36 protein-coding genes, 1 tRNA gene and 2 pseudogenes (1 of these 39 only partly in view) are annotated in these 40,391 nt (G+C 69.5%); 12 read left to right on the top strand and 27 right to left on the bottom strand.

Annotated features, from left to right (window positions below; translation table 11 throughout):
* Positions 1 to 1,211 precede the first annotated feature (1,211 nt).
* Together ACFVYA_RS17365 and ACFVYA_RS17360 are read left to right on the top strand one after the other, a co-directional pair.
* Positions 1,212 to 1,463, top strand: a complete 252-nt coding sequence (locus ACFVYA_RS17365; protein ID WP_387046030.1) for a hypothetical protein — start codon at positions 1,212 to 1,214, stop codon at positions 1,461 to 1,463.
* A gap of 161 nt (positions 1,464 to 1,624) precedes the next feature.
* Positions 1,625 to 2,104, top strand: a complete 480-nt coding sequence (locus ACFVYA_RS17360) for a hypothetical protein (protein ID WP_387046042.1) — start codon at positions 1,625 to 1,627, stop codon at positions 2,102 to 2,104.
* Between the two features lie 26 nt (positions 2,105 to 2,130).
* Here the strand turns inward: ACFVYA_RS17360 and ACFVYA_RS17355 are convergent.
* The 5 genes and pseudogenes from ACFVYA_RS17355 to ACFVYA_RS17335 form a co-directional block, all read right to left on the bottom strand.
* Positions 2,131 to 2,223: pseudogene (locus ACFVYA_RS17355) on the bottom strand (trypco2 family protein); the annotation flags it as partial.
* A gap of 202 nt (positions 2,224 to 2,425) precedes the next feature.
* Positions 2,426 to 2,551, bottom strand: coding sequence for a hypothetical protein (locus ACFVYA_RS17350; protein WP_387046028.1), 126 nt, complete (start codon positions 2,549 to 2,551; stop codon positions 2,426 to 2,428).
* A gap of 267 nt (positions 2,552 to 2,818) precedes the next feature.
* Positions 2,819 to 3,520 carry a replication-relaxation family protein gene (locus ACFVYA_RS17345; protein WP_387046025.1) on the bottom strand — a complete coding sequence of 234 codons (702 nt, stop codon included), beginning with the start codon at positions 3,518 to 3,520 and terminating at the stop codon, positions 2,819 to 2,821.
* A 16-nt stretch (positions 3,521 to 3,536) separates the two neighbouring features.
* Positions 3,537 to 6,038, bottom strand: a complete 2,502-nt coding sequence (locus tag ACFVYA_RS17340; RefSeq protein ID WP_387046023.1) for a type IV secretory system conjugative DNA transfer family protein — start codon at positions 6,036 to 6,038, stop codon at positions 3,537 to 3,539.
* Between the two features lie 32 nt (positions 6,039 to 6,070).
* The gene (locus tag ACFVYA_RS17335) at positions 6,071 to 6,766 is read right to left on the bottom strand and encodes a hypothetical protein (protein ID WP_387046021.1); all 696 of its coding nucleotides are present in this window, start codon (positions 6,764 to 6,766) and stop codon (positions 6,071 to 6,073) included.
* 252 nt (positions 6,767 to 7,018) lie between these two features.
* On the opposite strand from ACFVYA_RS17335, the gene ACFVYA_RS17330 reads away from it, so the two are divergent.
* Positions 7,019 to 9,121 (top strand): NACHT domain-containing protein, encoded by a 2,103-nt coding sequence (locus ACFVYA_RS17330; protein ID WP_387046019.1) that lies wholly within the window; start codon positions 7,019 to 7,021, stop codon positions 9,119 to 9,121.
* Here the strand turns inward: ACFVYA_RS17330 and ACFVYA_RS17325 are convergent.
* The 6 genes from ACFVYA_RS17325 to ACFVYA_RS17300 all read right to left on the bottom strand — a co-directional run bounded on the left by ACFVYA_RS17325 (position 9,070) and on the right by ACFVYA_RS17300 (position 15,703).
* A complete protein-coding gene (locus ACFVYA_RS17325; protein WP_387046017.1) occupies positions 9,070 to 9,366 on the bottom strand; it encodes a hypothetical protein in 297 nt (98 codons plus the stop codon). The two genes, ACFVYA_RS17330 and ACFVYA_RS17325, sit on opposite strands and share 52 nt — an antisense overlap.
* A 28-nt stretch (positions 9,367 to 9,394) precedes the next feature.
* Positions 9,395 to 11,233, bottom strand: coding sequence for a VirB4 family type IV secretion system protein (locus tag ACFVYA_RS17320; protein WP_387046015.1), 1,839 nt, complete (start codon positions 11,231 to 11,233; stop codon positions 9,395 to 9,397).
* A complete protein-coding gene (locus ACFVYA_RS17315; RefSeq protein WP_387046013.1) occupies positions 11,230 to 12,405 on the bottom strand; it encodes a PrgI family protein in 1,176 nt (391 codons plus the stop codon). The genes ACFVYA_RS17320 and ACFVYA_RS17315 overlap by 4 nt, the downstream gene beginning before the upstream one ends.
* Positions 12,405 to 14,267 (bottom strand): hypothetical protein, encoded by a 1,863-nt coding sequence (locus tag ACFVYA_RS17310; protein WP_387046011.1) that lies wholly within the window; start codon positions 14,265 to 14,267, stop codon positions 12,405 to 12,407. Before ACFVYA_RS17310 ends, ACFVYA_RS17315 begins: the two co-directional genes overlap by 1 nt.
* An 87-nt stretch (positions 14,268 to 14,354) precedes the next feature.
* On the bottom strand, positions 14,355 to 14,603 hold the full coding sequence (locus tag ACFVYA_RS17305) for a pilin (protein ID WP_328458865.1): 249 nt from the start codon (positions 14,601 to 14,603) through the stop codon (positions 14,355 to 14,357).
* Positions 14,604 to 14,821: 218 nt separating this feature from the next.
* Positions 14,822 to 15,703, bottom strand: a complete 882-nt coding sequence (locus tag ACFVYA_RS17300; RefSeq protein ID WP_387046009.1) for a hypothetical protein — start codon at positions 15,701 to 15,703, stop codon at positions 14,822 to 14,824.
* Positions 15,704 to 16,189: 486 nt separating this feature from the next.
* Between ACFVYA_RS17300 and ACFVYA_RS17295 the strand changes: the two are divergent.
* Positions 16,190 to 16,789: pseudogene (locus ACFVYA_RS17295) on the top strand (hypothetical protein); the annotation flags it as partial.
* Positions 16,790 to 17,089: 300 nt separating this feature from the next.
* On the opposite strand, the gene ACFVYA_RS17290 reads toward ACFVYA_RS17295, so the two are convergent.
* Together ACFVYA_RS17290 and ACFVYA_RS17285 are read right to left on the bottom strand one after the other, a co-directional pair.
* Positions 17,090 to 17,383 (bottom strand): hypothetical protein, encoded by a 294-nt coding sequence (locus ACFVYA_RS17290; RefSeq protein WP_387046006.1) that lies wholly within the window; start codon positions 17,381 to 17,383, stop codon positions 17,090 to 17,092.
* Positions 17,359 to 17,432 (bottom strand) — tRNA-Leu (locus ACFVYA_RS17285). The genes ACFVYA_RS17290 and ACFVYA_RS17285 overlap by 25 nt, the downstream gene beginning before the upstream one ends.
* Positions 17,433 to 17,622: 190 nt before the next feature.
* On the opposite strand from ACFVYA_RS17285, the gene ACFVYA_RS17280 reads away from it, so the two are divergent.
* Both ACFVYA_RS17280 and ACFVYA_RS17275 read left to right on the top strand, forming a co-directional pair.
* Complete coding sequence (locus ACFVYA_RS17280) at positions 17,623 to 18,237, top strand: ANTAR domain-containing response regulator (protein WP_013227937.1); 615 nt, start codon at positions 17,623 to 17,625, stop codon at positions 18,235 to 18,237.
* A gap of 33 nt (positions 18,238 to 18,270) precedes the next feature.
* A complete protein-coding gene (locus ACFVYA_RS17275) occupies positions 18,271 to 18,798 on the top strand; it encodes a DUF4352 domain-containing protein (RefSeq protein ID WP_387046003.1) in 528 nt (175 codons plus the stop codon).
* Positions 18,799 to 18,841: 43 nt separating this feature from the next.
* On the opposite strand, the gene ACFVYA_RS17270 is transcribed toward ACFVYA_RS17275, so the two are convergent.
* The 5 genes from ACFVYA_RS17270 to ACFVYA_RS17250 all read right to left on the bottom strand — a co-directional run bounded on the left by ACFVYA_RS17270 (position 18,842) and on the right by ACFVYA_RS17250 (position 23,700).
* Positions 18,842 to 19,555 carry an ABC transporter ATP-binding protein gene (locus ACFVYA_RS17270; RefSeq protein WP_285993381.1) on the bottom strand — a complete coding sequence of 238 codons (714 nt, stop codon included), beginning with the start codon at positions 19,553 to 19,555 and terminating at the stop codon, positions 18,842 to 18,844.
* Positions 19,545 to 20,318, bottom strand: a complete 774-nt coding sequence (locus tag ACFVYA_RS17265; protein WP_325150639.1) for an ABC transporter ATP-binding protein — start codon at positions 20,316 to 20,318, stop codon at positions 19,545 to 19,547. The genes ACFVYA_RS17270 and ACFVYA_RS17265 overlap by 11 nt, the downstream gene beginning before the upstream one ends.
* Positions 20,315 to 21,472 carry a branched-chain amino acid ABC transporter permease gene (locus tag ACFVYA_RS17260; protein ID WP_387046000.1) on the bottom strand — a complete coding sequence of 386 codons (1,158 nt, stop codon included), beginning with the start codon at positions 21,470 to 21,472 and terminating at the stop codon, positions 20,315 to 20,317. The genes ACFVYA_RS17265 and ACFVYA_RS17260 overlap by 4 nt, the downstream gene beginning before the upstream one ends.
* Positions 21,469 to 22,437: a branched-chain amino acid ABC transporter permease gene (locus ACFVYA_RS17255; RefSeq protein WP_387045997.1), complete on the bottom strand. Its 969-nt coding sequence runs from the start codon at positions 22,435 to 22,437 to the stop codon at positions 21,469 to 21,471. Before ACFVYA_RS17255 ends, ACFVYA_RS17260 begins: the two co-directional genes overlap by 4 nt.
* Positions 22,438 to 22,548: 111 nt before the next feature.
* The gene (locus ACFVYA_RS17250; protein ID WP_387045995.1) at positions 22,549 to 23,700 is read right to left on the bottom strand and encodes a branched-chain amino acid ABC transporter substrate-binding protein; all 1,152 of its coding nucleotides are present in this window, start codon (positions 23,698 to 23,700) and stop codon (positions 22,549 to 22,551) included.
* Positions 23,701 to 24,250: 550 nt separating this feature from the next.
* Here ACFVYA_RS17250 and ACFVYA_RS17245 point away from each other — a divergent pair.
* Positions 24,251 to 25,021 carry an alpha/beta hydrolase family protein gene (locus ACFVYA_RS17245; RefSeq protein ID WP_387045993.1) on the top strand — a complete coding sequence of 257 codons (771 nt, stop codon included), beginning with the start codon at positions 24,251 to 24,253 and terminating at the stop codon, positions 25,019 to 25,021.
* On the opposite strand, the gene ACFVYA_RS17240 is transcribed toward ACFVYA_RS17245, so the two are convergent.
* Both ACFVYA_RS17240 and ACFVYA_RS17235 read right to left on the bottom strand, forming a co-directional pair.
* Positions 24,987 to 25,958 (bottom strand): LysR family transcriptional regulator, encoded by a 972-nt coding sequence (locus tag ACFVYA_RS17240; RefSeq protein WP_285993375.1) that lies wholly within the window; start codon positions 25,956 to 25,958, stop codon positions 24,987 to 24,989. The two genes, ACFVYA_RS17245 and ACFVYA_RS17240, sit on opposite strands and share 35 nt — an antisense overlap.
* A 6-nt stretch (positions 25,959 to 25,964) precedes the next feature.
* Complete coding sequence (locus ACFVYA_RS17235) at positions 25,965 to 26,405, bottom strand: PaaI family thioesterase (protein ID WP_285993374.1); 441 nt, start codon at positions 26,403 to 26,405, stop codon at positions 25,965 to 25,967.
* A gap of 62 nt (positions 26,406 to 26,467) precedes the next feature.
* Between ACFVYA_RS17235 and polA the strand changes: the two genes are divergently transcribed.
* The 3 genes from polA (at position 26,468) to ACFVYA_RS17220 (ending at position 31,594) form a co-directional block, all read left to right on the top strand.
* On the top strand, positions 26,468 to 29,209 hold the full coding sequence (gene polA, locus ACFVYA_RS17230; RefSeq protein WP_387045991.1) for a DNA polymerase I: 2,742 nt from the start codon (positions 26,468 to 26,470) through the stop codon (positions 29,207 to 29,209).
* Positions 29,210 to 29,350: 141 nt separating this feature from the next.
* Complete coding sequence (locus ACFVYA_RS17225) at positions 29,351 to 29,890, top strand: EF-hand domain-containing protein (RefSeq protein WP_387046039.1); 540 nt, start codon at positions 29,351 to 29,353, stop codon at positions 29,888 to 29,890.
* A 102-nt stretch (positions 29,891 to 29,992) separates the two neighbouring features.
* The gene (locus ACFVYA_RS17220; RefSeq protein ID WP_285993372.1) at positions 29,993 to 31,594 is read left to right on the top strand and encodes a serine protease; all 1,602 of its coding nucleotides are present in this window, start codon (positions 29,993 to 29,995) and stop codon (positions 31,592 to 31,594) included.
* A 78-nt stretch (positions 31,595 to 31,672) separates the two neighbouring features.
* On the opposite strand, the gene ACFVYA_RS17215 is transcribed toward ACFVYA_RS17220, so the two are convergent.
* Positions 31,673 to 32,599 carry an NADP-dependent oxidoreductase gene (locus ACFVYA_RS17215; RefSeq protein WP_285993371.1) on the bottom strand — a complete coding sequence of 309 codons (927 nt, stop codon included), beginning with the start codon at positions 32,597 to 32,599 and terminating at the stop codon, positions 31,673 to 31,675.
* Between the two features lie 85 nt (positions 32,600 to 32,684).
* Between ACFVYA_RS17215 and ACFVYA_RS17210 the strand changes: the two genes are divergently transcribed.
* Positions 32,685 to 33,428, top strand: coding sequence for an AraC family transcriptional regulator (locus ACFVYA_RS17210; protein WP_387045988.1), 744 nt, complete (start codon positions 32,685 to 32,687; stop codon positions 33,426 to 33,428).
* Here the strand turns inward: ACFVYA_RS17210 and ACFVYA_RS17205 are convergent.
* From ACFVYA_RS17205 to ACFVYA_RS17180, 6 genes are all read right to left on the bottom strand, one after another.
* Positions 33,425 to 33,997 (bottom strand): TetR/AcrR family transcriptional regulator, encoded by a 573-nt coding sequence (locus tag ACFVYA_RS17205; protein ID WP_285993369.1) that lies wholly within the window; start codon positions 33,995 to 33,997, stop codon positions 33,425 to 33,427. The two genes, ACFVYA_RS17210 and ACFVYA_RS17205, sit on opposite strands and share 4 nt — an antisense overlap.
* A complete protein-coding gene (locus ACFVYA_RS17200) occupies positions 33,994 to 35,892 on the bottom strand; it encodes a YhgE/Pip family protein (RefSeq protein WP_387045986.1) in 1,899 nt (632 codons plus the stop codon). Before ACFVYA_RS17200 ends, ACFVYA_RS17205 begins: the two co-directional genes overlap by 4 nt.
* The gene (locus ACFVYA_RS17195; protein ID WP_387045984.1) at positions 35,889 to 36,614 is read right to left on the bottom strand and encodes an ABC transporter ATP-binding protein; all 726 of its coding nucleotides are present in this window, start codon (positions 36,612 to 36,614) and stop codon (positions 35,889 to 35,891) included. The genes ACFVYA_RS17200 and ACFVYA_RS17195 overlap by 4 nt, the downstream gene beginning before the upstream one ends.
* Before the next feature lie 126 nt (positions 36,615 to 36,740).
* Positions 36,741 to 37,661, bottom strand: a complete 921-nt coding sequence (locus ACFVYA_RS17190) for a GNAT family N-acetyltransferase (RefSeq protein ID WP_285993366.1) — start codon at positions 37,659 to 37,661, stop codon at positions 36,741 to 36,743.
* A gap of 22 nt (positions 37,662 to 37,683) precedes the next feature.
* Positions 37,684 to 38,601, bottom strand: a complete 918-nt coding sequence (locus tag ACFVYA_RS17185) for a GNAT family N-acetyltransferase (protein ID WP_387045982.1) — start codon at positions 38,599 to 38,601, stop codon at positions 37,684 to 37,686.
* The gene (locus ACFVYA_RS17180; RefSeq protein ID WP_387045980.1) at positions 38,598 to 39,449 is read right to left on the bottom strand and encodes a class I SAM-dependent methyltransferase; all 852 of its coding nucleotides are present in this window, start codon (positions 39,447 to 39,449) and stop codon (positions 38,598 to 38,600) included. Before ACFVYA_RS17180 ends, ACFVYA_RS17185 begins: the two co-directional genes overlap by 4 nt.
* Positions 39,450 to 39,765: 316 nt before the next feature.
* Between ACFVYA_RS17180 and rpsA the strand changes: the two genes are divergently transcribed.
* Positions 39,766 to 40,391, top strand: the 5' end (the start) of a protein-coding gene (gene rpsA, locus ACFVYA_RS17175; RefSeq protein WP_387045978.1) for a 30S ribosomal protein S1. 874 nt of this gene lie beyond the right edge of the window; the window shows 626 of its 1,500 coding nt (coding positions 1–626); it begins with the start codon at positions 39,766 to 39,768; its stop codon lies beyond the right edge, outside the window.

Raw genomic sequence — 40,391 nt, 5'->3', positions numbered from 1 at the left:
TCATCGCTGAGAACCAGCTCAACCTTGGACCGTCCACGACCCGCCATCACCGCATCCTACAAATAGATAGCGGACTTCAGGCGCAGGACACTAGCAGAGGAACTGTAACCCGCTGGTTAAGAGTCCCATCTGCCCATGTCGGATGGTGTCGAGTGATGCCAGGCAAGGTCGTTTTCCTCGGTCGCCGAGCTGCGGCGCGAGCGACCTGACACGGCTGGTGATGTCGTGGATGCCCGCCGTGTCGTGGCAGGCTTTGTCGACTGGGCGCGCCAGAGTGGGCACCTGATTCGGGTCATGCCGGTATACAGCCGGGCTCTCGTCGCTGTGGGTCCCAGCCGGACAGTCAACCAGACTCAGAACGCTGCGCGCGTGCTGTTTTCGCCGGCGGTCGCTGCGCGTCTGGCTGTCGTCCTAGTGCCGTGCTTCCCCAGCGGGACGGGCCACCCACGGCCGAACCACGGCGGTGATCCGCAGGTGACTGCGGGCCACCTAAGTCTCTTCTGCGGACTTCGCCGAGGCCTTCTTAAAAAGGAATCTGTACACAAAGACCGTAAGAGCGCCGAGAGTCTTTGCGACAGCTTTCACGCGTGGGCCAGCTCGCCGGTATGTCCCTGCAGAGATGGCCAAGGACAGCAGCGAGATCCCGGCCGTGATGAAGGTCAGCCATACGGCGCGCTGGTCATGCTCAGAAGTCGCCTCCCGTGCGGCGGTCGTTACGGCCGTTCGCGCTTCACGAGTGAAGTGCTCGCGATGATGGGACGTGGATTCGATCTTGCCGACGTCCGCCGCCGAGTACCCGTGAGGTGTACTGGGCCGGGCCGATATCGTCGCGGCCGGTCAGCGCGGCGGACTGTCCGACCACCTTGTGGCCTGGGCTGGAAGCTGGCGGGGTTGAACTTGCGCGTTCCCGCGGCGCGGGAACTGCTGCAACGTCAACAACTCCCGTCGGCTGGGTAATCTGTGACTATTGTTAACCGCGCGAGCGACCCGAGCCGTGATCCCCTCGCGTAACGCCTTGTTGTTGGCAGCCGACTTACCGAGACGAGTACCCGCGAGTAAGGGCACCACCATGAGCTCCGAGGTCCTGCTGGCCGCGCTGCTATCGGTCTGGCGGACCGACGTTTGCAGTGTCGCCATCCCCACGTTGGTGACGGTGGACGAAGCTGTCGGAGCCATCGCGGCTGCTCGTATGTGGAGAGAGAGGGAGACGAGTGGCGCAGACGCGAGAGGGCATTCGGTCCGTCAAAATCGACAGTCTGAACCTCTGGGCAGCCGACGACGGCACCATCCACCTGACTACTGATGACCCGGATGTCAAGGACGGCTTCCACACGTATATCAACAACAACCCGAGGTCCAAGCGCTACCACCCATCGGCATACGCGCAGTTCGCCCGCATCCTCCTGCGCTACGGCAAGACAGTGCCGGGCTACGAGTTGCCCGCGGGCGATGCGGATGCATGATCCGCCTGTGGCCCCAGATGATGCTCGTGCGCCAGCCGGGCAGTACCGAAGGGATCGCATCGGATACTCGCCGCGGCGGGTCGTGGGCTGTCGAACTCACGAATAGTGACAGTTCGTGCAGCTGAAGGTCTCTGCCACCACCCCTTCTAGGGACGGACATCGTGAACTGGTCAGCTGTCAACCCAGCCATTCTCCCCCTGATTGGAGTCACGCTTGGTGTCGGTGGTTCGATCGCCGTGCAGTATTTGGTCACGCGGACGACCAAACAGCAGGCTACAGCCAAACGCGTCGCCGACCTGCGATGGGAGCGTAAGGAGGCAATTCGCGAGTTCCTGGACGCGGTCCAATCGGTGGAGCGTCTGGCGGAATGCCGGCATATGTACGGAAATCTCGACGACGGGCCTGAACTTCTCACTCACCGAATGTGGTTTCTTCAGAAGTGCATCGACATCGTTGGAACGCCGCGCTTGCGGCAGGCGGCCCTCGATTACGCATCGCGGCTGCATGACGCCGTTTATGGAGAAATGCCGGAAGGGCAGAACGTTTGGGAGTTCATGGGTGAACGCCGCCATCCGTTCCTCGAGGCCGCTCGGCGGGAACTTGACGTTCCTGAATTTGACCGGTCGTTGCTGGCGCAGTAGCACTTGTGGCGGGCGATCGGCCCGACGACGAACTCGACCTCGCTGCCAGCGCCTTTGGCTGCCGCAGCCAACAACTCGTCCCGCACTGACGCCACCGCGTCAGGTAGCTCAATCTCCATGACGCTAAAGTCGCGGCCCACGCGCCACCCGCTACACCTCCGTCCGGAGACAATCTGGGCGAGTGTGTGCGCTGGTGAAGTCGTTCCTGAAATCCGCGGTTCTGACTAAACTCGGGCGTCGGGAGGAGGCACTGACCGGGACACCGCAAGGCGGGATCTTGTCGCCGCTGCTCCGCGTTGCCTCAACGACGAGGCTCTGCCACTACACGTGCGGGTTGCCGGTGCACTGACTCTGCTGTTCGGCCTGTCGATCACCAAGATCGTACAGCTCCGCCGGGATCACGTCCGCATCGAGGGTGGCGCGGTATCGCTGCATGTCGACGGACACCTCCTGGCGATCCCACCAAAGCTGGGCAGGCTCTTGACGCGGCTGGCCACACAGCCCACGAGCGAACACGCGCGCTCAGCCGGCTGTCGGGCGTATCACCTTTGCTCTGCCCCGGTACGGCCGCTCACCGTCCAGCCTTGCCCGCCACGCTAGACCGCCACCTGCGCGAGCACGACATCCCCGTCCTCTCCGCGCGCAATACCGCGCGGCTCGCGCTCACCGCCGAGCTGCCGGCGGCCGTGCTCGCCAGCCTGACCGGCATCGAGGTCACCACCGCGGACGCGTGGAACAAGCGAGTTGGACACGACTGGGCTTCTCGTAGCCGTGGAGCTTGCGGCTGAGCTTGCCGAGGTCCTCGGTGCCGAAGTCGAACTCGAGGAAGAATTCGAGCTGATGGTCGTCTTCGCGCCACCGGCCGTAGGCGTCGGGACCCACCATGTCACCGAACAGGCGTCCGCACCGGAGTTCGGACCACCACGCGGTCCGCGACCTTCGAGCCCCGGGACATCGGCCCAGCGCGACCAGGGCGGTGAAGAAGCCGTTGACGCCGACCGTGTGGGCCAGACGCAGGGAGTGCGCGATCCCGATCGCGTCTTCGTGTCGGTAGCCGATCGACTTGGGGTCAAGCCCGTCCTCGTAGGCGAGGGCGACCGCGCCGGCGATGTCGAGCACGTAGTGCATCGGGGCGGTGCCGGTCGTGACGAACGGCTGGAACCGGTCGACGACCCGCCACTTGAACAGGTCAAGTAGCCGGTGGTTGGCCGCGCGCATGCTCGGGTAGCAGAGCTCGACGATCTGCTGGCTCGTGAAGACCTTGTGCTCGTACAGCATCCGGGCCAGCCACCGGTCGCGGTGGGTCAGCCGCCCGGCGAGCTGGGCGTGGTGCTCGCCGGTGGTAGCAGCTCGCGGCGTGGGGCGCTGGGGCATGTGCCCGCGCAACGCCCGCTGAGGAGTGGGGTTCGAAATCATCGGAGGACCTCCGGTTTTAGGCGGCGCGGCGGGGATCGGCGGTGGGCGCTGCGGCTCCGGGCGTGATGGGCTCGATCTCGGCGACTGGTGGCCGGGTGTTGATCCGGGCTGCTTTGCGGATCGCCCTGGCACGGCCGGGGACCGCGGGCCGCAGCTTTTCGGTCACCGCGGTGAACGGCGGTGCTTCCTCGCCGCCGAGGACCAGGCGGGCGGCGACGTGGAAGGCGCCCAGGTTGGACAGGTCATGCTCACTCAGCCGCGGCATGGTGTGGCGTGCCAGACGCTTCGCATCCTCAGGGGACGCGTTGAAGAAGATCTTCGATCGGGCGTTCGTGCTGATGCCCTCTTCGAGTTCCTTCGGGAGCTGGCCGAGGTACTGGTGGGCCAAGGTCATCGACAGGCGATATCCGCGAGCCTCGGCGAGCATGTCTTCCAGCGGGTACGCCAGGTTCAGGAAGTTGTGGCACTCGTCGACGTAGAGCCCGCAGTCGCGCCGCTGACGCTGCGGGACGCGGGCCCGGCGGGTGGCGGCTTGCCAGGTCCGGGCGACAACGATCGAGCCGACCAGCCGCGCCGTTTCCATCCCCAGCGCGTCGCGGGCGATCCGAACCAGGCAGATACCGCCGGTGTTGAGCACCTCGTCCATGTCCACCGTGGACTTCCCGCCGGCGATCGCCGCGCGGACGAACGGACGCAGCAGGAAGCCGCGGACCTTGTTCATCAACGGCGCGATGACCTGCGCCCGGCTCGCTTCGGACAGAGCGTCGTACCAGGACCAGAACCCGCGCAGCACCTCATCGTCGATCTGGTCGCAGGCCCGCTGCCGGAACGCCGGGACCGCGAGGAGCTTCGGCAGGTCGGCCAGGGTCGGCGTGCCGGGCATCGCGGTCAGGGTGAGCAGTCCGGCGCGCAGGATGTCATCGGTGCGCGGGCCCCACGAGGAGGTGTAGATCCGGGAGAAGATGCTGACGAGGTTGTCGACCGCGCGGGCCTTGTCCACGCCCTCCAGGGGGTTGAGCACCGGTGGCCGGGCGCGGGAGTCGGCGTCGAAGAGCACGACCTTCTCACCGAGCTCCTCGGGGATGCGCATCAGCAGGTCCGACACGAGGTCGCCCTTCGGGTCGACGACGACCACGCCGCGGCCGGCCTCCGCGTCGTTGAGGATCAGGCGGGCCATCAGCTCCGACTTGCCGGATCCGGTCGCGCCGAGGATGTGCAGGTGATGCCGCGCGTCGGCGACGTGCAGGCCGACCGGCCGGGAGTGCCCGGAGTCCGACAAGCCGAGAGGCTTGATCAAGTCACCGGTCGTGGGGATGCCGGGCGGCGGCGGTACGGCTTTCGCGCCGGCGCGCTGGAGGCCGGGCGTGGCTTCGTCGATCGGCAGGTGTGCGAGCGCGGCCAGCTCCGGGATCGAGAGCAGGTCGCCCTTGCCGAACCGGCGTTCGGCCAGTACCTGGACGGGGGCGCGGCGGAGCCGGACCCGGCGGAAGTAGTTGTGCTCGGAGAAGGCGGCGAACGCCGAGGCGATCGCGTGGCCGCGTCCCCGCAGCACCTCCCGGACCGCCTGGATTTCGGCGGTGGTCGCGTGCTCGGGGACCGTGGTGGTGACCGCGTATCGGATGCGGGTCTCGAACTGGTTCTGCCGCAGCTTCTCCACGACGGCACGGTCCTGCGCGGCGAATTCCAGGCTGGTCTGCCGATCCAGTCCCGGCGTTCGCGTGCTGGACGACGGCTTCGCGGTCTTGCCCGGCGTGACGACGTCCAGCAGCCGACCGACCAGGTTGACCGAGCTGCCCGCGTGCACCCGCCGCGCCGCGCGCCGTGCCTTGGTCACTCGGTGCCCGGCGACAGGACGGGCGAGGATCTGCACGCAGACCCGTTCGTGGGGACCGAGCCCGACCGGGGCGCCGAGCAGGGCCCGGATCGGGTCGGCGGGGTGCTCGGTGCGGATGGGGAGTGCTTCCGAGCGGGCCAGCCGCAGCTCGCCGCCGACCGCTTCGATTTGCCGGCCCGCCGCCGCGGCGGTGGGGATCGGGGGCTTGGCCGGCGTCGTGCGGGTGTGCGCGCCGGGCCAGGCCGCCTCGATGGCGCGCTCGACCATGCCCGGCGGCACCAGCCCAGGCACCCACAAGCGGATCTGCACGCCATCGTCGGTGAACGTCAACTCGAAAGCCAGGTGCGGTTGCCCGCCGAAGCGCCGCCGCCAGCCTGGCCGCAGCAGGCCGACCAGGTTGGACCACACGGTGATCGCGCCGGTTGGGTCGACGGTCGGCGGCGCCAGCACGGTGACCAACCGGGCGTCGGTGACCAGGCTCTCGTGGAAGCGACGGTGCCAGCGGCGCCGGGCGATCACCGCGGTTGTCGTCACGACCGCCAGTACCGGCCCGGCGATCGGACCCCAGGTGAAGAAGAGATCGCGGAGGTGCGCCAGCACGGTCTGAAACGCACCGAGCGGGTCGCGCAGGTAGTCGCCGACAGGTGAGGCGAGAGAGGTGGACAGGGCGAACGGCCAGGACATCAAGACCTCCGAACGTAAGTTGGAGCGCCGAATCAGGCAGCTCGCGGCTCGCCGCCTTGCTCAGGCCGGGTCTCCGCGGCGCGAGACTGGGGCGCACCGGAACGGGTGTTGTCGACGACCAGCCGCAGGCGCGTGCGGCGAGCGGAATGTGCGGCGTCGACTTCCGCCTGCCATTCGGAGAACCGGCGTCCAGCCAGGCGCTTGAGGTAGCTCGGAATGCGGTTCGCCGGCACGCCGACCAGCTGAGGGCCGAGGACCGCGAGGAGGTCGCTGGCTTCCTGCGAGGCCCACCCCGCCTCGACGATCGCCGCTTCGTTCGGGAACACATCGGCAACGCGGTCAACTGCCGGGTTCAGCGCGGCGTCCTGCTTGCCGCCGTACGAGTAGACCCACAGGAAGTTCGGCGGCGGATCAGGCTCGACGAGGGACCGGAATCGAGAAACCTCTTTGGTGTACGCGTAGAAATTCGTGCCCGGGCGAGTCCCGCAGATGTCCAGCCATGCCAGCAGGTAGTCGTCGGAGAAGAAGTCGCCGCTGTCGTGAATCCTGATCCATCCACCGCGGAACTTGGCCGCGCCGAGTTCGTCGACTATCGCGGTTCGCCAGCCGTCAGTTCGTCGAGGACGTACCTCAGGTTCGCCTAGTGCTTGGCACGGACGACGGACCAGGTGTACGTGCCGTGCTACTGGTAACCACGGATATTGGATGTTGCGGAATAGACCTGGCACACCTGGGAGCCATACGACGCCGCGCAGCGCCGCTTGCCACTCGCCGGCACTCGTGTACGTGTGCGCGTTTATGTTTACGGGCCGCGCCAGCTCGGCTGTGCCTTCGCTGACCGAGGATGGCGGGGTCGTGGCGAAGGCCGAATGAGCTCCTCGTGGATTGGTCTGAAGGCGCCGTCGACTAGGCAAGTCGCCATACGCTGCGGGAGGATGCAGAGTGTGGCAAGGTGGAAGCGGTGGGCTGTTACGCTCGTAGTGCTCGCGGCCGGGGCGGCGGCGACCATCTTGGCGTTGGGTTCCCCGACGGGGCTGGACTCGGTGGCCAAGGTCGGTGGCCTGATCGTCGGATTGACGCCTCTCATATTGGGATTAATCTACTGGGCGCGTCGATCGCCGCATAGGCCGCAGGTGGCGTCGTCTCCGGCGCAGGTTAGTGCGGCTCAGCGGCAACTGTGCGACCTGGTGTTGGCCCAGTGGCGGACAGAAATTGTCGTTCGACAGCTGGACGATCCTGCCCCGCTCGCGGTGCGATGGCGGCTCACGGAACTCGATGTCAATGGTGACGTCGAACAGGTCGCTCGCCCGAAACTGCTCAGGTACTTGATTGGCCAAGGCACTCGTCGGTTCGAAGGCCGTACCGATCGCATCAGCGAGATGGCATCGGAGTTCCGCAAGCTCCCGAGGCGCCGGCTGGTGATTCTGGGTGATCCCGGCATGGGCAAGACCACGCTGGCCGTTTTGCTGCTCCGCGAACTCCTCATGTATCCCCATGGTGAGGAGCCAGTCCCCGTGTTCTTTTCGATGTCCGGTTGGGATCCCAGCGCCGAATCTCTCCATACATGGGTAGCGAGGCGGCTCACCGAGGACTACCCGGCATTGCGCGCTCCCGACTTCGGCCCAGACGCACCCCGAGCCCTGGTGAACCAGCGGCGGATCCTGCCGATCCTGGACGGCTTGGACGAGCTACCCGAACAAGCACGCCCCGCGATCCTCGACCAACTCAACGCAGCGGCCGCAGACCCGCTCATCCTCACCTGCCGCACGGCCGAATACGAAACAGCCCTCGCTGACCAAGGTCGCCGCGGCCTCACCAGCGCAGCTGTCATCGAACCGAACCAGCTGAAGGCGGCCGACGCCGCCGCCTACCTGGAACGCAACCTCCCACCAACGGTCACCAGCGGCTGGGCTGAGCTGTTGACGGCTCTCAGAGTCCATGAGCACAGTCCGATCAGCCAAGCGTTATCTAGCCCGCTGACGCTGTGGCTGCTCCGCAAGGTCTACGTCGAACCCCGCGCCGACCCCGCCGCCCTATGCGACACCAGCCGCTTTGCCACCGCCGATGCGCTCACCGAGCACCTGCTCGACCACCTAGTTGAAGCACTCATCACAGCCAACCCACCCCGGCCGGACACCGATGATGAGCACCCGTTCGTGCCCCGGCACACCTGGGAACCATCCGACGCTAAGACCTGGCTCGCCTTCCTTGCCCACCATCTGAATATGATCAACAGCCGCGATCTGGCCTGGTGGCAACTCAGCCTCGCCGTACCCCGGCCAATCAAAGCGGTCATTGCGCTCGGAATCGGGCTCGCGCTCATGTGTGCGTTTATGTTCAGCTTCGGACTTGTGCTCGGCTCTGCATTTGGATTTACGTTTGGGCCTGCGTTCGTACTTGTGGGAGGGGTTGCATTCGCTATCTTGGGTCGATCGTCGATCACGGAACCGGCGTACGCCGATCTGCGACTTCGAGGTCGGATGCGCTTACTGTGGCGAAAGCTTACACTTTGGTCCAGCATCCGGGCAGGGCTCCTGTTCGGGCTCGTGGTCGGGTTCCTGTTTGGGCTCATAGTCGGGTTCGATTCTGGGCTCGTTGACGGTCTTGCGGCTGGGTTGGTAGGCGGGCTCGCGTTCGGGCTCATATTCGGGCTCGCGTTCGGGTTCGTTTTATGGGCAAAGACTCCGTTGGTAAACGACGGTCCGCAGACCCCCACTGTCACCTTTCGCCGTGACACTAAATTGTTGTATTTGTATTCGCTGGTGTTCGGTGTCGGGTTCGCGTTTGTCGGGCTAGTGTTCGGGCTCGGATTCGTATTCGAGTTCGAGCTGGCGGCCTTGGTCGGACTCGGGTTTGTGTTCGGGCTCGCGGCTGGCTTCGCCTTTGGCCTCGGTCAATCGAGCGGAAAGTACCTCGTGGCCATTGTGGTACTGCGCGCGAAAGGATGCCCAAGCCTGCGGTTACTGACGTTTCTCGACGACGCTCACCGAGTCGGAATACTCCGCGAAGCCGGGGCGGTGTATCAGTTCCGTCACGCCAAGTTACAAGACCGCCTCGCTGCGACATACACGATGCGCGCCTGACAGAAATACCAGCTGATCGACAAGGCAGATGAGTGATGCGGGGCAGGTGCCGGGCTCGGCCCGCGCGGACTACTGGCGTAGCACGCTTGCGCGCAGACCCCGGCGCTCGGGCAGGTGTTGTAGGTGCGGCCGTCGGCCAGTCGCCCGGCCCAGGCCGGCAGCGACCAGTTCCAGACACCGATCTGGCGCATCTCACTGTTCTGCGTCAGCAACCGGGCAGGACGGCGAGCCGCTGAAGTAGACATGGATATCCCCTCGGTGCAATGCGAAATGTCAGGCGGCGTCGAGTTCGACGAAGGTGGGTTCGACTTCCAATGAGGTTTCGGCGTACCCGGCGATTTCGGCGGGATTGGACGTCACCAGCTGATGCTCGGCCGGTGAGGCGATGGACTGGAACGCCACTCGCTGCGTGCCGGTGCTGAGCAGACCTTGGCCGCGGTCTGCGGACAGCAGAAACTGCCGTTCACCCATGGAGAGGTCGAAAACACGGGTTATTTCGTCGATTGCTTGGGAGGCTTGTCTCAGCAGGATCTGGGTCGCCGCGTTCGCGACGACAGCCTTTCCCAAGTCCGAGCCCAGGACATCCGCGGTGTCCTGGGTGGCCACAGTCAAGCCGGCCCAGTGCTTCCGGCTGGCCTTGGCCATCCGGAACAAGAACGCCGCACCAGCGGGTTCTTTCATCAGCAACCACGCCTCGTCGACCACGACCAGCCGAGGCTTGCGGATGGCCGGGTTGGAGACCTGCCGCCAGACCGCGTCGAGCGTCAGCAGCGTGCCGATCGGCTTGAGCTCGTCGGCGAGATCCCGCAGCGAGAACACCACCAGATGGCCCTCGGGCCGCGTGGTGGTCGGACCGGCGAACAGCCCGGAGAACGCGCCCGTGATGTACGGGGCGAGGCGCGCCGCGAGGTGGGCCCCGGCGGGATCGCCGGCCTCGGTGAGGACCTCGGCGAGGTCGGCGAGCAGCGGTGCCGGTCGGGTCCAGGTTCGTGGATCCGACGTGATGCCAGCGCGCTGGTAGGTCGCGGTGATCGCCCGGTCCAGCGCGGCCCGTTCGGTCGTGGCGAGCTCGCTGCCCAGCAGCACCGAGATGACGGTGTGCAGGAACAGGCTTCGCCGGATGAGTGCGTCGCGGGGAGCTGTCCGGCGTCCGTCCGGCCGGGTGTGGATCGGCAAGTCCATCGGGTTTAGTCGGACTTGTTCGGCGCCGAGGTGGACGTAGGTGCCGCCGACTGCGGCGGCCAGCCTGGCGTACTCGTCTTCCGGATCGATGACGTGGATCTCGATCCCCCGGTACAGGCTGCGCAGGAGTTCGAGCTTCACCAGGTACGACTTGCCGGCGCCGGACCGGCCGAGGATCACGCTGTTGTGGTTGTCGAGCGCGAACCGGTCGTGGTGCACCAACCCCTGGCTGCCGACGTTGAAGCCGTAGAGCACGCCGCTCGGTGCGCCGACCGAGGTCGGGTCCGGCGGCGGCAGGTCCGGTGAGGTGAACGGAAACGCCGCGGACAGCGCACTGGTGTCGAAGGTGCGGCGCATCCCCACCAGGTCCAAGCCCATCGGCAGGCTGGTGATCCAGCCCTGCAAGCTCCGATAGGTGGTGGGCTTGCAGTCCAACAGGAGCGATGCCGCCAGCGACCGGATTGCAGCGACCTCGTCGCCGAGCGTCTCCTCGGTCGCGGCGTGCACGGTGAGGTAGAGCCCGAGCCGGTAGAGCTTGCCCTCGCCGCGGGCGACTCGCGCGGACAGGTCGTAGGCGTCCTCGGTGGCTGCTTCGACCTGGGGGTCGATCAGCCGTCCCTTGTCGCTGGTGTGCCGGCGACCGGACTCCAGCTTCGACAGCTGCTTCTTCAGCCGGTTGGCCGCGGTGACGGGATCGATCGGCTCGATGTGCAGCGAGACGTCGACTCGTCCGGGATAAGTCAACAGGGGCTGCAGCCAGCCCGGGTGAACCTCGCGCGGGTAGCCGGTGACGCCGAACGACGCGACCCATTCGCCTCCGACTTCGAGCGCTCGGGGACGCACGGAGATGGCGTCCGGGGTGAACGCGCCGGCCTGCCCGACGGGCGCCTGCCTGTCTGCGGAGTTGCGGTGCTTGATCCTCGCCTTCATCGGTGGTCTCTCCTCGCGGCGTCGTCGTAGTCGTCGGGGTCTTCGTCGTCCTCCCACCCGGGCTCGGCAGCGCCGAACGCGTCTTCAGTGGCGAACGCAATGCGACCGAACGCGGTGTCGTTCCAGCTCTCGTCCGGGGCGGTGGTGATGACCTCGTCCGAACCGGCGAGATCGGAGTTCGGCGGGATCAAGCTGTCGGGATTGCACGCCGCGGCCAGGACCGCCGTGGCCTGACCGGCATCCAGCGGGGTGACCACGATCCCGGACGGCGAGAGCAGTTCCACCGCCTCACCCAGCCGACGCACCAAGCGCGCTTCGGCGGCACGTCGGGCTGCGTCGTCGATCGACGCAGCCTGCCTCGCAGCCCTGCGCCGCGCTGACAACGCGGCCAGCGGCGAGGCACCACCGAGCCCGTCGGTCGGGCCGCTGGTCCGCAGCGGCTCTCGCAGGATCAGCAGAACCTGGCGCCGCAGCAGGTCGGTGGCACGGCCAAGCTGGTCGAGGTACTCGGCGTGCTCACGCGCAGCCCGTTCCAGCGCGGGATGCGGCAGGCCGCCGGCTTGCTCGCGGAGTTCCGCGATCTGCCCCGACAGGTCCAGCCGTTCCGCCCGGACGAGCACCTGGACCGGCGCGGTCAGCGAGTGCAGGTACCGGCCGAAGGAGGTGACGAGCGCCTCCTGCTCGGCAGGCGTGCGCAGCCCGAAGTTGATCGTGGAGCAGACCGCGACCACGGCGGCGCCGTCCTTGCCGAGATCGATGACGCCGGCGTCGGTGATCCCTTCGGCGGGGAGCCGCAGCGCGGCCGGTGAGACCGCCGACGCCGAAGAACTCGTCGTGCTCGCGGTCTGCCCGATCCACTCGGGCGCGGGCCGGACGCCCTCCGGCGCGGCAACCCGGTGCTGCGGGCTCATCCGCTGGCACAGCGCCGCCAGCACGAGCCGGTCGAGGGAGATGCCGTCGCGCTGACCCAATGCGAGGAACGCGGCGGTCACGCCGATCGGTATGGCGACGATCAGGAACACCGCCAGGGGGAGGAACGCGCGAGTGACCGTGTACGTCCCGTACAGCACGATTCCGGTGACGGTCAAGATGAGCAGCTGCCGAGCGGTGAGCGGACCGATCACCCGGTCTTCGCGGTCGACGTCGGCGGGAATCCGGACGGGCTGGCTCATTACGCTTCACCTCCTGGAGCTGGTTTCGGCGCGCGGAACATCGGCGGCGGAACGGACTGGGTGCGCCGATGGGCATCACCGAGGCGGGGCTCCGGCGTCGCCTGCCGGAACGTCGGCGCGGCAGGTGCGGACGTCGGTTTGGCTAGGAGCGGTTGTGGGGCGGCCGGCGTCGCCGGACGGAACTGCAGCTGCGGCGGCACCGATGCCGTGCGGATCGGGCGAGCCGATGGCGATGTGGCGCCACGTCGACGCGGGCCGCCGGCGGCTTGAAAATGCGGAGTCGCCGACCGTGGCCTTCGTTGTGGCGTGGGCGAGACAGGCGTCGGCGCGGAACTGAATTCGGGCATGGTCGGTCCCTGGTTCGCCGGGATCACGGCCGGGTCGTGGGTGCTGTCTTGGGGCGAGGGCTGCAGGAACTGCGGCGCTTGCGAGGGCACCGACGGCCGCTGGGACGCGCGGGCACGCTCGGCGTCGTGGGCCGCCTTGAGCCGCCGGTTGATCACTTCGGGGGTGGGCGCAAAACGGGGCTGCGCCGGCCACGGAGGCTCGGCCGCCGCGCCGCCGCCGCGACCGGCGTTCTTCGTCGCACCGGCGACGCCGGCCTTGCCGAACGCACCGGTCTTACCGGCGACCATTCCGAAGGTTTTTGCCGCGATGTACGCGCGAGCCAACCCGCCGAGGAACGAGCGGCCGGAGCCGACCTTGACCGCCTTCAGCATCCAGAACGGAATCTTGAACAAGACGTAGAACAAGGCGATCGCGGCGATCAGCGTGCCGAGCGCGGACAGCGTCGAGCCGAACAGGTGCACGCCGCCGGACAGGAACGTCCGTACCGCGGTGATCAGCACCAGCGCCTGGGCGAACTGAACGCCTGTCGTCACGGTGATCGCCTTCCACCACCAGTGCGCCAGCGGCTCGGTGTGGGGCAGTCCGTGGCACATCAAGAAGAACGGCGCGCTGATGATCAGGACGAGGGTGATGACGATCCGGACGACGTAGACGACCAAGAGACCGAGGCCGAGCACCACCAGCACGAGCGCGACCAAGATGATGAAAAGCCCGCCGGTCTGGATGCCTTGGACGGCCTCCTGCAAGGTGTTGCCAAGCGAGGGCGCGTTGACTCCGTCGCCGAGGACACCCAGGGTTAGGCCGTTGGCCAGCCGGATGAGCTTGTCGGCGAAGAAGAGCGAGAGCGCCGAGGCGATGAACGCGATCGGGATGCGGGGCCCGATCTCCTTGATCGAGTAGCGCGTCTGGACGGTCTCGTGGCCCATCAGCAGGATGCCGCCGAGCAGGATGAGCAGTCCGTAGGCGGCGATCACGATCTCCCAGGAGCTGTTCCAGAGCTCGCCGATGCCGGGTAGGTCGCTGATCGTCGGCGTGGACAGCGCGGTGTGGCCGATCAGCTCGAGGATCGGATCCAGCGCGTCGTCGACGACACTGCGGAACGCCGAGTTGATGGCCTCGGTGATGCACGCGCCGACGTCGGTGATGCCGCAGTCCGAGTCGCTGTCACCGCCGCCGCCGGTGGCCGGCTGCTGCGGGTTCGTGCTCGGCGCCGGCGGTGTCGGCTGCGGAATGCAGTCCTCGCCCGTGCACGGCTTGCTCGGCGTTGTGGTCGGCGTCGGCGAGGTGCAGCCGAGCTGGCCGGGGAAGCTGCACGTCGTGGGCGTGGGCAGCGCGGTCGGAGGAGGCAGAGGCGGGGCCGCCGGCGGCTGCCGTGGCGCGGTCGGCGAGGCCCACGCGTTGACCGCGAGGACGCCGGCCACGAGCACGACGGTCAGCACCAGCAGCAAGCCCGCTCGCCGGCGCCGCCGTCGGATGGAGGCCTGCTGGCCGGCGTCGCTGACGGGGGCGAGCATCGGTCGATCCGCCGCGGCAGCGGTCTCGGGCTGGTTGCCGGACCGGCGGTACGGGCGAACCGTGGGCAGGGTGCTGACGGCCATCGGTCAGGCCCCCACGATCCCTTTGAGGATCTCCACGACCAGGGGCGCGAGCGCCGCCAAGCCGTAGCCCCACCCCGCGGACTTGAAAGCCGTCTTGGCCTTCTCGACCTCGCCGGGGTCGCCGCCGCCCATCACGTAGCGGACGCCGCCGATGGACAGGAACACCGTGGCGAGGCCGGCCAGGATGCCCATGATCCAGTTGCGTACGTTGTTCAGGACGTCGGTGACCGACCCGGCGAGGGCGACGACCATCGTGTCGGCGTGTCCCGCCGACGCCGAGGCCAGCAACGCGATGGCCGACAGCTCGACCACCAGCACCACGTGCGGCCACCGTCGGCGGCGAGCCGGAATCGAGTCGCCTGGCTTAATGATCGGAGCACTGGACGGCGTCGAACTCGCATCGGCGCTCTGGTCCGGCGACTGCGGGTCGCCGTCGAGACGAGCACTACGCAGCCCGCTCTCGGCATCGATCACGCGCATTGGGTCACCTCCGAAGTTCGGGCGGAGCGCGGGTTCGTCCCGCAGCCCTGAACTCCGGAATCCGCGTCCGTTTTGGACACGCGGCCCCGAACTTTCCGCTTCGCGTCGCCGTCTGCGGTGAACACGGAAGGTGACGACTGGGGCATCTCGTGAGCGCGCGAGGCCAGGGCCACCGCGGTAGCCACCTGGTCGACCAAGGGGTCGGTCGGATCGATCTCGACGGCGCCTTCGCGCAAGTACGCAGCGAGCCGGAGCTCAGCGCGTTTGCGTGCCTTGTAGACCGCCCACTCGCCGGCCTGGTGCCGCGCGGCCCACTCCGCGACCGACACCTCTTCCAACCGGGTCGCACCGATCAGCGCGGCCTCGGGCTCGGTCAGGACTCCGTCCGCGACGGCACGGGCGAGGACGAGGTCCGGGTGACCCCACGGCGCGTGCGGCGGCGTCGATCGGAATCCCGGCGCGACCGGAGTCGGACTCGCCAACGCCTCGGCGAGCGCGTCATAGCCGGACCGGTACGCGGCCCACCGCAGCCGCAACATGATCCGCGGCGGACGCAGATCGATGGTCGACAACGCCGCGAGGAAGCCACGCAGGACCTCGGCGTGAACGTCGGCCGGATCGCCGGCGAACCGGTTGGACAGGATGGCCGCGACGGACGTCAGCGCGGGCAGTGCGACGCCGACCGCGGCGACGGTCCAGGTCGCCCCTTCGGTCCGGGAGCGCAACACCAGGTGCGCCCAGACCGCATCCCGCGTCGCCTGCGGGCACCGCCGCGCCAGCAGCCGGTCGCGGACCTCGTCCAGCGGGATTTCTTCGTCCGGGAGGCCGGTGAACAACCTGCCGTTCAGGGAGAGTGGCTGCGGCCCCGTCACCAACAAGGTGAACGTGTCGCGGGCGATATCCAAGGAGTTCGGTGCTGCCTCGCTGCGACGGCGGCAAAAGGCGTTTTGTGTAGCCATGTCTTAGCTCCCACGGCGTCGATGCGAACAGGAACGACGTCATGAAGCCAGGCCTCGTACCACGAAAATACCAGTTCGCTGCTAGGCGTCTTCGGCAGATTTTTCGGCGGCTACTAGCGGTCTACTATCTGGTCCTGACCAGCTCGGTCGTCAAGATCAACATTCCGCTTGGAATTGAAGAGTTCAAACGGCGCGCTACGCCGTCTGACATGTCGTTATAGTTGGCTAATAGCACTGCGCTAGTAGCTCTTTCGGCGGTTTCCTTCCGCGTCAATCGGCATGCGAAAAGAAGTTCGATGGCGCATGTCCAAACTGCGGCCGAAATACGGAGTTGAGGGGTGTCAGAACGCATGGCGCCCACCGCTCGGAGGAAAACCGCGATGACCTCGTCACACCACGATGACCCGTCAGACTGCAGCTCGGACGAGCACGGCGTCTTCGACCCGCCGACCATCCCGATCCCGCATCCGCGGAGGCAGCGCACAAGGCACCGGGTCAACCTGCGCAATCCCCGCCCAGCTCGGCCGAGCACCGTCTGGCCGTGCGCTCAGGACGACGTCCTCGCGGGTACCGGACTGCTCGCCGGCTGGCTCCTCACCGCGATCATCAAGATCGTCACGACCTACACCCGGCCGGGCCAACGGGTGCTCCTCGTCGAGCCCGCGCCCTATCTCTCACCGTCTGCCTCGCGGCCGGCGCGTGGTCCCCGCGGCCGGTCTCTGCCCGGACCGTATGCCGGGTTGCACGAGGCAGGCTGGACCGTCGTCCGACTCGGTCGCTGCGTCCGGACGCAGACTGCTGTCGCCAACCCGGGGCCGGTTGGCGAACAGCACGGCGACGCACGGTCGGGTGGTCTGCCGTTGCGGTCGCCGGATGCTTGGGCATCACCACCGCGGGCACAACTACTACCGCTGCTGGCCGAAGAACAACAACCGCGGCCGACTGGACAAGTTCGCCGACCATCCCCAGACCGTGTACATGCGCGAGGACGCCATCCTCGCCGCCGTCAACCACGTGTATGCCGAGTACCTGTTCGGCCACCGCCGGATCGACCTGCTCACTCCGCAGCTGGATCAGGCCGACGATCGGGAACGCACCGAGCGCCGCGAGCGCCGGGCGCGGCTGGAGAAGCGAGCCGCGGACTTCGCGCGCAAGCAGAGCAACATCCTCAGCCAAGCCGAGGACGCCGACCCCACTGATCCGTTCACCCAGGGCCTGAAGGACCGGTACAACGCGCTCGGGGCCGAACGCCAGCTCGCGCTGGACCAGATCACCGAACTCGATCAGGACGACCAGCGATCACCGGCCACGGCCACCCGCGAGGACCTCGACGTCCTCGACCTCCTGCCGCACCTGGCGGTCAACCTTCACCGAGCGCCGGCCGAGCTCCAGGTCCGGCTCTACGAGCTCACCAAACTCCACGTCAGCATCGACCACGAAACGGACCACGCCATGATCGACATCACACTGCCCGGCGACAGGATCGAGGAGGTGGCCACAGCCGCAGCGGACGCGGAAGTCGTCCGGATGGCGAAGCCGCAGGTCGACGCTGGTGTGATTGCTGCGGGTGCCCCCGGTGAGATTCGAACTCACACTGGACGGGTTTTGAATCCGTTGCCTCTGCCAGTTGGGCTACGGGGGCGTGACGTCGTGACTCTACGGGATCACCGCACCCCACCCGCCTCCGGGTCGGCGTCCCAAGGCGACCCCAGTGTCACGCCCGCCACTACGTGGTGAACGCCATCTCTGCTTCTGGATCGTTCCCGGTAGGCTTCAGGTTCGCGGAACGCCGCGAGATGACACCGCCCAGCCGAGTCTTCAGGAGGACCCCGGTGACCGATCAGGCTACCGAGGCCAACGGTGCCGCCACCGTGCCGCAGCGTCGGGTGCTCGTTGCGGAGGATGAGGCTCTCATCCGGCTCGACCTCGTCGAAATGCTGCGTGAGGAGGGCTATGAGGTCGTCGGGGAGGCGGGGGATGGCGAGCAGGCCATCTCGCTGGCCACCGATCTGAAGCCCGATCTCGTGATCCTCGACGTCAAGATGCCCAAGCTGGACGGGATCGAAGCCGCCGCGAAGATCACCGGGGACCGGATTGCTCCCGTGGTCATCCTCACCGCCTTCAGCCAGCGGGACCTCGTCGAACGCGCGCGGGATGCCGGGACCATGGCCTACCTCGTCAAGCCCTTCGCCAAGCGGGACCTCGTGCCCGCCATCGAGCTCGCCGTCAGCCGGTTCTCCGAGCTGCAGGCCCTCGAGGCCGAGGTTGCCGGGCTCACCGACCGGCTCGAGACGCGGAAGGTCATCGACCGCGCCAAGGGTCTGCTCATGAGCCGGCAGGGGCTCACCGAGCCCGATGCCTTCCGGTGGATCCAGCGCACCGCCATGGACCGCCGGACCACCATGAAAGCCGTGGCCGAGGCCGTCGTCGAAAGCATCGGAAGCTAGCCGGACCGACGGCCGGCAGGCAGAATCACCGAGGTGAAACTCCGCCTGCTGGCCGTCGTCGTCCTCATCAGCGCAGCAGGCTGCCAGGCCGAACAGCCCAGCACGCCCGCACAGAAGACCTACGAGCTGCCGCCGCGCCCGGTCCGCCCCGACGAGACCGCCCTCGCGCTGCCGTCGGCCAAGAACGGTGACACCGAGTTCACCCTCATCGGCCTGGCCGCCGGGCTGCCCAGCATCACCGGGAGCCACACCGAGTTCCCCGCGAAGGGCCAGTTCGTGCGATTGCGGCTCGTCGTCACCAACACCGGCACCTCCAGCGTCCTGTTCGACACCAAGCGCCAGCTGCTCGTCGACGACCGGGGCGGCGCGCACCCGCCCGAAGAGCAGGCCATGACCATCAAGCGCCAGCCCGCCCAGTTCGACCTCGGGCACGGCGTGCGCGTCGAGTTCGACCTCTACTGGGACATCCCCAAGGACCGGAAGCCGATCACGCTCCGGGCCTTCGGCGGGCCGAGCATCACCGACATGAAGAACGTCACCGGCACCGACATCAAGCTGTGAAAAAGGGGCCCGGCACGCCAGTGCCGGGCCCCCGAAAAGCACATCAGACGCCCAGGTCGCCACCGAGGTAGGCGGCCCGGACCTGCGGGTCGTCCAGCAGGTCGGCCCCGCGGGCGCTCTTGACCACGCGGCCCGTCTCGAGCACGTACGCCCGGTCCGACAGCTTCAGCGCCTGCTGGGCGTTCTGCTCCACCAGCAGCACCGTCGTGCCGCGCTTGTTGATCTCCCGGATGATGTCGAAGATCTGCGCGATCAGCATCGGCGCCAGGCCCATCGACGGCTCGTCGAGCAGCAGCACCTTCGGCTTCGTCATCAGCGCGCGGCCGATGGCGATCATCTGCTGCTCGCCACCGGACATCGTGCCGCCGAACTGCGTCCGGCGCTCGTTGAGCCGGGGGAACAGCTCGTAGACCTCGTCGAGGTCGGCCTGGAGGTCGTCCTTGCGGGTGTAGGCACCCATCAGGAGGTTCTCCTGCACCGTCATGCCGGGGAACACGCCCCGGCCCTCGGGCGACTGGCCGATCCCGAGCAGCACGCGCTTGTGCCCCGGGGTCTTCGAGATGTCCTGGCCGTTGAACAGGATCTTGCCGCTGGTCAGCGGGCGCAGGCCCGAGATCGTCTTGAGCGTCGTGGTCTTGCCGGCGCCGTTGGCGCCGATCAGGGACACGATCTCGCCCTCGTCGACCTGGATGCTCATGCCCTTGAGGGCGGCGATCTTGCCGTAGTGGACGTTGATGTCCTGGACGTCAAGAAGCATCTTCGGCCACCCCCAGGTACGCCTCGATGACCTTCTGGTTGGTCTGCACTTCCTGAGGGAGCCCTTCCGCGATCTTCTGCCCGAAGTCCAGCACGGCCAGCCGGTCGCTGATGTGCATGACCAGGCCCATGTCGTGTTCGATGAGCAGCACGGTCCGGCCGTCGTCCCGGATCTTGCGGATCAGCGCCTGCAGGGCGTTCTTCTCCGCCGGGTTCATGCCCGCCGCGGGCTCGTCGAGCAGCAGCAGCTTCGGGTCGGTGGCCAGCGCCCGCGCGATCTCCAGCCGGCGCTGGTCGCCGTAGGAGAGGTTCTTCGCGGTCTCGTGCTCCACCTTGCCGATGCCGACGAAGTCGAGCAGCTCACGCGCCCGCTCGCGGCCGCGCTTCTCCTCCTTGCGGTGCCACGGCAGGCCGAGCACCGCACCGATCGCGCCGGTCTTGTGGTGCGCGTCCGCGCCGACCATGACGTTTTCGATCGCCGACATGTTGTGGAACAGCCGGATGTTCTGGAACGTCCGGGCGATGCCGCGCTTGGTGACCTGGAACCGCTTCATGCCGTCGATGCGGTCGCCGTCGAAGCGCACCTGGCCCTCGGTCGGCTGGTAGACGCCGGTGACCACGTTGAACACCGTGGTCTTGCCGGCGCCGTTCGGGCCGATGAGCGCGAAGATCTCGCCTTCGTTGATGGAGATGTTCACTTCGCGCAGGGCGGTGACACCGCCGAAGCGCATCGTGATGTTGTCGAATTCGAGCAAGGGAGTCACTTGGCCACCTCCGCCGCGGCTTCGGTGCCCGGTCCGGCCACTTCGCCACCGAGCGAGCCCATGCCGCCGGTGCCTTCCCGTAGCTCGGCTTTTCGTTGTCGTGAGGGCAGGATGCCTTCGGGTCGCAGCGCCATCATCAGCACCAGCACCGCACCGAACAGCAGGATGCGGTACTCCGCCGGGTCCTTGTCGCCGAGCAGGTGCCTCAGCCACTCGACGGACCGGAGGCGCTCGGGGATCCAGGCCACCAGGAAGGCGCCGAGGATGACGCCCGGCAGGTTGCCGGCGCCGCCCAGCACGACCGCGGCGAGGATCGTCGCGGACAGGATGAACGGGAAGTTGTCCGGAGCGATGAACACGGCCTTGCTGGCGTAGATGCCGCCCGCGAAGCCACCGATCATCGCGCCGATCGCGAAGGCGAGCAGCTTGAACTTGAACGTCGGCACGCCCATCAGCTCGGCGGCGTCCTCGTCCTCGCGGATCGCGGCCCACGCGCGCCCGACGCGGCTCTTCTGCAGCCGCACCGAGAACACGATCACCAGCACGATCGCGACCAGGATCAGGTAGTAGTACGGCGCCGGGTCGAGCAGGAACTCCATGCCGAAGATCGGCGACGGGTGCGGGATGTTGGTGATACCACGGGCGCCGCCGATGGAGTTGGTGTTGTTCGCGGTGATCCGGACGATCTCCCCGAACCCGAGCGTCACGATCGCCAGGTAGTCACCGCGCAGCCGCAGGGTCGGGGCGCCGAGGATGACGCCCGACACCGCGGCGAGCACGATCCCGACGAGGATCGTCGGCCACACGTTCCAGCCGAACTTCGTGCCGAAGATGGCGACCGTGTAGGCGCCGATCGCGAAGAACGCCACGAACCCGAGGTCCAGCATGCCGGCCAGGCCGACCACGATGTTCAGGCCGATCGCCAGCAGGATGTAGGTCCCGATCGGGAAGATCAGGACGCTCGTCCAGTCCGAGGCGGGCGACATGAACGAGCCGATCCAGGGAGCCGGGAGGATCAGCGCGAACACGATCAAGGCGATGTAGAGGAGGTAGCGCTGCCACATCGGCGCGTGCTGCCACCAGTCCCGCGCGCCGTTGACCGGCTGGAACGAGCGGCGAGTGTTTTCCTGGGTAGTCACACCGTCGCCTTTCATGCGCGAGCTCGCTGGAGGGATTCACCGAGAATGCCGGTGGGGCGGAACATGAGCACGAGCACGAGGACCACGAACGCGGTGACGTCCTTCCACTCGGAACCGAGGAAGATCGCGCTCCAGTTCTCGACCAGGCCGAGCACGATGCCGCCGAGGAGCGCGCCGCGCAGGTTGCCGATACCGCCGAGCACGGCCGCGGTGAACGCCTTGATCCCGAGCACGAAACCGACGCGGTAACCGGTGTTTTCGAGTTCCATCAGGTAAAGCGCGGAGGCCACACCGGCCATCGCGCCGCCCAGCAGGAAGGTGATCCGCACGATGCGGTCGATCGAGACGCCCATCAGCACGGCGGCCTCGGGGTCCTGGGCGGTGGCCCGGATGCCGCGGCCGATGCGGGTGCGCCGCACCAGTTGGTCCAGCACCACCATGACGATCACCGCGCCGATGATGACCAGGACCTGGTCGGTGCGGACGACGGCGTTGCCGACCGGGAACAGCGTGTCGCGGTCGACGAACCGCGGCGCGTTCTGCGGGACGCGGCCCGACTTGTCGAAGAAGTTGGGGATGATCACCAGCGCGAAGAGCTCCTGCAGGAAGATCGACGCGCCGATCGCGGAGATCAGGGCCGCGAGCTTCGACGAACCGCGCTTGCGCAGCGGCCGGTAGGCGACCTGCTCCAGCACGACCGCGGAACCGCCGGACACGACCGCGGAGGCGAGCATGAGCGCGAGCAGCAGCAGGATCATCGCGCCCAGGCCCACCACGATGTTGCCGGAGGTGGCGATGCTGGCCAGGATGAACAGGGACGTCATCGTCCCGATCATGAAGATTTCGGAGTGGGCGAAGTTGATCAGCCGCAGGACGCCGTAGACCATTGTGTAGCCGAGGGCGACGAGGGCGTAGATGGAGCCGAGAACCAGTCCGCCGATGGTGCTGCCGAGGAACTGGTCTTGCAGTGTCTGCAACATGACGTGAGCGCCTTACGAGACAGGGCGAGGACAGGGATACGGGCCGGGAGCGGGGGTGCTGTGGTCACCACAGCGCCCCCGCTCCCGTCGTCAAGTGCTATTCCTGTTTCGTCAGCCGGTGATCTTGGCTTCGGTCGACGCGCCGAGGTTCTTGATGACGCCACCGACGACCTGGTACACGTTGATCGCGGCGGTCTCGGGCTCACCGTTCGCCTTGAACTTGATCTGCTTCGAGGCGCCCTTGAAGTCCACGGTCTTCAGGAACTCGTTGATCTTCTCGCCGGTGGTGTTGCCCGCCTTGACCGCGTTGATGAGGGCGGTCGCGGCGTCGTAGCCCTCGGTCGCGTAGATCGCCGGAGCGACGTTGAACTTCGCCTTGTACTTGGTGGCGAACTCGTTCGCGGCACCCGCGTCCGGGATGTTGCACGGGCAGCCGATGACCGCGCCTTCGGCGGCCGCGGCACCCGCGCCCGAGACCAGCTGCGGGTCGAGCGAACCGTCACCGGTGGCGAAGATGGCCTTCACGCCGCCGTCACGCAGCTGCTTGAGCAGCGGGCCGCCCTGCGCGTAGTAGCCACCGAAGGTGATGATGTCCGGGTTGGCCGCCTTGACCTTCTGCACGGTCGAGGAGTAGTCCGGCGCGTCCTTCGGGAACTTGTCGCGCTGAACCGCGACGCCCTTGTCCTTGAAGGTCTTCTCGAACGCGTCCGCGAGGCCGACGCTGTACTCCTGGTCGTCCGAGATGACGAACGCCGACTTCGGCGACTTCGCCGTGATCAGGAAGTTCGCGATGGCGGGGCCCTGGTCGTCGTCGTTGGCCACGACGCGGTGCCAGTACGACCAGTTGTTCTTCGCCAGGCCCGGGTTGGTCGCCGAGGGCGACACGCTCGGGATCTTGTTCTGCTCGAGCTGGCCGCCGATGGCCTTCGACTCGCCGGAGAAGGCCGGGCCGATCAGCGCGGTGATCTTGTCCGAGCCGATCGCCGTGGTGATCAGCGAGGTCGCCTGGTCGGGCTTGCCCTGGCTGTCGTAGGGCTTCAGCTCGATCTTGGTCTTCGGATTCGTGGCGTTGTACTCGTCGATCGCGAGCTGGGCACCGTTGCGGGGCGGGATGACGATCCCGGAGTTCTCCCCGGTCAGGTCGCCCATGAACCCGATCTTCAGCGTGCTGCCGTCACCACTGCTCGACGAGCCGCCACCGGCGCAGCCCGCCAGCGCGAGCGACGTCGCCGCTGCGAGGGCGAGAACCCGTCCAAAACGCACTCCTGACACCGACTACCTCCCATGACCAACCAGCCGCCGGTAGGCGTTGCCCCCGACACAGGGGCTAGGTTAGGGCAGGAAGATATCCCTCTCGCCCGTCTTGTGCACAGGCGGCCTCACTACTCTGTGTCCACATCGTGACGATCGCAACCGACACGAATTGCACGAAAAGCCGAACGATGTTTCCCTGTGGCCCGCTGCTGGTCACGCAGCGATGCTAAGTATCGGCGCTCGTTCTGCGAATGGGTGACAGCAGTGTTTCAGCGGTATGTCATCGCCCATTTCGGCGACCGGACCGTGGCCGGTTTCCCGGTGGCCCGCTGTTCACCCTGACGGGGCCGCGGCGGCGCGGGCACCGCCGTCGGGATGCACCTTACGTCCGGTTCGGCGGGCCGAACGGACCACCCCCTTGCTCAGGTCTGCCCGAAAGGCCATCCGGCCGGAGCCGGCTGTCACAACCAACGGTTGTCGTGGCCGCCGGAAGGGCTGTTGGACCCGCGCCCCTCGCCGGCGCTTCGCTGGAAGCAGCCGGAAGACAGGGAGAGAGAAGATGAGCGAGATGGTCGAGGGCGTGGCCGCGGGGGTGCCGTTCGTGGCGGTACCGCCGGCGGACCCGGACGGTCCGGTGGCGCTGGTGGCGGGCTGGCACCTGATGGACGTGCCGGCGACTGAGCGGGCGATGGCGGAGGCCGTCCCGATGGCGGACCTGCGGGCGTGGCGCGTGTACTTCGGGCTCCCGCTCTCCGGGGCACGGCTGCCCGAGGGCGGCCCCGAAGAGGTCTTCCGGCGGGCGAGCGAGGACGCCGTCCTGAACGTCTTCGAGCCGGTGACCGAGCAGGCGGCGGCCGAGTTCCCGGCCGCGCTGGCCGACCTGCGCGACCGGCTGCCGGGCGCGACCGGGCCGCTCGGGGTGTTCGGCGGCTCGGCCGGGGCGATCGTGGCACTGGAGGTCCTCGCCCGCGGCGACGTCGAGATCACCGCCGCGGCGGTGGCCAGCCCGGTCGTCCAGCTCGCACCGATGATCACCGCCAACGAGCGGCGCTTCGGGGTGACCTACGCGTGGACCGAGCGGTCCCGGGCGGTCGCGGCCCGCTACGACTACGTGAACCGGTCCGCCGAGCTGACCGCGCCGCTGCTGCTGGTCACCGGCGCGGACGACGACGTCGCCGTGCGCGAACCCGCGGCGGCGCTGCACGCGAAGCTGGGGACCGAGCTGGTGACGGTCGACGGGATGGCGCACGAGTTCCCACCGGGGACGCCGGCCGCGGCGCGGGTCGACGCGGCGTTCAGCGAGTGGTTCGCGCGGCGGCTGCGAGGCTGACGTCGCCGGCGGGCAGCCAGGCGTGCTCGGGGTCGTAGGCGCACCAGTCCTCTTCGCGGCTGGTGCGCCCGGCGACGGCCAGCAGCCGCCGCAGCGCCGGGTGCGCCTTGCCGCGCCGCCAGACCAGCGACCACGGGAACAACGGAGACGGCTCGAACGGCAGCACCTTCAGGTTGAGGTCCGGTGCCAGCTCCATGTCGGCCCCGGCCAGGGTGACGCGCCGCTTGCCGTACCGCGTCTGCTCGAGCGTGTGCCGCAGGTCGTAGCTGACGCCGGAGTCGTCGATCGGCACGGCGAACTCGTCGCACAGCTCCTTCAGGTAGGACAGCCACTCGGCGGGGCCGCCGAGCCCGGGCAGCCAGATCCCGTCGGCGCGCAGCTCGTCGAGGCGCAGCACGTCCAGCACGGCCAGCGGGTGCTCCGGCGCGAGCAGCGCGACCAGCGGCTCGAGCCGGACCGGCCGGTGTTCCAGCTCGTCCGGCAGCGGCCGCCCGCAGCCGGACACCCGGCCGAAGGCGGCGTCGAGTTCCCCGGACAGCAGCGGGTCGATCGCGTTCGCGAACCCGCGGCCGGCGACCCGGTCGATGCGCAGCCCCGGTTCGTGCGCGGCCAGCCGGCGGAGCAGGAACATGGGGGAGAGCCGGTGGTCGACGAGGTCGAGGCGCAACGGCCGGTCCTCGGCGCCCATCGCGGCCACGGCGGCGTCGGCCACCCGCACCAGCTCGCGCGCGTGCGGGAGGAACCGTTCGCCATCGGCGGTCAGTTCGACCGAGCGGGGCGTGCGCAGGAACAACGGTGTCGCGAGGGCGTCTTCGAGCTTCCGGATCCGCTTCGACAACGCCTGCTGGGTGAGGAACAACGACTGGGCGGCCCGCCCGAAGTGCCGCTGCTCCGCGGTCACCACGAACGCCCGGACCTGGGCGACGTCGAGGTCCACGGGGGTTCAGGCGCCCGGCGGGCGGTCCCGGACCACGCAGGTGAGCCGGGCGGTGCAGGTGCGGCGGCCCTCGTCGTCGGTCAGCACGATCTCCGTGGTGATCGTGCCGCGGCCGACGTGCAGGGGCGTCGCCACGCCGGTGACGGTGCCCGACCGGACGGCCCGGTGGTGCGTGCAGGACAGCTCCAGCCCCATCGCCGCGCGGTCCGGCCCGGCGTTCAGCGCGGCGACCGTCGAACCCAGCGCCTCGGCCAGCACGGCGTTGGCGCCGCCGTGCAGCAGGCCGTACGGCTGGAGGTTGCCTTCGACCGGGATCGTGCCGACCACGCGTTCGGCCGTCGCCTCCAGCAGCTTCATGCCGACCTTGTCGTTCAGCTGCTGGTCCGCGGCGGCCGGGTCGATACCGGCGTAGCTGTCGACCGCGACGTCTGCGGCGCGTTCGGTCACGCAAAGCTCCTCTTCCTATGCGACACGTAAGAGTGTCGGACCCTCAGCCTAGACTCGGCCGCGTGAGCCCGAGTGAGAAGACGACCGTTGCCAACGCCACAGGAACCACCGCCACCGCCGAGCGGCCGAAGCTGCTGCTGATCGACGGTCATTCCATGGCCTACCGCGCGTTCTTCGCCCTGCCCGCGGAGAACTTCAAGACGAAGACCGGTCAGGTCACGAACGCGGTCTTCGGCTTCACCTCGATGCTCATCAACCTCCTGCGCGACGAAGCACCCACCCACCTCGCGGTGGCGTTCGACCTCTCGCGCAAGACGTTCCGCTCGGAGACCTACGCCGACTACAAGGCGAACCGCAGCACGACGCCGGACGAGTTCCGCGGCCAGGTGGACCTGGTCAAGGAGGTCCTCCAAGTGCTCGGCATCCCGTCGCTGGTCAAGGAGAACTTCGAGGCCGACGACATCATCGCCACGCTCACGACGCAGGCGACGGCCGACGGCTTCGACGTCCTCATCTGCACCGGCGACCGCGACGCGCTGCAGCTGGTCACCGAGCACGTCACCGTGCTGTACCCGAAGCGCGGCGTTTCGGAGATGACCCGGTTCACCCCGGACGCCGTCGAGGAGAAGTACGGGCTCACCCCGCGGCAGTACCCGGACTTCGCCGCGCTGCGCGGCGACCCCTCGGACAACCTGCCGAGCATCCCGGGCGTCGGCGAGAAGACCGCGGCCAAGTGGATCAAGCAGTTCGGCTCGCTCGACGACCTCATCGACCGGGTCGACGAGGTCAAGGGCAAGGTCGGGGACGCGCTGCGGGCACACCTGTCCGCGGTCCAGCTCAACCGCCAGCTGACCGAGCTGATCCGGGACGTCGAGCTGGAGCTCGCGCCGTCCGGGCTGGAGCTGCGCCCGTGGGACCGCGAGGCGGTGCACGCGCTGTTCGACGAGCTGGAGTTCCGCGTGCTGCGCGACAGGCTGTTCGCGACGCTGCAGAGTGCCGAGCCGGAGGCCGACGAGGGCTTCGAGGTATCGGGTTCCGCGCTCGCGCCGGGCGCGCTGGGCGCGTGGCTGACCGCGCACGCGAGCGCCGGCGAGCCGGTGGCCCTGTCCTTCCGCGCCGTGGGCACGTCGGTCCGGTCCGATCTGCGTGCGATCGCCTTCGCGACGGCCGACGGCGAAGGCGCGTATGTCGACGTCACGGCGATGGACCAAGCCGACGACGCGGCGCTGGCCGCCTGGCTGGCCGACCCGGCCATCCGCAAGACCGGCCACGACCTGAAGGTCCCGCTGCACGCGATCCGCGCCCGCGGCTGGGCCGTCGCCGGGCTCGCCATGGACACCGCGCTGGCCGCGTACCTCGTGCGGCCCGGACAGCGCACCTTCGAGCTGGACGACCTCGCGCTGCGCTACCTGCACCGCGAGCTGCGCTCGGAGACCGACGGCGGCGACGGGCAGCTGTCGCTGCTCGACGGCGGCGCGGAAGGCTTGGAGCAAAAGGAGATCCAGGACGAGCTGGTCAAGGCCCGCGCGATCTTCGAGCTGGCCGGCGCGCTCGACAAGGAGCTCGAGCAGATCGGCGGCGCGAAGCTGCTCGCCGAGCTGGAGCTGCCGCTGCTGGAGGTGATCACCGAGCTGGAGATCGCCGGTGTCGCCGTCGACCTCGAACAGCTGACCACGCTCGAAGCGCACTACCTTTCGCGCGTCACCCAGGCCGCCGAAGAGGCGTACGCGGTGATCGGCAAGCAGATCAACCTCGGCTCGCCGAAGCAGCTGCAGGTCGTGCTGTTCGACGAGCTCGGCATGCCGAAGACCAAGCGCACCAAGACCGGCTACACCACCGACGCCGAGGCGCTGCAGGGCCTGTTCGAGAAGACCGAGCACCCGTTCCTGCAGCACATGCTGGAGCACCGGGACGCGACGAAGCTGCGCACGACGGTCGAGGGCCTGATCAAGTCGGTCGCCGACGACGGGCGCATCCACACCACGCTGCTGCAGACGATCGCGGCCACCGGGCGGTTGTCCTCGACCGAGCCGAACCTGCAGAACATCCCGGTCCGCACCGAGGAAGGCCGCCGCATCCGCGACGCCTTCGTCGTCGGCGAGGGCTTCACCGAGCTGATGACCGCGGACTACAGCCAGATCGAAATGCGGATCATGGCGCACCTTTCGCAGGACGAAGGCCTCATCGAGGCGTTCAACAGCGGCGAGGACCTGCACACGTTCGTCGCGTCGCGGGCGTTCTCGATGCCGCCGGAGGAGATCACGCCGGAGCTGCGCTACCGCGTCAAGGCGATGTCCTACGGGCTCGCGTACGGGTTGTCGGCGTACGGGCTTTCGCAGCAGCTGCGGATTTCCACCGAAGACGCCAAGGCCCAGATGGAGGCGTACTTCGACCGCTTCGGCGGGGTGCGCGACTACCTCCACTCGGTCGTCGGCATCGCGGCGAAGAACGGGTACACCGAGACGGTCTTCGGCCGCCGCCGCTACCTGCCGGACCTCAACAGCGACAACCGCCAGCGCCGCGAGATGGCCGAGCGGATGGCGCTGAACGCCCCGATCCAGGGCAGCGCGGCCGACATCATCAAGGTCGCGATGCTCAACGTCCACCGCGCGCTGGTCGAGGCGAAGCTGAAGAGCCGGATCCTGCTGCAGGTCCACGACGAACTGGTCCTGGAAGTCGCCGAAGGCGAAAAGGAACAGCTGGAGAAACTGGTGCGCGAGGGCATGGGCTCGGCGTACGCCTTGGCGGTGCCGCTCGAGGTTTCGGTCGGCTACGGCCGGTCCTGGAACGAAGCCGCGCACTGAGACATCCGGGGCTCCGCCCCGGGCCGGGGGCTCCGCCACCCGGACCCCCTCAAGCGGGTGACTCCGCGTCACGGCCCGGATCACCGGGTCGTGACGCGGGAGCACTCGGGCGGACGTCGTCGGGCGTGCCGCGCCGCGACGATGCTGGGCGCCATGGCCAGTGACTTCCAGCGGCGCAAGATCTCCGGCGTCTTCGGCGCCATGGACACCGACGGCGACGGTTTCCTGACGGAGACCGACTTCCGGGCCCTCACCGCGAGGTGGCTCGACCTCCGCGGCACCGACGCGAGCACGCCGGCCGGGCAGAAGCTCGCCGCCGTCATGATGGGCTGGTGGGGCACCCTCGACGACGCCGCGGGCGGTGACGGCCGGGTCAGCCTCGACCAGGTGCTCCAGGTCGTCGACGAACTCCCGGCGGCGCCGGGCGCCGTCACCGGGACGGCCGAGGCGATGTTCGAGGCCGTCGACGAAAACGGCGACGGCGTCATCTCCGCCGCCGAGTACGAACGCCTCATCGCGGCCTGGAACGGCGTCGGCACGCCGTCCGGCGATGTCTTCGCGCTCCTCGACTCCGACGGCGACGGGCGCCTGTCCCGCGAGGAGTTCACCCGGCACTGGTTCGAGTTCTGGGCCGGCGACGACCCGGCCGCGCCCGGCAGCCGCGTGTTCGGCCGCTTCTGAACGCGCGTTGTGCCGAACGGAGGACTCCGTTCGGGTGAGCGATTACTGATCGGTAAGGGAGTCGCTGCCGACGCCTGGCGATCACGGCGTAGGGTCCGCCGAATGGGGTTCGAGCGTGAGCGACGACGCTGGCGGGTCCGGTTGCACGACGAACTCGGCCGGGTGTGCGGTGCGGGCACGGTACTGGACGAGTACCACGTGCTCACGAGCGCGCACGTCGTCGAGACCGCCGGTGGCCCCCGATCCGCGCTGAGCGTCGACTTCGTCGGCTTGGCCGAGGCCATGCCCGCCACGGCGACCGTCGTCGAAGGCTGCTGGGTGCCCTCCGACGGCGGCGGCCACGGCGATCTCGCCCTGCTGCGCCTGGAACGCCCCGAATCCCGCGTGTTCCGCGCCCCGCTGCACCGCATGCCCCTCGGCGAGCACCAGCTCGTCCGCGCGTTCGGGTTCCCGCCGGGTTCGGTCGGCCGCTGGACGCTCGCCCGGCTCGGCGGCCCGGAACAGACCGGCGGCGAATGGGTCCGCCTCTTCCGCACCGCCGAAGCCGAACCGCTCGGCCCCGGTTTCGGCGGCACGGCGGTGATCGACGAGGCGACCGGCCACGTCGTCGGCATGGTCGTCGGCAAGGACTCCGGCACCTGGATGGTGCCGGTCGAAACCATGCTCGGGCACCTGCCCCAGCTGAGCATCTGGACTTCCGGCAGCCCCGCCGTCGACGCGAGCTTCTCGCGGCCGGTCGGTGAGGCCGTCGACGTCTCCTTCGTGCAGCGCGTCGCCGACTGGTTCGCCAAGGCCGAGCCGGGCACGGTCTGGGTCGTCGACACCGGCGAGGCCGGCTCGCCCGTCGCCGCGGCGTTGCGGTTCGGGATCGTGCTCGCCGACCGGGAACGTTCCCTCGGCGTGCCCGGCCTGCCGCCGGCGCTCGGCGAGATGCCGCCGCCGGGCAGCGTGGACCTCGCGGTCGACGCGACCGGCCGCACCGCGGACGCCGTCCGCCACCGCATCGCCGACCGGCTCACCACCGGCGTCGCGGGCCGGACCCTGGTCGTCGACGGGATCGACGACTCGGCGGAGCCCGAACGGCTCGTCGGCGAGGTGCTCGCCCCGCTCGCCGGCCGCGCGGCCGAGCTGGGTCTCCGCCTGCTGCTCGGCTTCCGGGAGGAGTCCTCGCCGGGGGTGGCGGCGGTGCGGGCGAGCACGGGCCAGGCCCGCCCGGCCCCGGACGACCTCGCCGGTCGCCTGGAGGTGCTCACCCAGGCGGTGGCGGAGCTGGCGGAGATCGAGGCCTACCAGCTACGCGTGGCGACGCGCTTCACGGGCGTCGCGATGTTGCCGGCCCGCGCGCAGCGACTGCGCGGCGCGCTCAAGCAGCTGCGGTCGGCGGAGGTGGACGGCGACGCGGAGTGGGTCGAGCGCCACATCGACGGCCACGAGCACGCGGTGGCCCCGGCCGTGGAGGACGGCCGCCGCCAGCGCGCGGTCCTCGACGGGCTGGTCGCCCGCCGCGAGGAGCTGCGCACCCGCCTGGCGGGTGATCTGGAGCTGGCCCGCGAGCACGGGCTGGTCGGTGACCCGGAGATCGAGCAGGCGTACACCCCGGCGAAGAGGCTGCTGATCGACGGCCCCTGCGAGCTGACGGCCGCGGCCACCGCGGTCGACACCTACGCGGCGGCGGTGCGGGCCCGCATCGAGGACCGCGGCTGAGCAGCCCTCCGGGGCTCGCGGCCCCGGATGGCCGGTGGGCGTACTCAGCGGGTCGGGTGGCGGACCGCGGGCCGGGGATCAGACGGTCAGGACCACCTTGCCCCGAAGGTGACCGCGCTCCATCAGCCGGTGGGCGTCGGCGATGCGCTCGAACGGGAACGTCTCCTGCACGTGGACCCGCAGCCTGCCCTCCTCGACCAGGTCCACGAGGCGGCGCAGGGCAACCGGATCGGGGTCGACCCCCACGCCGCTGAAGCGCCGGCCGGCCGCCTCGACCTTCGCGATCAGCTCCGTGTCCTCGTCGGCGACCGCCGTCACCAGGTGCCCTCCGGGGCGGAGCACGTCGAGCGAGCGCCAGGCCGTGTCGCCGCCGAGCGTGTCGAGCACCAGATCGATGTCGCCGACCACCTCGGTGAAGTCCGCCGCCGTGTAGTCGACGACCTCGTCGGCGCCGAGCCCCTCGACGAATTCCCGCTTGCTCCCGCCGGCGGTGGTGATCACGTGCGCGCCGAGCGCCTTCGCGATCTGGATCGCGACGTGGCCGACCCCGCCGCCACCGCCGTGGATCAGCACGCGGTCGCCCTCGGTCACGCCGCCGAGGTCGACCAGACCCTGCCACGCCGTCAGCCCGACGATCGGCAACGCCGCCGCCTCGACGTGGGAAAGCGACGCGGGTTTGCGGGCCAAGTGCAGTGCCGGTGCGGCCACGAACTCGGCGTACGCGCCGGCCGCCCGCGGGAACAGTGGCATCCCGAACACCTCGTCGCCGGGCCGGAACCGCCACGTCTGCGCCGCCTCGACCACGCCGCTGATGTCCCAGCCGAGGACGAACGGCGGCGGGCCGAGCAGCGGGAACTCGCCGGCGCGCAGGCGCGGTTCCAGGGGGTTCAGCCCGATCGCCTCGACGCGGACGAGGACTTCGCCCGGCAAGGGCCGGGGCTCGGGCGCGTCCACGATGGTGAGGACCTCGGGACCGCCGAACGTGTGCTGGGTGATGGCTCGCATGCCTCAACGATGATCGTCGCGGCGACGGCGTACCACCGGTGTCCCGCCGGGAAATTCCGGAAACCCGCCGTCGTATCGTGGGGTCATGATCGAGTCACCGGCCGGCTGCCCGCCCTTGGCCCACGGCGAGGAGGTGCCCCCGCACTCCCACGACTTCGGCCAGCTCAGGTACGCCGCCTCCGGGGCGCTGGTCACCACGACCCGGGCCGGCACCTGGGTGGCGCCGGCGAACCGCATCACCTGGGTGCCCCCATTCCACGTGCACAGCAGCCGCGCGCACGGCGCGACCGTCGTCCGGCTGCTCGAGGTGCCGGCGGCGGCGGCCCGGCGGCTGCCGGCGCAGCCCTCGGTGTTCACCGCCGGTGCGCTGCTGCGCGAGGCCTACCTGGCGGCGACCGGCGACCACGACCCGGCCGGCAGCCCCCGGGCCCGGCTGCTGCTCGAGGTCGTCCTCACGGAGCTCGACCGCGCCCCGCGGGAACCCCTGCGCCTCCCCGAACCGGGCGATCCCCGCCTCAAGGCCGTCACCGACCTGCTGCACGCCGATCCGGCGAGCCCGGCGACCCTGGCCGAGCTGGGGCACCGGACCGGCTCGAGCGATCGAACGCTCAGCCGGCTGTTCGGCAGCGAACTGTCGATGAGCTTCCACCAGTGGCGCACGCTGTTGCGCATCCAGCGGGCCGTGCTCGAACTCGGCGAAGGCACTTCGGTCACCGACACGGCGACGCGCCTCGGCTGGGCGAACCCGGGCAGTTTCATCGACGCCTTCACCGATCTCGTCGGCCAGACCCCCGGCCGGTACCGCGCGAAGGCGCGCGCCGCCGGCTAGCGGCGACCGAGGCCCCGGATCAGCACCATCACCGCGTCGCGCACCTCGGCCCGCGTTCGTTGCGGCCCAAATACCTGCCAGTCCAGCGCGACCACCAGCATCGTCCCGAACAACCCGGCCGCCGCCGTCGGGATTTCGACGCCCTCCGGCAACCGGCCCGCCGCCTCCAGCCGCGACAGCTGCTGCTTCACGATCGAGATGATCTCCTCGCGCAGCAACGACAGCGTCCCGTGCCACTGGCCCGGCGTCCGCCACAGCTCGCTCACCAGGATCTGCGAAAACCCGGGGTACTGCGCGATGAACTCCAGCGTCGTGTCGACCTGCGCCTCGATCACGTCCAGCGGATCCGCGTCCGAAACCGCCGCGCGCAGCCGAAGAGCGAGCATGTCCACGCCGTACCGCAGCAACGCGTCGACCAGGCCGTCCTTCGACCCGAAGTTGTAGTACACCGTGCCCTTCGCGACGCCCGCCGCCGCCGCGATGTCGTCGACCGTCAGGCCCACCAGGCCCCGGCTCTTCGCGAGCTCCAACGTCGCCTCGAAGAGCTTCTGCTTCGTCGCGCCGCTCACAGGCTCAGCTCGGGCTTGAGCGCGGACACCGTCCAAACGCGACGCTTGCGGGCGGCCAAAGTGGACACCAGGATCCCGCCCACCAGGTACGCCAGCAGCACGCCGACGTCGCCGAGCAGCTGCGTCGTCGTGGCCCCGCTGTAGAACAGGTGGCGGAAGCCGTCGATCGCGTACCCCATCGGCAGCACCACGTGCAGCGGGTACAGCGCGTCCGGGATCGTCTGCCACGGGAACGTGCCGCCCGCGCTCACCAGCTGCAGCACCAGCAGCACGAGGCCGAGGAACTTGCCGACCGCGCCGAAGAAGGCGTTGAGCGCGTGCACCACCGAGGTGAACGTCAGCGACACCAGCACGGCGAACCCGATCGCCGCCACCGGGTGCGCGATGTGGATGCCGACCAGCCACGTCACCGCGCCGAACAGGACGACCACCTGCGCGATGCCGAGCAGCGCCGAGGACAGCCAGCCGCCGACCGCGACCCGGAACGGGGCCGCGCCCGCGGTCAGCGCGCGCGTCGAGAGCGGGCGCAGGATCAGGAACAGCACGAACGCGCCGATCCAGGTGGCCAGCGAGATGAAGAACGGGGCCAGTCCCGCGCCGTACGTCCCCGCCGACGCCTCGCCGTTGGCGTTCACCGCCACCGGGTCCGCGATCGTGTTGGCCGTCGCGTTGCGGGTCGGGTCGTCCGGGTTCGGGATCTGCTGGAGCCCGGCCGCGAGCCCGTCACGCAGCTTCACCGCGCCGTCCGCGAGCTGGTTCGTGCCGGTCACGGCCGTCTTCTCGCCGTCGCTGAGCTGGGACGCGCCGTCGCGCAGCTGGTTCGCGCCGTCGGACGCCTGGGCGATGCCGCTCGCCAGCTGCGGGGACGCCGCCGCGAGCTTGGCCGCGCCGTCGGACACCTGGCGGGCGCCGTCGGCCAGCTTCGCCAGGTCGCCGTTGGCCTGCTGGATCTTGCCGTTCGCCTGGTCGACCGGGGAGCGCAGCTGGTCGGCCTTGGCCAGGATCGCCTGCACCTGGGCGTCCGGCACACCCGCCTCGCGCAGGTCCGTCTGCAGCTGGGTGCGGTAGGAATCGAGCTTGCCCTGGATGTCCGACGACGCCGTCGCGGCGACCGAAGCCGCGTCGGCGACCTTCTGGTCGCCGGTGGCCACCTGCGAAGCGCCGTTGGCGAGCTGCTGCGTCTGCGACGGCAGGGACGCGGTGGCGCTCTTGAGCGTGCCCAGGCCGGTCGCCAGCGTCGACGAGCCGTCCGCGAGCTTCGCCGCGCCGTCGGCCAGCTGCTGCTGGCCCGACTTGAGCTGCGTGGCGCCGTCGGCGAGCTGCGACGCGCCGGTCGAGGCCTCCTGGATCTTGGCGTAGATCGTGGAGAAGCCGACCAGGAACCGGTCCGCCGCCTCGCTGCCGACCTTCTCCGCGATCGTCTTGCGGACCTGCTCGGCGACCTGCTTCGCGATCGTGCCGGACAGGTAGTTGTTGGCGTCGTTGGTGGTCAGCGTGATCGTCGCCTGCTGCGGCTGGAACGTGCCGACGCCCAGCAGGGCGGCCGAGAAGCCGCTCGGGATGCCGATGGCGAACGAGTACTTGTCGTCGCGGACGCCGTCGCGGGCCTCCTGCTCGGACACCTCGTGCCACTGGAACGTGCCGGACTTGACCAGCTCGTCGGTCACCTCGCGGCCGACGTTGCGCTGCTGGCCGCCGGCGTCCTTCGCGCCGGCGTCGCTGGTGAAGACGGCGGCGGGCAGCTTGTCGAGCCGGCCGTACGGGTCGTAGTTCGCGTAGAGGTAGAAGGACGCGTAGAGCAGCGGCACCAGCACCAGCGCGACCAGCGCGAGCTTCGGCAGGGTGCCGGTGGAGAGGCGGCGCAGCTCGTTGCGCGCGATCCGGAAGGCGTTCATTCGGGGACTCCGTCAGTGCTCTCGGTGAGCTCTTCGGTGGGTTCGGGGGCGGCGGGAGGAGCACTCTCGGGGGGAGCACTCTCGGGGGGAGCGCAGTGCTGCGGCGCGGGCTGCTCGGCCGCGCCGAGGAGCGCGGGGGTGACGGGCAGCGCGGACAACGGCGTGGTGGCGGTCAGGACGACCACAGCCAGGCCGCGTTCGGCCAGTTCGCGGGCCAGCCCGGCCCAGCTGCCGACGTCGCTGGTGTGCCGGTCGGGGGTGTCGAGCACGAGCACGCGCACGCCCTTGCGCTCGGCGGCCAGCTCGGTGAGCAGCCGCGTGCGCAGCGCCGGGGTGAGGTTCTCGAAGCGCGTGCCGCCGAACGGCGCGGCGTCGTGGTCGGCGAGCCAGCGGGCGACGTCCTCCTTGCCCGCCGGGCGGTGGGCCAGCGCCAGCTCTTCGCCGGCGACCACGCGCAGGGGCAGCGCGTCGTCGGGTTCGCTGACGCCCGGGGCGTCGACGACGGCGACGAGCTCGGTAAGCGGGGCATCGACGCCCTCGGCGTGCACCGTGCCGGTGGTCGGCTTGAGCCGGCCGGCCAGCGCGAGGCCGAACGCCGTGACGCCGACGCCGGGTTCGCCGTGCACGATCGCCAGGTCGCCCTCGCCGAACGTGAGGGAGGTGGGCGGCAACAAGGTGCCGTGGTGCCCTTCGAGGGACACCCGATCGGCTCGGACCTGCACGGTTTCTCCCGCTTCGCGAACTTTTGAACTGACCGGTCAGTTCAAAAACTAGTCCGCGCGAGAGGTGGCGGCAAGATCACCGGACGCACGTCACACTTGTGGGTGGCTCACCGGCAGGGCCGCGCGTCACCGGAGCGCCGCCGCCGGGCGCACCTCCCACGTCGTCCACAGTGGACGATAACCCTGCCGGTGCCAGAACACCGAGGACAGCGGGTTGGTCGGGTTGTAGTAGAGGTACGTGCGGGTCGCGCCACCGCGGTGCAGCTCCCGGTGCACGTGGGCCATCAGGGCCCGGCCGAACCCGCCGCCGCGCTCGCCCGGGGCGGTCACGACGTTGTTCACATACCCCCAGCGTCCCGGCGGGAGGAGCTCGCCCGCTTCGGTGCCCGGGACCGCATCGAGCCACGCGCAGTGCGCGAACGCGCGCAGCTCGCCGTCCGCCTCGGCCAGCCAGGCGGCCGGCTCCGCCGCGGCGAGGACGTCCCGCAGGGCCGGCGCCAGCAGCTCGGCCGTGTTGTCCCGGCGCGGCGAGGCGACGAGCCCGGTGTAGTCGAACGTCGCCGTCGCCAGCTCCAGTGCCGCGTCGAAGTCGCCGGGTCCGGCGCGCCGGACCGAAAATCCCGCGGCGGCCTCCGGCGGGGGAGCGGTGCGCACGCCGACCGCGGAGAGCGGCACGAGACCGTGGTCGAGGAAGGCGCGGATCGCCTCGGCGTCCCGGCTGGGCCAGACGACCACGCACGCCGAGTCGTCGCCGGTGTCCTCCGCCTCGAGCCGGCCCTTCAGCGCGCGCAGCAGGAGGTCGGCGCCTTCGGTGCCGGTGTCGCCGAAGTACGGGAAGAGCTGCCAGGTGTCGGCGGCCGACCACAGCATCGGGACGTCTCCGCGCGCGAACCGCCGGCGCTGCAGCACCCCGGTGACCTGCGTGCCGTCCGCCGTCGCCGCGTCCAGGCGCTCGCCGTCGGCCGGTGGCGCGGCGGGCGGCAGCAGCGCGTCGACGGCGGCGAAGCGCGCCCGGTGCGCCGCGAGCAGCGGCTCGGCGATGTCCATGGTGCCCCCTCGGATCGTGCGGTCAGGACCAGGCGGGACGCCGGAGCCACATGGTCCACAGTGGACGATAACCCTGCCGGTGCCAGAACACCGGCGAAAGCGGGTTCGGCGGGTGGTAGAACAGGAACGTCCCGCGCACGTCGTGCCCCAGCAGCTCCCGGTGCGCCACCGCCATCAGCGCCCGGCCGACCCCGCCGCCGCGGGCGGCGGGACCCACCGAAAGCGTGTCGACGTAGCCCCAGCGGCCCGGGAGCAGCCGGCCGTGGACGGAGTTGCCCGGCGTGGCCGAAGCCAGCGCGCAGGAGGCCATGCCGGCCGGCACGCCGCCGTCCTCCTCCGCGAGCCAGACCAGCCCGCTGAAGCGCAGGGCCCGCGCGGCTTCCGCGCGCAGCAGTTCCGGCGCGCCCGGGCGCGGCACCGCGGTGCCGACCAGCGAGGTGTAGCGCCACTCGGCCAGCCGCAGCTCGGTCAGCGCGTCGAGGTCGCCCTCCCCGGCCCGGCGGACGGTCACCGGTGCCGTCCCGGGCTCGGCGGGCGCGTCCGGGGCCCGCACGGCCAGGCACGTCATCGGCGCGAACCCGTGCGCCAGGAGCACCGCGGACGCCTCGGCGTCGCGGCTCGGCCAGGTCAGCGTGCAGGCCGAATCCGGGCCGGCCGGCGTCCCGCGCAGCCGGTCGCGCCACGCGCCGAGCAGCGCGGCGAGGCCCGCGGCGCCGCTGTCGCCCGGCACCGCGGTCAGGTCCCGGATGTCCGACGGCCCCCAGAGCGTGGGCCAGGAGCCCGGCGCGTGCACGACGTTCGTCAGCAGCCCGCCGGCCTTGCGCCCGCCGACCGTCACCATCAGCGGCTCGCTCGACGGCGACGGCGGGGCCGCGATCGGCGGGAGCAGCGGGTCGAGCGCGGCGAACCGCGCGTTCTGCTGGGCTTCGAGGGTGCTCACGAGCGGTGCGTGCGGAAGATCGCGGTGCCCGGGAAGAGCTTGCCGCGCAGCGGGCTCCACTGGCCCCACACCCGCGTGTGCCCGGCGGGCCACTCGGGCTCCACCAGGTCGGTGAGGGTGAACCCGGCCCCGGCCAGCGCGCGCACGTAGTCGCCGAGGGTGTGGTGGTACTCGACGTAGGTGGCGGTGCCCTCGTCGTCGACCTCGACGTACGGCGTGCGGTCGAAGTACGGCTGGGTGACGGTGAGCCCCTGCGGGCCGGGGTCGTCGGGGAAGATCCACCGCATCGGGTGCGTCACCGAGAACACCCACGGGGCACCCGGCCGCAGCACCCGGTGCACCTCGGCGAAGACCGCGTCCACCGACGCCACGAACGGGATCGCGCCGAAGGCCGAACAGGCCGCGTCGAAGCTGCCGGACGCCAGCGGCAGGTGCTCGGCGTTGGCCTGCACGAGCGGGACGGCCAGGCCGGTGCGCGCGTTGCCGTCGCGGGCGTGGCGCAGCATGCCGGCCGACAGGTCGGTCGCCACGGCGTCGGCGCCCTCCGCGGCCAGCCAGCGCGCGCAGGCGGCCTGCCCGCAGCCCACTTCCAGCACGCGCTTGCCCCGGACGTCGCCGAGCAGCCTCGCCTCGGCTTCCCGGACGCCCTCCGGGCACCAGACGAAGTCGGCGTCGCCGAGGAACCCGCCGTGCTCGGCCTGGTAGTCGTCGGCGTCGGCGTCCCACCAGGCGAGGTTGGCCGCGGCAGCTTCGGCCCCGCCGACCTGGCGGTAGGCGACCTCCGTGGTGCCCAGCCGGTGCTCGGCGGCGTCGTGGCGCCCCGCCGCGGGCGCCTGCTCCGGTGGCATGATGGTGTCTCCGGTCCCCGGTGGCCTGCTCGCGCCACCGGCGTCCTCGTGCGTGCGGTTTGCTTCCGCGAGGACCTTAGCGAGCCAGGGGGACCCTGATTGTGCCGCCTAGCGGCTGCCGCGTAGGATAAGTGTTAGCGCAGTGGGTTCGCGCTGCCTTCCGCTCAGCTTCTGGTTGGGACTCGGGTCGCGCACCGTATGCGGGGTCATGCCGCGGTCGTTCACTGGTGGACGTTTGCTCGCAGGGTCGACGCATGCACCCATTCGCGCCGACAACTGCCAACCCTCGATTCCATCCACCGGAGCAACCCGCCTAATGACCACCGACACCGCCACCGCCCCGACCGCCCCCACCGGGGCCCCGCAGGTCGCCATCAACGACATCGGGTCGGAGGAAGATTTCCTCGCGGCTATCGACAAGACGATCAAGTACTTCAACGATGGCGACATCGTCGAAGGCACGATCGTCAAGGTCGACCGCGACGAGGTCCTGCTCGACATCGGCTACAAGACCGAGGGTGTCATCCCCTCGCGTGAGCTCTCCATCAAGCACGATGTCGACCCGGCTGAGGTTGTCACCGTCGGCGATGAGGTCGAAGCCCTGGTTCTCCAGAAGGAGGACAAGGAAGGCCGTCTGATCCTGTCCAAGAAGCGCGCGCAGTACGAGCGCGCCTGGGGCACGATCGAGGAGCTCAAGGAGAAGGACGAGCCCGTCAAGGGCACCGTCATCGAGGTCGTCAAGGGCGGCCTCATCCTGGACATCGGCCTGCGCGGCTTCCTCCCCGCGTCCCTGGTCGAGATGCGCCGCGTGCGCGACCTGCAGCCGTACGTCGGCCGCGAGCTCGAGGCGAAGATCATCGAGCTGGACAAGAACCGCAACAACGTGGTCCTGTCCCGCCGCGCCTACCTCGAGCAGACCCAGTCCGAGGTGCGCAGCGAGTT

It is taken from the genome of Amycolatopsis sp. NPDC058278, from assembly GCF_042881395.1.
Classification (GTDB): Bacteria; Actinomycetota; Actinomycetes; order Mycobacteriales; family Pseudonocardiaceae; genus Amycolatopsis.
This window is presented reverse-complemented; position numbering and strand designations above follow the sequence as displayed.

What these genes read in the sequence shown, in the direction of transcription:
- ACFVYA_RS17345 (WP_387046025.1), bottom strand. Translation starts at nt 3,520, where the DNA reads ATGATTTCGAACCCCACTCCTCAGCGGGCGTTGCGCGGGCACATGCCC.
- ACFVYA_RS17340 (WP_387046023.1), bottom strand. Translation starts at nt 6,038, where the DNA reads ATGTCCTGGCCGTTCGCCCTGTCCACCTCTCTCGCCTCACCTGTCGGC.
- ACFVYA_RS17325 (WP_387046017.1), bottom strand. Translation starts at nt 9,366, where the DNA reads ATGTCTACTTCAGCGGCTCGCCGTCCTGCCCGGTTGCTGACGCAGAAC.
- ACFVYA_RS17320 (WP_387046015.1), bottom strand. Translation starts at nt 11,233, where the DNA reads ATGAAGGCGAGGATCAAGCACCGCAACTCCGCAGACAGGCAGGCGCCC.
- ACFVYA_RS17315 (WP_387046013.1), bottom strand. Translation starts at nt 12,405, where the DNA reads ATGAGCCAGCCCGTCCGGATTCCCGCCGACGTCGACCGCGAAGACCGG.
- ACFVYA_RS17310 (WP_387046011.1), bottom strand. Translation starts at nt 14,267, where the DNA reads ATGCTCGCCCCCGTCAGCGACGCCGGCCAGCAGGCCTCCATCCGACGG.
- ACFVYA_RS17305 (WP_328458865.1), bottom strand. Translation starts at nt 14,603, where the DNA reads ATGGTCGTCGCCCTCGCCGGGTCGGTCACCGACGTCCTGAACAACGTA.
- ACFVYA_RS17270 (WP_285993381.1), bottom strand. Translation starts at nt 19,555, where the DNA reads ATGCTTCTTGACGTCCAGGACATCAACGTCCACTACGGCAAGATCGCC.
- ACFVYA_RS17260 (WP_387046000.1), bottom strand. Translation starts at nt 21,472, where the DNA reads ATGAAAGGCGACGGTGTGACTACCCAGGAAAACACTCGCCGCTCGTTC.
- ACFVYA_RS17255 (WP_387045997.1), bottom strand. Translation starts at nt 22,437, where the DNA reads ATGTTGCAGACACTGCAAGACCAGTTCCTCGGCAGCACCATCGGCGGA.
- ACFVYA_RS17245 (WP_387045993.1), top strand. Translation starts at nt 24,251, where the DNA reads ATGAGCGAGATGGTCGAGGGCGTGGCCGCGGGGGTGCCGTTCGTGGCG.
- ACFVYA_RS17225 (WP_387046039.1), top strand. Translation starts at nt 29,351, where the DNA reads ATGCTGGGCGCCATGGCCAGTGACTTCCAGCGGCGCAAGATCTCCGGC.
- ACFVYA_RS17220 (WP_285993372.1), top strand. Translation starts at nt 29,993, where the DNA reads ATGGGGTTCGAGCGTGAGCGACGACGCTGGCGGGTCCGGTTGCACGAC.
- ACFVYA_RS17215 (WP_285993371.1), bottom strand. Translation starts at nt 32,599, where the DNA reads ATGCGAGCCATCACCCAGCACACGTTCGGCGGTCCCGAGGTCCTCACC.
- ACFVYA_RS17210 (WP_387045988.1), top strand. Translation starts at nt 32,685, where the DNA reads ATGATCGAGTCACCGGCCGGCTGCCCGCCCTTGGCCCACGGCGAGGAG.
- ACFVYA_RS17200 (WP_387045986.1), bottom strand. Translation starts at nt 35,892, where the DNA reads ATGAACGCCTTCCGGATCGCGCGCAACGAGCTGCGCCGCCTCTCCACC.
- ACFVYA_RS17190 (WP_285993366.1), bottom strand. Translation starts at nt 37,661, where the DNA reads ATGGACATCGCCGAGCCGCTGCTCGCGGCGCACCGGGCGCGCTTCGCC.
- ACFVYA_RS17180 (WP_387045980.1), bottom strand. Translation starts at nt 39,449, where the DNA reads ATGCCACCGGAGCAGGCGCCCGCGGCGGGGCGCCACGACGCCGCCGAG.